The sequence below is a fragment of the Povalibacter sp. genome (assembly GCF_036520495.1).
Classification (GTDB): Bacteria; Pseudomonadota; Gammaproteobacteria; order Steroidobacterales; family Steroidobacteraceae; genus Steroidobacter.
The window spans coordinates 113,472-171,142 of the sequence record NZ_DATDJO010000011.1 but is presented as its reverse complement, the minus strand read 5'-3'; the positions used below and the strand labels follow the sequence as shown (position 1 = coordinate 171,142).

Here is a 57,671-nt window from a genome sequence, read left to right as displayed (position 1 = left end):
AGCGGGAAGCCGAGGCTCGCGGCCTCGACAAGATCTTCATTGACGCCGGCGCCGAGTGGCGCGAATCGGGCTGCTCGATGTGCCTCGGCATGAACGGCGACCTGGTCGACAAAGGCCAGTACGCCGTCAGCACGAGCAATCGCAACTTCGAGGGACGCCAGGGCATCGGTGCGCGCACACTGCTCGCCAGCCCTGCCACCGCTGCAGCAGCAGCGATCGCCGGTCGCATCACGGACCCGCGCGAGTATCTGACCGCACTGAAAGCCTGAGCGCCATGCAACCTATTCGCATCATCGAATCCAAGACCGTCGTTCTGCCGTCGTCGAACATCGATACCGACCAGATCATTCCGGCGCGCTTCCTGACGACGACGACCAAGGAAGGCTTGGGCAAAGCGGCGTTTTCGGACTGGCGTTACGACAGCGCCGGCGCCCCCAATCCTGACTTCATCCTCAATCGGCCTGAGGCCGCTGGCAGCCTCATTCTGGTCGCTGGCCGCAACTTCGGCTGCGGCTCATCGCGCGAGCACGCTCCGTGGGCGCTCGTGGATTTTGGCTTCCGCGCCGTCATCAGCACCGAGATCGCCGACATCTTCCGCAGCAACTCGCTGAAGAATGGTCTGTTGCCAATCGTCGTCGATGAAGCGACACATGCATGGCTGCTCGCCAATCCAGGCGCGCAGGTTCGCATCGATCTCGAAACCAACTCGCTCACCCTGCCGAACGGCACGACGGTGAAGTTCCCCGTCGAGAGCTTTGCACGCTACTGCCTGCTGAATGGCACGGACGAACTCGGCTTCCTGCAGAAGCAGGAAAATGCCATCGCGAAATTCGAACAGAACCGGGTATGAGCATCCAGGCAAGAATCGTCATCCTCGCCGGTGACGGAATCGGCCCGGAAGTCACTCACGAAGGTGTGCGGGTTCTCGAAGCCGTTGCCAGCCGCTTCGGTCATGACTTCAAGTTCGAAGCTCATCTGATCGGCGGCGCCGCTATCGATGCGACGCAATCAGCACTGCCCGCCTCCACCTTATCGGCCTGTGGCAGTGCTGACGCTGTGCTGCTGGGCGCTGTCGGCGGTCCGAAATGGTCCGATCCGAACGCGAAGGTGCGTCCCGAGCAGGGCTTGCTGGCTCTGCGCAAAGGGCTTGGGCTGTTTGCCAATCTGCGTCCTGTCAGCGTGCATCCCGCCCTGGTCGATGCGTCGCCGCTCAAGCCGGAAATCCTGCAGGGTACCGACATCATGGTCGTGCGCGAACTGACCGGCGGTGCCTACTTCGGCGAGAAGACTCGCACGGCCGATTCGGCCAGCGATCTTTGCACGTACACCGTTGAAGAGATCGAACGCGTCAGTCTCGTGGCGGGCCGGCTCGCCATGACACGGCGCAGATCGATCGTCTCCGTTGACAAGGCAAACGTGCTCGAAACCTCACGGCTCTGGCGCAGCACGGTGGAAAGAGTGATAGCGAGCAAGTTCCCCGAAGTGAAGCTCGAGCACATGCTGGTCGACTCGGCAGCCATGCATCTCATTCGCAAGCCATCGAGCTTCGACGTGATCGTGACCGAGAATATGTTCGGCGACATCCTCACGGATGAAGCCTCGATGCTGGCCGGCTCGCTCGGCCTGCTGCCGTCCGCGTCGCTGGGCGCCGGCCGGCTCGGCCTGTATGAGCCCATTCATGGGTCCGCCCCTGACATTGCCGGCCTGGGAATCGCCAATCCCCTGGGTACGATTCTGAGCGCGGCCATGCTTCTGCGGCACTCCCTGGAGCTGCCTGAGGAAGCGCAAGTGGTTGAAAAAGCTGTGGCAGATGCCGTTGCCGCGGGCCTGCGCACCGCTGATATCGCCGTCGGCGGCGTCGCCATGAGCACCCGGCAGGCAGGCGACGAAGTGGTCAAGAGAATCCTGCAGTAAACACTGCAATGAATTGATTTATAATAAATTTCCCGACCAGTTGGGCACGGGAAAATTTTCTTGCCACAAACCGTAGTTGGACGGTTATGATCTCCCCAGCCCCGGTGATTCGATCTCTGGCCGGGGCTTCCGCCTTCGGGCAAATCTCCATGTCTCGACCACTACGGTCGAGGTGTCTTTGGTGGAAACAGAGCTCGTGTCGGGTTAGTCCCCAAGGTCGATGACGGCTCAAGCCGATATCGCCACGACCGCGCTTCTAGGTTGCCACATCAAGGCCGGCGAAGAGCCGGCCTATTTTTTTGTCTGCGCCGTCCTCGATGCGAGTCACGCGTCGGCTCGTCATGGCACGGCGGCAGATTACGCGGCACCTGCGACACAACGTCGGGTGCCCGCTTCTCGCTGAAAGACCGCGCAACCCTCCTTGCGTCGAGCTGGCTCGTGTAGCACACGGCCAGCGAATCGATGCGCCGGATTTCACCATTTCACCTCGCCTGGCTTCCTGAGCGGCGGAGTGATCGCCGGCAGGGTTGTCAGATTCACGATGCTCGGCTACTCGCCTGCGTGCTTCAGGCAGCAGCGGCGCGATCGAGTCCGCTCTGCAGTTCGTGCAGCAGATCATCGGCGTCTTCGATACCGACCGACAGGCGCAGCAACGAGTCGGAAATCCCCGCGCGTTCCCGCGCCTCAACAGCCATGCCAGCGTGCGTCATGCTAGCCGGGTGCGCGACAAGACTCTCGACGCCACCGAGGGACTCGGCGAGCGAGAAGCAACGTAATCCTTTCAGGAAGGCGCGGACCTGTGGAATGCCGCCCTTCAGCTCGAAGCTCACCATGGCGCCGAAGCCGCTTTGCTGGCGTTTCGCCAACTCATGTTGCGGATGCTGCGTGAGCCCTGGGTAGTAGACCTTGCTCACCGCGGCATGGCGCTCCAGCAATTGCGCGATCCGCAGCGCGTTGCCGCCGTGCACGGCGAGTCTGGCGTGCAGCGTGCGAATTCCACGCAGGGTCAGGTAGCTGTCGAACGGTGCGCCAGTCACACCGATGCAATTCGCCCACCAGACGAGCTTCTCATGCAGCTCCGTCGTTGCCGACACAATGGCTCCACCGACTACATCGCTATGACCGTTCAGGTACTTGGTCGTGGAATGCAGCACCAGATCGGCGCCGAGTGCGATCGGCTGCTGCCATGCAGGCGAAAGGAAGGTGTTATCGACCAGCACCAGCGCACCGGCAGCGTGAGCCGCGGCAGCCATGCCGCGAATGTCCACGATACGCAGCAGCGGATTGCTGGGGGTTTCGATCCAGACCAGCCGTGGCTTCCTCGCTATCGCCGCCGCCAGTGCTGCAGGATCAGTCTGATCGACGAACTCCACGTTGAGCACGCCGCGCTTCGACAATGAGTCGAAGAGCCGATACGTGCCGCCGTAACAGTCGTGTGGCGCGATCAGCAGCTCATCACTCTGCAGTAGCTGGCAGGCCAGCGTCACTGCGGCCAGTCCCGATGCGGTAATGACGGCACCCGCTCCGCCCTCCAGGGTGGCGATGGCTTCGCCCAGCGCGTCGCGCGTCGGATTTCCGGAACGCGTGTAGTCATACGCGCCCTTCTCGCCATAGCCCTTGAAGGCGTAGGTCGACGTCAGATGAATGGGCGGCACTACTGCGCTGTGCTGAGTATCGGACTCGAGCGCGGCTCGGACTGCACGAGTGGCGGAACTGAAGGCGTCGCTCATTGGGCAGTCCTCAGCACGTTGTCGAAAATGCGTCGTAGTGCGGCGCCCTCCTTGAGGAAGGCATCGTGGCCGTAGAGAGAGGAAATCTGGATCAGTTCCACCGGCCCACCGAGACGGGATCGCAGCGCCTGCATATCACCCGGAGGCACCAATTGATCTTCGATCACGCTGATCAATGTGGTGGGAACGGTGATGCGCGCGGCATCGACCCGGTGCAGATCGATGGATTCCGAAAGGCAGAGGAAGGCTTCGGGCAGGTAGGACGCCGCATACGCATCGCCACGCGCGAGCAGGTACGTTTCGACTGGAAATTGAAAGCGTCCGTCGATCCGTTCGGGCTCGGCGTCGAAGCGTGTCGAAAATTCCGCCGAACTGCGATACGTCGCCATCGCCAGGGCGCGCGCGAGGCGCAAGCCCTCCGGCCCTTCGCCCTTCTTCAACGCGTAGCGAACGGTGGCGCGCTGCACGCTACGCCACGCGGTCGCCATGGGATGCGCCCGATCGGCGGCACTGATCACGACGATATGTCCGACGGATTTCGGGAAGCGCTCTGCGAATGCCAGCGCCACCATGCCGCCATAGGAGGCGCCGACGATTGCTCGCAACGATGCAAGCTGCAGATGGTCGAGCAATTGCCGAAGCAGCACGGCCTGGTCGTAGGCGCTGACTGAGGGGAAATTCGTTTGGCCGGCGCGCGGCCCGGTCGTCTCGGCACTGCCGCCGAGAAAGTCGATTCCGAGGACACGATGATGGTGCAGGTCGAGCGGCGCGCCGGGACCTACGATCTCGCTCCACCAGCCGCGGGGCGACCTGCCCGTGACCTGTCTTCCCGCGGAGATGCCGCCGAGAGCAGCGACGATGGGGCCATCAGTGCCCACGAGTCGCCAGGCGATCCGGACATTGTCGAGCTGACCGCCGAAATGCAGTTTGAACGCGCCGGGCAGTTCCAGCACGCCTTCCTGGAAGGGGATTTCCCCCGGTGCACCGGCAGGTGCCACCGGATCTGACAGGGCAGCCATCGAAACACATACTCCATGATCCTCACCTGGCGGTGAGAAACTAAGGTTTCGCGCATCGCAGAAACCCTACGGAGTACCGTAGCGGCAGGTCGCTGTAAACCATCCGCAGGCTCGCTAAGAAGCACGCGGCTATACAGCAACTCATCTGTCGCGACCTTGCGGTCGCCGCAGGAGTTGGCACCTTTTCGAGGTGGTTGGCCTCGACGGTTGCCCCGGCATCCAAGGGCCTTACCCTCCGCCGGTCTCGATGAGCACGGGAAGTCTAGGGGCCACGCGGGCGAAGCGTCAAGGAAATCAACCGCATGGACGGCCCGCCGCCGCCGTCCTTCAGGGAAAACACGAAGTGTGACTGGCAATCGCCGCCCTTCTTCAGGTTGACAGCTGCGAGGCCGACGTAATAGTGTACTAGCGCGCTATTACACTCGTACGCGTTCACACTCTTCCCGGGTCTGCACATGAAAGAACATCGACTGGTCACGCCGCGCCAGGAAGCGCTGGCGGAGCGATCGCTCTGCGCTGCCGTTCTGACGCTGAAGAGCGTGGATGAATGTCGATCGTTCTTTCGCGATCTGTGCACGCCGGCCGAATTACAGGCGCTGGCGGATCGCTGGGCAGTCGTCGGGCTGCTGCAGGCAGGCGTCCCTTATCGGGAGATTCACAGGCAAACCGGTGTGAGTGTCACGACAATCGGCCGCGTCGCGCGTTATCTCACCAACGGCAACGGCGGATATTCCCTGGCGTCGGAACGCCTCAAGGAACATCGGGTCGGTTGAGGCCAAATATCATGATGGACAAATCTTCGCGTCTGAAAGTTGCCCTGCAGAAGTCCGGGCGACTCACCGAGAACTCGCTCGACCTGCTGGTTCGCTGCGGCCTGAAATACAGCCGCGGCAAGGATCAGCTGATGTGCTACGGCGAGAACATGCCGCTCGACGTGCTGTTCGTCCGCGACGACGATATTCCTGACCTCGTGCAGCAGGATGTCTGCGATCTCGGAATCGTCGGCCTGAACGTCATCGAGGAAAAGCGCCTGGCGTTCGCCGAAAGCGGCGTCACGCCACTGTTCGAACAGGTCATGGTGCTGGATTACGGCAGGTGCCGGCTGTCGATCGCAGTGCCGGACGGTACCGAGTACAAGGACGCATCGTCGCTGCGCGGCAAGCGCATCGCCACGACGTATCCCAACATCCTCGCCCGTTTCCTGCGCGAACGCGATGTACAGGCAAGCATCGTCACCATGTCCGGCGCCGTGGAAATCGCACCGCGACTCGGTCGCGCCGATTTCATCTGCGATCTGGTATCCACCGGCTCGACGCTGATAGCGAATCATCTCTCCGAAGCCGAAACGGTTCTGGAGAGCCAGGCGGCCATCATCAGCACTCCAGTGCCTGTGACGCAGGAAAAGCAGGAATGGATTCACCGCCTGACCATGCGCATCGATGGGGTGCAGCAGGTCAAGGAAAGCAAGTACATCATGCTGCACGCGCCGCGTGATCGATTGACGGAGATTCGCAAACTCCTGCCAGGCAGCGAGTCTCCCACCATCGTGCCGCTCGACGGCGACGGCGATAAGGTCGCCGTACACGCTGTCTGCCGCGAGAACGTGTTCTGGGAGACGCTGGAAAGCCTGAAAAACGCGGGTGCCAGCGCCATTCTGGTTCTGCCCGTGGAGAAGATGCTGGCATGAGCGAGCTGCCGATACTGCAGTGGGCGGATCTGTCGCCGGACGCGCGTCGTGCGGCGTTGCGACGCCCCGCGCAACAAGGCGCGGATGAACTCCACGCCAGCGTGCGTCGCATCATTGACGACGTGCGCACGCGTGGCGATGAAGCGCTGCTGGAGTTCACACGACGTTTCGATGGCGTAACTCTCGACGCATTCGAGGTATCCGCGGAAGAATTCGAGTGGGCGGAAACGCAGCTCAACGATGTGCAGCGCGAGGCCCTGCACCGCGCCATCGCCAACGTCAGTCGGTTTCATGTGGCGCAGCTCTCCGATCCGATTCGTGTCGAGATGTCGCCAGGTGTCGTATGCGAGCGCCACTTCCGCGCCATCGATCGTGTAGGACTCTACGTACCCGCAGGTGTTGCCCCCCTGCCCTCCGCCGCCATCATGCTGGCCGTGCCAGCGCGCATTGCCGGTTGCCCGATCCGCATCCTGTGCACGCCGCCGCGCAAAGATGGCAAAGCCGATCCTGCGGTGCTGACGGCGGCGCGACTCTGCGGCATCGAGCGCGTGTTCAAAGTTGGCGGCGCGCAGGCCATTGCGGCAATGGCCTATGGAACGAATAGCATTCCGAAAGTCGACAAGGTCTTCGGCCCGGGCAATGCGTGGGTGACCGCGGCGAAGATGCTGGTTTCGAATGATCCCGATGGCGCGGCACTCGATATGCCAGCCGGCCCGTCGGAAGTCCTCGTGATCGCGGACACCTCGGCCCGTGCCGAGTTCGTTGCTGCCGATCTGCTGGCGCAGGCAGAGCACAGCGCGGATGCCCAGGTCGTTCTGATCACCACGTCGGTCGATCTGGCTCGCGACACGCTCGAGCAACTCGAGCAGCAGATGCAACGGCTCGGCCGCGAAAAGACGCTGCGCGAATCCATCCAGCACAGTCGCATCATCATGGTGGATTCGCTCGAGACCGCCTTCGAGATCAGCAACGAATACGCACCGGAACACCTCATCGTGCAGGTTCGCGACGCACGCAGCTGGCTCCCCAGGATTCGCAATGCCGGATCGGTGTTTCTCGGCGCCTGGACGCCGGAGACCATGGGTGACTATTGCAGCGGTACCAACCACGTGTTGCCTACCTACGGCTTTGCACGCGCCTACAGCGGACTGTCCATGACGGACTTCCTGCGTCGCATGACCGTGCAGGAACTGAGTGACGACGGGCTGCGCGATCTCGGCCCGACCGCCATCGCCATCGCCCAGCTGGAAGGCCTCGACGCGCACGCCAATGCCGTCCAGGTGCGACTCGCTCACCTCGATGCCACAGGCTCCACATGATCCGGATCCTCGACCGCGCCCGTCCTGACATTCTCACCCTGCGGCCGTACGAGCACGCCGCGTGGGAGCCGTCCCTGGAGCGCCTGCACGCGAATGAAATGCCGTGGCGCGCCACGGAGGATGCCACTCACGCCGGTCTCAACCGCTATCCGGAGCCGCAGCCCGGCGAGCTGATCCAGCACCTGGCTGAGCTCTACGGCGTCGAGCCTCGCAACGTGCTGGCTGGACGCGGCAGCGACGAAGGTATCGACCTGCTGGTGCGTGCTTTCTGTCGCGCCGGTACTGACAGCGTCGTGATCTGCCCGCCGACGTTCGGCATGTACAAGGTATCCGCGCGGATTCAGGGTGCCGACGTCATCGAAGTTCCCTTGATCAAGGAACAAGGCTATGCGCTCGACGTCGAACGCGTGCTCGCCGCGTGGAATGAGAACGTCAAGCTGGTCTTCCTGTGTTCGCCGAACAATCCGACCGGCAACGTGCTCGACCGCAATGCGATCGAATCCGTCTGCCGGGAACTGGCGGACAAAGCCATCGTGGTCGTCGACGAGGCTTATATCGAGTTCGCGGGTGTCGACAGCATTGCTCCGGCCCTGCAGCAGTTCGAGAATCTTGTCGTGCTACGAACGCTGTCCAAGGCATACGCTCTGGCAGGTGCGCGTTGCGGGGCACTGATCGCGCATCCGCAGATCGTCGAACTGCTGGCTCGCGTCATTACTCCCTACGCGCTGCCGGTACAGACCATCGAAGCCGTGATGACCTTTACCAACTCGACCCATCGTGCCGACGCGGCGAAGCGCATCAAGACGATCCTGGGTGAACGCACGCGATTGATGTCGGAGTTGTCGCGCTCACGCGCGATCCGGCACGTCTGGGCCAGCGATGCCAACTTCGTCCTCATCGAATGCGTCGATGCTCAGGCAGTGATGCAGGCAGCGATTGGCGCCGGACTGATCATTCGCGATCTGCGATCCAGTCCCGCGCTGCCTGACTGCCTGCGTATCTCGGTTGGCACCGCTGAACAGAACACACGACTGCTGCGGGCCATCGACGCCATCGCGGCAACGGCAGGAGACGCGGCATGAGCGGCAAGAAAATTCTGTTCATCGATCGCGACGGTACGCTGATCGAAGAGCCGGCTGATTTCCAGATCGACAGTCTCGCGAAGCTGCGACTCGTGCCCGATACGATCCCGGCATTGCTGCAGCTGCGCGATGCGGGCTACGTCTTCGTCATGGTGAGCAATCAGGACGGGCTGGGCACGGCGAGCTTTCCGGAGCCGACCTTCCGTGAACCGCATGAATTCCTGCAGAACCTGCTGACCTCGCAAGGGTTGCACTTCGAGGCGCAGTTCATCTGCCCGCACCTGCCGGCCGACAACTGTGCGTGCCGCAAGCCGAAAACCGGCCTGCTGGAGGAGTACCTGGGCACTACCACTATCGACCGCGACAACAGCTATGTCATCGGCGATCGGGAAACCGATCTCGAGCTTGCGCGCAACATCGGTGTGCAGGGCCTGCGCATCGGTGCGGACCTTGGGTGGGCACAGATCGCGAAGCAGCTGACGGCGCCGAATCGTCGGGCCAGTGTCGAGCGCAAGACCAAGGAAACGGACATTCGCGTCACCGTCGACCTGGACCGGGAATCGCCCATCCACGTGTCGACCGGACTCGGCTTCTTCGATCACATGCTCGAGCAGATCGCACGGCACGGCGGCTTCTCGATGCACCTTGCCTGCAAGGGCGATCTGCACATCGATGAGCACCACACGGTCGAGGATTGCGCCCTCGCGCTCGGCCAGGCCCTCAAGGCGGCGCTCGGCGACAAGCGCGGCATCCATCGCTACGGTTTCCTTTTGCCGATGGACGAAGCACTGGCCCAGGTTGCCATCGATTTGTCGGGGCGGCCCTACTTCGTATTCGAAGGACGCTTCGGTCGCGATTCCGTGGGCCAGCTGCCCACTGAGCTCGTGCCGCATTTCTTCCGCTCGCTCGCGGAAACACTCGGCGCCTCGATCAACATGAAGGTCGAAGGCGACAACACCCATCACATGATCGAGGCCTGCTTCAAGGCAGTAGGCCGCACGTTGCGTCAGGCATTCCGCATCACCGACACGGAATTGCCGAGCACGAAGGGAACGCTGTGAACTCAGGCCTCGCCATCATCGACAGCGGCGGCGCGAACATCGCATCGCTGCAAATGGCCGTGGAACGGCTCGGCGTTCCTGCCGATCTCACCACGGACCCGGAACGACTGCGCCGCGCCAGTCACGTGATCCTGCCTGGCGTCGGCGCCGCGGCGGATTGCATGGGACGCCTGCGACAGTCCGGACTCGTCGACACGATTCGTCAACTGCGGCAGCCGCTGCTCGGCATCTGCGTCGGCATGCAGTTGCTGTTCGAGTCATCCGAAGAAGGTGAAGTGCCCTGCCTGGGACTGCTGCCCGGTCGCGTGCGACGGCTGCCGGATCGCGCCGGCCTGCCGGTGCCGCACATGGGCTGGAATCAGCTCGAGTTCACGCGTCCGTCGCCGCTGCTGAACGACATCAGCACCGGCGACTACGTCTACTTCGTGCACAGCTACGCCGCACCCCTCGGCGAACGGACGCTGGCGACGACCACCTACGGCGATCCGTTCGCGTCCGTCGTCCAGCGCGACAACGTGTACGGTGCGCAATTTCATCCTGAGCGCTCGGCCCGAGTCGGCGCACAGCTGCTCCGCAACTTCCTGCGACTGTAGAACCTGACTTCATGGAACTCATCCCTGCGATCGATCTCAAGGAAGGCCGCTGTGTGCGGCTGTTTCAAGGCGATTTCGCCGCCGAGACCGTGTACTCGACCGAACCGGCAGATGTGCTGTCGCGCTATGTCGCGCTCGGCGCCCGCCGCGTCCACGTCGTCGATCTCGACGGCGCACGCGATGGCGAGCAACAGAACCGCGCCATCATCGGTGATCTGGCCGCCGCCAAGCGCGCGCGACTGCAAGTCGGCGGTGGATTGCGCACGCTCGATCGCGTGCGCGAACTGCTGCAGGCGGGAGTCGACCGCGCTGTCATCGGCAGCGTCGCCGTCACCGCACCTGAGGAAGTGATGCGCTGGATGGGCGACGTCGATCCGAAGAAGATCGTGCTCGCCTTCGATGTGCGCATCGATGCCTCCGGCGCTCCCATGCTCACCACCCACGGCTGGCAGAAAACCAGCGACACCGTGCTGTGGAAAGCCGTGGAAAAATTCCTGAAGGCGGGACTCGGGCACGTGCTGTGTACCGACATCGCCCGCGACGGCGCCCTTACCGGCCCGAACTGCGAACTGTATGCCGATGCCGTGCGGCGCTTTCCCGAACTGCAATGGCAGGCCTCGGGCGGCGTCAGCGATGCGCGTGATCTGCATGCGCTACGAGACTGTGGTGTGGCCGCCGTGATCAGCGGCAAGGCCATGCTGGAAAATCGAATTTCTGCCGAGGAGCTGCGGCCATTCTTGCCAAACGCATCATCCCCTGCCTCGACGTAAGAGACGGGCAGGTCGTCAAAGGCGTGCGCTTCCGCGACCACGTGGTCGTGGGCGACATTCTCGAACTGGCTACGCGCTACCGCGACGAAGGCGCGGACGAGCTCGTGTTCTATGACATCACCGCGAGCCCGGACGGCCGCTCCGTCGATCGCAGCTGGGTCAGTCGGGTTGCCCGTATCCTCGACATTCCCTTCTGTGTCGCCGGCGGCATCCGTTCGGTAGCGGACGCCGAGCAAGTACTCGGCGAAGGCGCCGAGAAAATCTCGATCAATTCACCGGCACTCGCCGATCCTGAATTGATCTCGCGTCTGAGTGCGCGCTTCGGCGTTCAGTGCGTCGTGATCGGCATCGACAGCCAGACGGTGGACGGCAACTACTACGTCTATCAGTTCACTGGCGATCCGACTCGCACACGCAACACCGCGCGCCTGACGCTCGACTGGGCCCGCGAAGTGCAGGAGCGCGGCGGCGGCGAGATCGTGCTGAACTGCATGGCCAGCGACGGCGTGCGCAGCGGCTACGACATCGCACAGCTCACAGCGGTCAGGGACATCTGCACCGTGCCATTGATTGCTTCCGGCGGCGCTGGCCGGCCGGAGCACTTCACCGACGTGTTCCGCCAGGCGCGTGTCGATGGTGCACTCGCTGCGAGCGTCTTCCACAGCGGCAACATCGCCATTCCCGATCTCAAGCGCTTCCTGATCGGACAGGCCATCGACATTCGTCCCACGGAGATCCGGGCATGACACCCGCGCAGGTCGCAACACTGGATTGGAACAAGGGCGACGGCCTGCTGCCTGCCATCGTGCAGGATGCGCAGACGGGTCGCGTATTGATGCTCGGCTTCATGAATGCCGAGGCACTGCAGACGACGCTCGATCTCAAGCGCGTGACATTCTTCAGTCGCAGCAAGCAGCGCCTGTGGACCAAGGGCGAAACTTCTGGCCACCACTTGAACGTCGTCGACGTCGCTGCCGACTGCGACAACGACTCACTGCTGATCACCGCACTGCCGGATGGACCGACCTGTCACAACGGCACGCAAAGTTGCTTCGGTGACGACGTGACCACGGCAGCCTCCGGTCTCGCCTTCCTGTCCCGTCTTGAAGCCGTCATCGCGCAGCGAATTGCCGAGCAGCCTGAAGGCAGTTACACCGCGCGTATCTGGCATCAGGGTCCGACCCGCATGGCGCAGAAGGTCGGCGAAGAAGGTGTCGAGGTTGCGCTGGCGGCGGTGACGCAGGCCGACGATGGCCTGATCTCGGAGTCCGCGGATCTTCTCTTCCACCTGGCGTTGCTGCTGAAAAGCCGCAATCTGACGCTCGGCGCCGTGGTGCAGGAGCTGGAACGGCGCCACACCAGGCGACGCGGAGCAGGCAACGACTGAACTTGGGTCGTTGACGCAGTGAAACGACAGGCTGGCCAGCACTGCAAGGTGCTGGCCAGCCGGACGTTCAGATCATCACTTCCACGGCGGGTTGGCGCAGGTTGTACGTGGAACTCATCGCGCGACCGTAGGCGCCTGCCGTCGCGATCAGCAACACATCCCCTTCCTGTGTCGGTGGCAACAGCCGATCGAGCCCTAGCTGATCGCCGGACTCGCAGATGGGTCCGACCACATTCACCACTTCGGTGGCGAAATCATCCAGGCGACTGAGATTGACGATCTCGTGATGTGCGCCGTAGAGCGCCGGACGGATCAGCGAGTTCATGCCCGTGGCGACGCCGACGTACTGGACGTCGCCCTTGCCCTTCAGCTGCGTCACCTGCGCGAGCAACACGCCCGCTTCGGCCACCAGGTAGCGGCCTGGTTCGATCCAGAGCTTGAGCCTCGGATTTGCGGACTTGAGCTGCGAAAGCGCAGCACCGAACTCCGCCAGTACGACGCCCTGCTGACCCAGGCGCTCGGGAACGCCCAGCCCGCCGCCGACATCCACCGTGTGAACATGCGGGAAGCGTTCGGTAAGACCGGCCAGCGTCTCGCCGACCAACTGCCAGTTATCGACAGTGAACACGCCGCTGCCGGTATGCGCATGCAGACCGACGACGCGGGCGCCGCTGGCCTTCACCAGCCGCTCCAGTTCGTCCATCTCGAACAACGGCACACCGAACTTCGAATGCACGCCAGCGGTGCGCACCTTGTCGTGGTGGCCGCGGCCGTAGCCGGTATCGATCCGCACGAAGACATCGCGTCCCTTGAAGAGCTCCGGCCAGGCCTTGAGCGGATGCAGGTTGTCCAGCGTGACCCAGATGCCCTGCTCGAGACCCCAGGCATATTCAGCGCGCGGTGCGAAGTTCGGAGTGAAGAGGATCTTCTCGTGGTCCAGACCCGGCAGGGTCTCGAGCACGTGTTCGACTTCGTTGCGCGAGACGCATTCAAAGCCGAGTCCGCGCTCGTGGAACAACTTGAGGATCTCGGGATGCCAGTTGGCCTTGAGCGCATAGAAAACGTCGTCGATGCCTGGCAATGCCTTCAGGGCTTCTGCCCGCGCGGCCAGCGTGCTGCGGTCGTAGGCGAAGGCGGCGCCGTGCTTGCGGCCGAGTTCGATCAATTCGTTGCGGCGCGCGTCCCACCACTGTGTCGAGGTATCCGTTCCCTTGCTCGCTCCGCCGTAGAGTTCCTCCCACGTCGGGCCGAGAACACGATCGGCCGTCATCTTGCGGATGGCAATTTCGTGCAGGCGCGAAACCAGGCGATCACCCTGCTCCTCGTCGATGACGAACGTGATGTTGAGGTCGTTGGCGGCCTGCGTCACCAGGTAGATCTTCTGCTCTTCGAACAGCTCGAGCGCTTCACCGAGCCGATGCAGGATGGCGCGGATGTTTCTTCCGACGAGGCTTACCGCGGAGCAAGGGCCGATCACCTGCACGCGGCAGATCTTCCCCAGATCCAGGGTCAGCGCATCGAGTGCCGTCTTGGTCAGCGTATTCGCTGCAGGATCGAGCGAAACCGTGACGCTGGTTTCTGACGTCGATACCAGGTCGATCGAGATGCCGTGATCCTTGAAGACCTGGAACGCGTCGGCCAGGAAGCCGACCGAATGCCACATCCCGACGGTCTCCATCGAGATCAGCGTGATGTTCTTCTTGATGGTGACCGCCTTCACCTGGGCCGCCACATTGCCGCCCTGCGCCGAAATCACCGTGCCTTCGAGCTTCGGCGTCTGCGTGGCGTACACGTACAACGGAATGCCGTACTGCTTGACCGGCATGATGCAGCGCGGATGCAGAACCTTCGCGCCGCTGCTGGCAATTTCCTGCGCTTCGTCGTATTCGAGCGCACGCAGCAGGCGCGCCGTGGTCACCGAGCGCGGATTCGCGCTGAACATGCCTGGCACGTCGGTCCAGATCTCCAGCCGCCGAGCCTGCAGTTTCGCGGCCAGATAGCTGGCGGAAGTGTCCGAGCCGCCGCGACCGAGGAGCACGGTGTCGCCGTTTTCGTCGCTGGCGATGAAGCCCTGCGTGATCCAGATCGTGCCAGGCGTCGACCAGCGCCGCTGCAGTTCGACATCGGGTTCGTAGCTGCAGGTAGCAGACAGATAGCTCGAGCGCGCATTCGCGTTGCGACGCGCTTCGGCCTTCAGCACGGTGCGAGCGTCGACCCATTGCACATCGAGACCCTGTGCAGTGAGGAAGGCTGCGCCAAGGCGCGTTGCCATCAGCTCGCCCTGCGCCATGACGCGGGCGTGCAGTCGTTCGCTCACCTCGCCCACCAGCGAAATGCCCGCAGCAATCTGCCGCAGGCGCTTGAACTGTTCTTCGAGATCAGGTGACGGGACGATGCCGAGGTCACGCGCCAGATCGCGGTGGCGCTGTTCGATCTGATCCATCACGGGCTGCCATTCGCCGCCGAGCGCCTGCGACAGCAGCTGCTCGAGACGATCGGTGATACCCGACAGTGCGGAGTGCACCACGACCGGCCGCAGGCCTTCAGCCAGGCGGTCGCGCAACACGTCAGCGACGTTCTTCCAGTTGACGGCGGAGGACACGCTGGTGCCTCCAAACTTGAGTACGGCCCACGGAGAAGTGTTGGGCGTAGCACCCGTGGCGGAATCAGCCATCGTCATAGAAACCCCATCTGAGTCAGGGACGATGCCTTCACGTCCCACTGTTTCGATTGAAGCGCAGGCCAGCTGCGCGGGAAGCCCGTTCAGGGCGCAGGGACGGCATCAGCCACCCACTGCTGGCCAGGCCCGGACGATGACCCCGTCCGGTCGGCCAGCCGCAAACTATTCTTCGTCGTCGAAATCGTTGAGTTCTTTCTTCAGGCGGCGCTCGGCCAGAACGTCTTCCAGCTTGCTCCAGGCAGCCTTGCCTTTCTTGGTGTCTTTCGAGGCGCTGGGGCGAGCGCGCCGGTCGACTTTGTCGATGAACCGATCGAAATTCTGCTCTTCGTCGCTCTCCGCAACGAAGTCATCATCGATATCGAAGTGCTCGTCGTCTCTCTCCACCATGATGATTCCTGAAAAAATCCTGAAAAATCAACCAGATCGGGACCGGCGGGGACCCGCGGCCTGCGGACTATATACGATGCGCCGGGGTTTTCAATGGCCGCGGTACTGCTGGATGAAAGCTTAATCGTCGCCCGCTCCCGCCTGGGCCTGAATGGCCCTGCTTTGTCAGGCATTCAAGGGCTTTCGGAAGTCGCGCGCGCTGAAATTCAACGACTGGAAACGACTACAGGGGCACCCCGGCCCAGCCCCAGGCCCTCGGCGGCACTCTGTTCGGCGCGGGCCAGCTCCACTACGCCGAAGGAATTGATGAGGGCGAGGTAGTCGCCTGGACGGACATCGCCATAGGTGCGGCGCAATGGGAAGTCGTGGCCGGCCGTGCGGACGACCGGGCGACTGAAGCGCTCGATCAGCGTGGCGTCGATATTGGTGATCAGGTTGCCGAAATGATCGATGGTGATGATGACCCCCGCCACCTGGTCGGGCGTACTCGAGGGTTCATCCACCCAGGCCGGCACGACGTCCGTGGTGACTGGCCCGAGATCCTGCATCGCGATGTGTCCTGCGGCGATTTCAGCGGCTACGGGCGCGAAAATATCCCGGCCATGAAAGGTGGCGCTGGGCACAGGCAGCTGGAGGCGCTGACGGACGCTCGCGAGGTCGAGGCGGTATATGCGGGCGGAGGCGGCCCGACCCACCACAGGGGCCAGCAGGCCGTTATCCGGCGCCAGGAAGCCGTGGCCGTCCGCCTCCACCGCGATGATGTCGCGACTGGTGCCAACCCCCGGATCGACCACAGCGACGTGGACCGTCCCGCTCGGGAAGTACTGGTAGGAGCGGGAGAGCCAGAACCCCGCCTCTGCCGGCCAGTACACGGGCACCTCGTGTGTGACGTCGATGATGCGGGCATCGGCCAGACGCGTCAGCATGCGTCCCTTCATCGTGGCTACGAATGGTCCCTGGTGCCCGAAGTCTGTCGTGATGGTGATGACACCGCTGGGAACGAACAATCGACACCTCCATCTGAAACTGCGGCTACGTTGCCTGAAACTCGAACCGGCCAAAATCTTCTACCACGGTCTGGCGATCGGTGGCGACGAGCCGGAACGCCGCATCGCCCGGACCGACGTTCCACACCTCGACATGCAGCGGTTCGCCCGGATAGACAGGGCTGGTGAAGCGCACATCGAGCCGCCGCAGCCTGGCCGGATCGTCATTGCACAGCGCCTTGATGAGTGCGCGGCCCACCATTCCATACGCCGCGAGCCCGTGCAGGATCGGTCGGTCGAAACCTGCCTGGCCTGCAACGTCAGGATCGATGTGCAGCGGGTTGTAGTCGCCGGAGAGCCGATAGATCAGTGCCTGGTTCGACATCGTGTGCACCGGCACCTGCTGATCCGCCGGTCGATCCGCAGGCACCGGACGCAACTTCGGTGCGCCATCGCTCTTGCCGCCGAACCCGCCATCGCCGCGCAGAAAGACAACGCTTCCGATGGTGACCAGCAGATCGCCGGAAGCCTGGTCGAACAGCTTGCGTGTGAAATACATGACGGCGCCTTTCGCCGCGCCTTTGTCGTAGATCTCGTCGATCCTGCTTTCGCTGACGACCGTCCCTGCCACTGGCAGCATCCTGTGCACCTGCAGTGACTGCTCGCCGTGCAGCAGCATGGTGTAGTTCACGCCGAATTTCGGATCGGACAAATTCATCGCGCCGGCGCCGAGCACGACGGCCAGCATCGGCAATGCAACGAGATTGCGTTCATACACGTACTTGAGTTCGTCGCCGTCGAACGGATTCGTCGCGCCGACTCCCAGGCCGAGCGCGTACAGAATCGTGTCGCGCGCCATGTATGTCTGCGTCACGGATTCCGCAGGCATACGCATCAGGCGGTCGTAGTCGAGAGGCATGAGCGTTCTCGCATGCAGACAAGGAAGTTGAATTGTCCACGAAGCCCCGCGACGTTGTCTGCATCGCCGCGAAATTTTCACGCCTGTTGCGTCCAGCGCAGCGCCTGCAGTAGCATCGCCCGGCGCGTGTAACTGGCGTAGATGGATCACCATCGGGAAGCACGCGTGCAGAGCCCTCCTCTGCCGACCGCCGCTCGCCTGGGCACTCATGTCCACCCTTCACAGGAGCGAGCCGCCATGCAATCGACCCTCGAATTTCTCCGTTGCAGCGATCCCGACATTTACGCCGCGATGATCGGCGAGGAACAGCGCCAACGCGAGGGACTGGAACTGATTCCCTCCGAGAACTACGCATTCCCCGAGGTCTACGCGACCAACGGCAGCGTCTTCACCAACAAGTACGCGGAGGGTTATCCAGGACGCCGTTACTACGGCGGCCAGACGTTCACCGACCGCATCGAGACGCTCGCCATCGAGCGCGCCAGGCAATTGTTTCGCGCCGAGCATGCCAACGTGCAGCCGCTGAGCGGTTCACCCATGAATCAGGCCGTCTACATGGCGTGCCTCGAGCCCGGCGACACTGTTCTCGCGATGGACCTTTCACATGGCGGCCATCTCACACACGGTGCGCCGGTGTCGGCGATGGGCAGGATCTTCAACTTCGTGCGTTACAAGACCTCACCGCCGGATGGACGTATCGATTACGACGCTGTCGCCGCTGCTGCTCGTGCAACGCGACCCAGGATCGTGCTGTGTGGCCACTCCTCCTACCCGCGCGAACTCGACTACGCACGCTTTCGCGCGATTGCCGATGAGATCGGCGCGCTCGCGATGGCGGACGTCTCGCATATCGGCGGACTCATTGCGGGAGGCGTGCTCGCCAATCCACTCGACGCCGGGTTCGACATCGTGACGACGACGACTCACAAGTCTCTGCGCGGACCGCGCGGCGGGCTCATTCTGTGCAAGGCTTCCCTTGGACCGCAGATCGATCAGGCCGTATTTCCCGGAATGCAGGGCGGCCCGCACATGAATGCCGTCGCCGGGATTGCAGTGACACTCAAGCTCGCGGCGCAGCCCGAGTTCAGGAAGTACGCGCAGCAGGTGCTGCGTAACGCACACACGCTCGCGGATGAACTACGCCGGCACGGCTGCACGCTCATCACGGGCGGAACCGAAAATCACCTGCTCGTCATCGACACCGTCAGGTCGTTCGATGTCGATGGACGAGTCGCAGAAACGGCGCTCGATGCCGCCGGACTCACGGTGAACAAGCAGGTGATTCCGGACGACCCGCGTCCGCCGCTTCGCCCCAGCGGTATTCGACTCGGGACGCCCGCGATGACCACGCGCGGACTCGGCGAAGCGCAGATGAAGCAAGTAGCTGACTGGATCGTTCGTGCACTGCGAGCCGCGTCGGATGCGGACGCACTGCGGGCGGTTAACGCAGAAGTTCGTGATCTCTGCAGCCGCTTTCCGGTGCCCGGACTCGGTTAAGACTTCAATTGCAGAGTCTCAATCGGGTTCGATGCGTTGACCTGTCGTCGCGTCGAAGAAATGCAGTTTCTCCGGCGCGATCCCGAGCGAAATGGTTGCTCCTGCGGCGGGCAGATCCTGCGGTGACACACGCACGATCACGGGCCAGCTGCCGAATCGTGCGTGCAGGAACGCCTCGCTGCCGACCGATTCGACCAGATCGATGGTGGCGTCGAAACGGATCTCGTACGACAGGTCGTGAGGCGAAATCCGGTGCACATGTTCGGGACGCACGCCAACGACGATGTCAGCGTGCTGAGATGCCACTGATCGACCGAGCGGCAAGGTCGCATCGTCCGCCGCGAGCACGGCGCCGTTTGCTTCGCCCCGCACGGTGCCGGGCCAGCGATTCATCGCCGGACTGCCCAGGAATCCGGCGACGAACAGATTGGCCGGGCGCTGGTAGATGCGCATCGGCTCGTCGATCTGCTGGATGACCCCGTCGCTCATCACCACGATTCGCTGTCCCAGTGTCATCGCCTCCACCTGATCGTGCGTCACGTAGATCATGGTCGTGCCCAATGCCCGATGCAGCCGGGCGATTTCCGCTCGGGTCGTCGTGCGCAGGCGTGCATCGAGATTCGACAGGGGCTCATCCAGCAGGAATACCTGCGGCTGGCGTACCAGCGCCCTGCCCAGCGCCACTCGCTGGCGCTGCCCACCGGACAGTTGCTTCGGCAGGCGCTGCAGCAACGCCCCGAGTTCGAGCATGTCCGCGGATTTGCGCACGCGCTCCGCGATGTCAGCGGCCGAATGTCCACGCAGCTTCAGGCCGAAGCCGAGGTTCTCCGCCACGGTCATATGCGGATACAGAGCGTAGCTCTGGAACACCATGGCGATGTCGCGATCGCGCGGCTCGAGATGGGTGACGTCGCGATTGCCAATGAAGATCGACCCGGACGTCACGTCCTCGAGCCCGGCGATCATTCGCAGCAGCGTGCTCTTGCCGCAGCCGGAGGGACCGACGAGCACCAGCAGTTCACCGTCATGAATGGCGAAATCGGCATCGGCAACGGCGACCGGCCCGTTGTTGTAAACCTTGCGTACCGACCGCAGAACGACTTCAGCCATGCGATTTCCTCTGGCCGTATAGACTGCCGTCCCAGGCCCCGCCGCGAAACATCGAGCCATGCCCCGAGAAATCCCCGCCCAGCACTTTCCCGATGGTTTCTTGTGGGGCTGCGCCACCTCTGCCTACCAGATCGAAGGCTCGCCGCTCGCGGATGGCGCTGGCGCCAGCGTGTGGCATCGCTTCAGTCACACGCCCGGTCGGGTCGTCGCCAATGAAACCGGCGATATCGCGTGCGATCACTATCGTCGCTGGGAAAGTGACATCGACCTGATGCAACGTCTTGGTCTGCAGGCATACCGCTTCAGCATTGCGTGGGCCCGCATCCTGCCCGAAGGTATCGGTCGCGTGAATCCGCTCGGACTCGGCTTCTACGAACGACTGATCGATCGCCTGCTGGCGAAGGGCATTCAGCCGACGGCCACGCTGTTTCACTGGGACCTGCCCGCAGCGCTCGACGATCGCGGCGGCTGGCTGAATCGCGATAGCGCGGACTGGTTCGCCGAGTACGCCGACATCGTGTATCGCCGCTTCGATGACCGGATAAAACTGTGGGCAACGTTGAACGAACCGTGGGTGGTCTCGGACAACGGCTACCTGCATGGCACAGCGGCTCCGGGTCATCGAAATATTTTCGAAGCGCCGATTGCGACACACAACCTCATGCGGGCGCACGGCGCAGCCGTGCAGGCCTATCGCGCGACTGGTCGTCATCAGATCGGACTGGTCGTGAACATCGAACCCAAGTACGCCGCGTCGCAAGCGGCCGACGATCTCGCCGCGACACGCCGTGCCGAAGCCCAGATGAATCGTCAATTCATCGAACCGGCGCTGCTGGGTCGCTATCCGCAAGAGATGCGCGAGATCTTCGGCGACGCCTGGCCGGACTGGCCGGCAGCCGATCTGCAGCAGATTCACCAGCCGATCGATTTCGTGGGGCTGAACTACTACACACGCAGCGTCACTAAACACGATCCGCAGGCCTGGCCGCTGCGCGCGACGCCGGTCAAGCAGACGCAGCACCCGCATACGGAAATGGGCTGGGAAGTATTCCCGCAAGGACTGACCGATACCCTGCTCTGGATCAAGGATCGCTACGGCAATCCGCCCGTGTACATCACGGAGAACGGCGCGGCATTTGCCGATCCCGCGCAAGCCGATGGCGAACTGCTCGAAGATCCGCTGCGCGTCGACTATTTCCGCACGCACATCCGCGCGGTCCACGACGCACTGCGGGCGGGTGCCGATGTCCGCGGTTATTTTGCATGGTCGATGCTCGACAATTTCGAATGGGCGCTCGGCTACTCGAAGCGCTTCGGCATCATCCACGTCGATTACCAGACTCAGAAGCGGACGCTCAAGGCCAGCGCAACGTTCTTTGCCGATGTCATCGCTTCGAATGGAGCTGTCGCTTTCTAAGAAAGAAGAGGGAATCTCCACGGGGAACACGGGGTAGGAAAGAAGAACAGACTGTTTCCGCTCTTCTACCCCGTGTTCCCCGTGGAGATACTCTTCTCCCGCTGTCATTCCGCGAACTCGATCCGGAACGGCAGCGAGCTCACCCGCAGCTCGTCGCCATTCCAGCGCGCCGAGCCTGACGTGATCGTCTGCGTACCTTTCGGGCGTTCGGGCCAGCTCACGGCGATGCCGCCGGCGGGCATGCCGGTCTTCTCGATCTCCAGCACGGATGTCCTGCCGTCGACTTTGAAGGAATAGCTGAGCGGGCCGTACGCTGTGCGCAACCCGCGTACACCGAAGCTCTTCCTGCCGAACCATTCCTTCGGCACACCGCCCATCAGCAGCAACGTTTCGTCGACGGGACGCTCGTAGGCAAACATGTCGAGCAGCGATCGACCGTAGTCGGAGGCGACCCAGCCGTGCGGCATGTCACCGATGAAGCGGGTCTTGCGCACTTCGCGACCGACGACTTCCGCCCATTGGTTCCACGCCGCCGGGCGGCGGTCGTTCATGAAAAACGCCAGCAGTTCCTGTGCCCGATCGCGCCAACCCAACCGAACGAAGGCAGCGAGGTTACGCAGTTCATAGGGCGTGTACGCATCCCACGACGTGTCCGTGCGGCGCTTGTCGAACTCCTTCCAGTAACGTTCGAAGGTCGCGTTCACCGCCTGCGGCGGCAACATCTGCTGCTCGCCCAGCGGTGACAACGCGATAGTGGTCGAGGTGGCGTCGAAATCTCCCAGTTCGGCGGCACCCGGCAAATAGGCGATCCGATGCTGCGCCATCGCGGCCTGCAGAGAGCGGTGCAGGTCGGCGCGAAACTCATCGCGGGAGTCGATGAATTCACGCATCGCGGCGCGTTCGTCCAGGGCGCGCGCAATGGTCACGGCAGACTCATAACCGGTCAGCGCCCAGAAATTGTCCCAGTACGAATGCATCGGTTTGGCCGAATAGCCTTCGTGACTGATGGACGCGGGCATCATGCCGTAGAACGCCCGCCTCTCGCCCTGCCGGTTGGCTGCGGTTCGCTCCGACCGGCGCAGCGTGTCCATGTAGCTCACTGCCTTGACGACCCGGGGCCACAGGCTGCGCAGCAGCTCCTTGTCGCCGCCGTAGCGATAAATTTCGCCGATCAGAAACAGGAACTCGCCGCCGCTGTCGTTCTCGGGCACAGGGTCGGCGCCACGAACGTCCACGCAACAGGGCACCTTGCCATTGGCGAACTGGTAGTCCGCGTACCAGAGCAGGAACTCCTTTGCGACATCGTAGTGACCCATGCGCAGGAGGAACTCGGAGGTCATCGCGCCATCGCGAATCCATGAACGCTCGTACGAACGCGAGCCCGGTTGAATGCCGGGGCCATCGCGATTGATGAGAACGTGGGCAAGCGATGTGCGTAGCGTGTCGAACCACGCCTGCGCCTCGGGCGGCAGATCCAGTTGCACGCGGTTGAGTTTTTCGCGCCATTCGGTGCGGATCACTTCCTCTGAAGCAGGCTGCAATCCAGCGACTTGCGTGTCCTGGCTCGCATGCTGCGGCAGATCGAGCACGACTTGCTGCGATTCGCCCGGCTCGAGTTCGATGTCGTACAACAATGCACCCGACGCGAAGCCCGTTTCATCGTGGATGGACGTAGCAGCTGCATTCGAAGTGAGCCATTCACAAGGCGAGTCCGCATCGAATGGCACCGCGACGAATGCCGTCGGTGCTGATTGGGGGAAGATGGCGGCGATCCCATCGACGCGCACGTTGCCGTTCTGCCAGCTCAGATCCTGAATGGGACTCGCACCGCCTGCCGTGTTGAGGAACTGGGCTGGCGGGTTGACCTGCAGCGGACGCACCGCGAGCGCCAGCGTGAGCTTGCGAGGCGACGCGGTGGGATTGTCTATGTCGTAGGTGACGCGCGTATGCGCGCTGCCTCTGCTGCCAGCGGCGAGTGCCGTGACGTTCAATACGACGTCGTCGTGCGTCCATCGGACGCTCGGGATCGGGAGGTAACCGTCGGCGAGCGATTGCGCGAGAGAGACATCTGCCCAGGTCAGCAGACGATTCCCGGAGCGAATGAACGGTTCGACCGAGAAGCCTGCTTTGCGCGCCTCGATGGCGCCGTCCTCGGAGAAGAGCCCTTCCTCGCTGTCGCCGTCGACGCCCACGATCGTCCAGTAGGACTGTTCGTCGTAGTAGGCGCGCGGATAGCAGCCGCGACGAGTACGTTTCGCCAGTTCCTGCAGGAAAGCATTGGCAGATGCGCCAAATTCCAGATCGCGCACGTGAACTTCCGCAATGGCGACGTCGCGGCCGGGATCGGGAAACGTGATGCGGATCCAGCGCGCCTCGGATTCCGGCAGGCGGTGCGAGTCGCGACCGCCATTGCCGGCGCTGACCTCGCGCACGGTCGTCCAGTCCTTGCCATCCAGTGAGAGGTCGATCGAGTAGTGTGGGGCGTGCAGACCCTTCACCCAGTCGATCTCGACGCCGCCGAATTCCTTCACGGCTTGCAGATCGATGGTGACTGCCTGTGCCTTGCCGGGCGTTCTCACGCTACGCCAGGCGGTGCTCTCATTGCCATCGAGTACGGACACGGCACGGGTTCCTGAGCGCTCCGTCGTCGCCTGCACCGTCGGTTTCGCAGTGGCTGCGGGATGAGCCACCGTCTTGAGCGCCAGCCGATCGAACCAGAGCTTGCCGGAGCCGCCTTGCGCGCCGGCGCTGACGACGAACTCCACCGATGCGAAGTGTCGCAGCACCTTGTCGCTGGTCGGACCCCACGCAAACTCGATCTGCCGGCGTTTGATGCGGATGTGCTGCCAGTCGCCGGAGAACCTGGTGTTGGCACGGCGGTACCACCAGACGTTGTCGCCGGATGCATCGACGAACTTCACTTCGAAATGGTTCTGACCGGCCTCGCCGCGCATCCAGAAGGAGATTTCGTAATCGTCCGGCAACTGCACGTCGAGCGGACGAGCAGCGGCCGTGTAGCCGGCAGTGCGCGCGAAATCGAACTCGAGCAGCAGCGACCCACCACCATCCACGCCGGGCGCCTCATGGACTGACGCGCTCACGCCGTCCGACGCCACCGCCCTCCACGGCGTGATGTCATCCATTTCATCGAGCATCCGCTCTTCGATCGGTGGAGCCTGTGTCGCGCCCATGAGCATCGATGCCAGCAACAATGCAGTCAGAGATCGTAACAACCTGTACATGCCCTTCATCGTCAGCCCTTCACGCTGCCCGCGAGAATGCCGGCAATGTAGTAACGCTGCAGCGCCAGGAACAGGATCAGCACGGGCATTACAGTAATCACCGCCCCGGCCATCATCAGTTCATTGTCCTGCACGTATTCCCGCGACAAGCCGGCGAGCGCCACGGGCAGCGTGTACAGATTCTGGTCGCTGAGAACGATCAGGGGCCACATGAAGTCGTTCCAGGTGCCGAGAAAGGTCAGGATGCCGAGCGTGATGAGGATGGGCTTCAGCAAGGGCACGACGATGGATCGAAAGATGCGCCATTCGCTGGCCCCGTCCATACGCGCCGCTTCGAGCAGATCTTCGGGAATCGACAGGGCGTACTGGCGGACGAGAAAAATCCCGAAGATGCTCGCCATCGCCGGCACGATCACACCACCGTAGGTGCTCACCAGGCCGAGTTCCTTCACGATGGCGAACAATGGAATCATCGCCACCTGCGCCGGGATCACCAGTGCGCCGAGCAGCGCGCGAAAGAGCTTGTCGCGACCTGCAAATTTGAGCTTTGCAAAGGCATACCCGGCCATCGTGTTGAACAGGAGCGAAATGACAGCCACCGAGGCGGCGACCAGCGCGCTGTTCAGCATGTAGCGTCCGGCACTGTGACGCTCGAACATCGTGCGGTAGTTGTCGAGCGTCGGATGCTCGGGCCACAGCGGCGGCGGGTAATGCCCCGCGGCCCCGGTCGGCATGAACGACACCGAGATCATCCACACCAGGGGGAATGCCGTGGCCACCGCGCCGATCAGCAGCGCAGTGTTGATCCAGAAGCTGGCGACTGGCTTACTCATGTCGAGACCCGGCTCCGCGCCACGCGCAATTGCAACAGCGTGATGGCGAACATCAGCACGAACAGCAGGAAGGCCACGGCGGATGCACGGCCCAGGTTCCACCACTTGAACCCTTCCTCGTACATGAAGTACAGGACACTCAGCGTGCTCTGCAGCGGACCGCCCTCCGTCATGACGTAAGGTTCGGCGAACAGCTGGAAGTAACCGGTCATGGTGAGAATGCTCACGAGCAGCAACACCGGCGCAAGGCCCGGCAGCGTCACATGCCGGAACAACTGCCAGCCGGAGGCGCCGTCGATGCGACCCGCTTCGTACAGATCCTCGGGAATGCTCTGCAATGCAGCCAGCAGAATGATCATGTTGTAGCCGAAGTTCTTCCATACCGCGAGGATCACGATGGCCGGCATCGCCCAGTCCGGATCGCCCATCCAGTCGATCGGTTCGATGCCGAAGAAGCCGAGCGTGTAGTTCAGGAATCCGTAGCGCGTGTGAAAGATGTAACGCCACACCACCGCCACCGCCACCATGGTCGTGACGACCGGCGCGAAGTAGATTGTGCGATAGACATTGCGAAAGCGCGCCAGCTTCGAGTTCACCAGCAACGCCGCCCCGAGCGACGCGCCGAGCGACAAGGGCACGCCGAGCAGAACGAAATAGAACGTATTGCCCAGCGATTTCCAGAACAGCGGCTGCTGCAGCAGTTCGACGTAGTTATCCAGACCGATGAAGCGCAGATTGTGGTAATCCGCCAGCGCATACAGATCGAAGTCCGTAAGACTCATGGCCAGCGCTGCAAGCACCGGCAGGAAGAAAAACACCGTGAGCACCAGCAGAGCCGGCGCCAGGAACAGCCAGGCGTAACGGCTGCGGCTACGCACGGTGATCCAGCATCCAGCGACGCTTCTCGAGAATGGCATCGGTCGTTGCATCGAGCGCGATCGCAGCCTCCTCCACCGTCGAGCGGCCTTGCACGACACGCTCGGACGCCAGGCGCATCTCGGTGGCGATGCGTTCCCACTCCGGTACTTTCGGTGGCGAACGCACCCGATCGAGCTGCGTACGGTAGGCGCGCGCGTACGGCGATTGCACCAGCGCCGGCGTGGTCCAGGTGGAACGCCGCGGCGGAATGTTGCCGGTCGTTGCATAGAAGCGTTGCTGCGTCTGCGGTTGCGACAGGTATTCCACCAGCTTCCAGGCGGCATCCTTGTTGGTTGAGTGGCGGAAGATCGCCAGTCCCGCTCCGCCGGCAGTGGAAACTCCCGGACCGTCGGGCCCGGGCATCGGTGCCGTCATCCAGGCATCCTGCAATTGCGGCGGCAGGCGTTTGCGGAACTCGGCGATGTTCCAGGGCCCGGAGATGTAGAACGTGAACAGTCCATTGCCGAATTCGTCCCACACGTTCGACAGCTGCGTGTTCGTCATCCGCGGCGCGAGTCCACGACGAAACAGCTGCGCATAGAACTCGAGCGTACGCTGGAAATCCTCGCTGCGAAAATTCCCCCAGCGTCCGCCATCGCGCAGCAAATCGGAAGGCTGCTGCAACGCCAGCACTACCAGCGGCTCGAATTCATTCAGCGGCAACAGCACGGCATAGCGGTCTGGTCCGACGCGGGCCTTGATCGCTTCCATCATCGTCAGCCATTCGTCCCAGCGTTGCGGCGGTGAGTCGAACCCGGCCTGCTGCAACAGATCGGTGCGGTAGTACAGCAATCGTGTGTCGGCGTACCACGGAATGGCGTAGAGGCGGTCAGCGATGCGATTGGCGTCGAACAAACCGTCAAAGTAATCGGCTCGTTGCACGACACTCGATGCAGCGGCCCGGTCGTCGAGCGGCTCCAGTGCATCGAGCGCCGCAAACTCCGGTACCCAGGTGTTGCCGAGCTGACAAATGTCCGGCAGCGTCTCGCCCGCGTAGGCCGTCAGGAGTTTCTCGTGCGCGGATATCCAGGGAAGCCGCTGGATCTCCACCCGGATATCGGGATGCTGTACGTGAAAATCACGCAGCAACTCCGTCGTCGCCTCGCCTTCGCGACCGAAGGTCCAGAAACGCACGGTCTGTTGCGAGCTGCGTGCGCGACAGCCTGACAACGCGATTGCACTGGTGACGCCAGCCAGGACGGTTCGACGGGAGACCGCTGGAGGCGAAGCGCAGATCACACGATTGGCCGGTCAGCTACCGGAGGGCGGCGTGGTCGCCGGAGCGGGAGGCGCAGTGCCGAGCCATCCGCCGGTGAATCCCGCGCGCTCCAACCCACGTCGGATGTATGGATTGCGCTGCATGGTCCGCCAGATGACTTCGCTGCGATAGTTCTCGATCATGGCGACGATGGGACCCTGGTCGACACCGAGGTAGTCGCTTGCGATCCAGCCGATGCCATCGACGAGGCGGCCATGCCGTAGCGTCACGTCCTTGTAGTCGAAACTCTGGTTCACGGAATCGAGGAATCCATAGCGTTGATACAGATTCTCGCCAAACCGTGCACGGAATGCGCGGATGGTCGGAATGACGATCTCCGGCGCGAAGGCAATCGAGGCGACCGCGGCCGTCGGTGCGATGGTGCCGTCATCGACCAGATGCGGCGCCGCTGCGGCGCGCGCCGAATACGTAAAAAAGCCGCGCTCTTCGTCATTGAAGATCTGCACGGTGTCGGCCGGACCATCGGAGGCGCTGAGCCCCCAGATTTCGCTGTCATAGCCGCGCCAGCGCATCGGATTCTCGATCGCATAGTTGCGCTGTGCGTAGGTTGCCCGACGACTGTTCTCGAAGTAGTCGATGCCCTTCGAGCGCATGAACGAGTCCTGGATGCCGCGGAAGTCGATCCAGACATGCGAGTACTGATGACCGAAGTGCGGACCGAACGCCAGGAATGTCTGCCCGCCGAACTCGCCCCAGCTGTTCTTGTAAGTTTTCAGCCACTCATCCCAGGCGTCGGCACCGACCGGATACGTCGGCGATCCGAGCGCCAGGATGTACAGCAGCATCGCCTCATTGTAGCCATGCCAGTCGTGGGGGATGAATCCGCTCTCGGGGCGCCAGCCATGTGAAATGATCGGTGGATGATTCTGTGCCCAGACCCAATCGACGCGCCCGTAGATCTTGTCGGCGAGTTCGCGAATCTCGCGCTCCTGCACATGATCGCGATCGAAATACGTCTGACACAGCAGCACCCCGCCCAGCAGCAGCGCGGTGTCGACCGTCGACAGCTCCGTGGTCCCGAAACGGTGACCGGTCTGCATGTCGAGGAAGTGATAGTAGAAGCCTTTGTAACCGGCGACACCGGTCTCCGCCGTGCCTTGCGGCAATTGCTCGAGGAAACGCAACGTTCGCAGCACACGCAATCGCGCCTGAGCGCGCGACACGTAACCGCGTTCGGCTCCAGCGACGTACGCTGTCAGGCCGAACCCCACCGCCGCGATGCTGGCAAAGGACGGTGATGGATAGCGATCCGGCACCATGCCGTTGTCACGGTTGGTCGTATTCCAGAAGAAGCGGAAGGTGCGGCGTTCCAGATTGTTGAGCACGGGATCCGCATCGCGATCCGGCGCGACTGAACGTGAACGCTCGACCACGACCTCGGAAACGGTGGGCTTGGGCGCTTCAGTTCCTTCCGCTGTCGTCGCAATCATCGCCAATGCAGTCCATAGCAGCGCGCCAACGCTCGCTGCACGTTTCATGTTCTGTACCGGCGGATGCGCATTGCTGTCGCTCGCAATGCCACGCTGCCTGTTGTGTCGGGAAGCATATGCGCGCCCTTATACCATGCTCGATCCAGGCTCGATCGGGTCCGGCGTCGGACCACCCGTTGCCGGAATCTGCGCTTGCACGACGATAAAGTCGCGATGCAGAAGCTATCGCAACGACTGCGACGGCGCGTAAGTTCCTTCCCGGGACCGCCATGAGAGCGCAACGACCGCACCAGTGATCAACAGTGCGGTGGCCGTATAAATCACAATGGCCGACGTTGCTCCCCAGGCCCGCAGCAGCGACGCGAACATCAGCGGCGCGATGCCTCCGCCAACGATTCCCGCGAGGGTGTACGCCAGCGACGAACCCGCGTAACGCACGCGCGCGGGAAATTGCTCGGCAATGAAGGCAGCCTGCGGTCCATACATGGCCGCATGGATGATCAGGCCGCTCGTGAGCGCCAGGACGATGAACACGGGGTCGCGAGTGTCGAGCAAGGGAAACAGCGCCAGCACCCAGAGCAGGCCCATCGCCACGCCGATGCCATAGATCGTGCGGCGACCGAAGCGATCGGACAAGCCACCGAACAGCGGAATGCCGATCGCGTTGCACGCACCGGCGATCGACAGGGCGATCAATGGCAGCGTGCGTTCGAGTCCCAAGGTCGTCGTCAGGTAGCTCAGGGAGAACGTCGCCGTCAGCGAATAGAGCACATCCGGCCCGATACGGGCGCCGCCGCCTCGCAGCAGCGACCGCCAGTGCTCGCGAAAGACTTCGCCGACAGGTGATCTGGATTTCATGCGATCGCCCTGCAGGGCGATGAAGTCCGGTGTTTCAGCCACACCCATGCGCAGCCACAGTCCGAACACGACCAGCACGACGCTGGCGAAGAACGGCAGCCGCCAACCCCAGGCCAGGAAATCCTCGGGCGACAGCGATATCGTGAGCAATGCAATCGAGCCCGTGGCGAGCAGCGTTCCCAATGAAGGACCCATCTGCGCCCACGATCCATTGAGGCCCCGTCGATTGGCCGGTCCATGTTCCAGCGACAACAGCACGGCACCCGCCCACTCGCCTCCCAGCGCAGCGCCCTGGATGAAACGCAGCATCACCAGAAGAATCGGACTCGCGATGCCGGCGACGGCATACGTTGGCAACACCCCCATCAGCGCAGTGGTGATGCCCATCAACAGCAGCGTGGCGACCAGGACGAAGCGTCGGCCGTAACGATCGCCAAGATGTCCGAAGATCAGGCCGCCGACGGGACGGGACAGATAGCCCACGGCAAACGTCGAGAACGCGAGGATCGTGCCCACGGCCGGCTCGAACGACGGGAAGAACAGCTGACTGAAAATCAGTGCAGCCAGCGTGTTGTACACGGCGAAATCGAAGTACTCGAGCGTCGTCCCGACGATGCTGGCGGACGCCAGACGACGCATCTGACTGGATGGTGCGCTCACTTGCCGCCGAAGCCTCCGCCGCCGGGAGTCCGGATCACGAACACGTCGTCCGGTCCCAGAGTGGCTTGATGAGTTGCACCGAATTCCTCCGTGCTGCCATCGGCACGCTCGATCCAGTTCTCTCCTGACGCCGCGCTTTTGCCACCGAGCAGCCCGAACGGCGCTACGCGTCGCCGATTGGCAAGCAGCACTGCGGTCATGGGCTTCAGAAAGCGGATGCGTCGCTCCACGCCATCGCCGCCGCGATGCCTGCCATCACCGCCCGAACCGCGCCGGATCGAAAACGAATCGAGCCGCACCGGGAACCGCCATTCGAGCACCTCGGGATCCGTCAGGCGCGAGTTGGTCATGTGTGTCTGCACCGCATCCGTGCCGTCGAACTCCGGCCCCGCGCCGGAGCCGCCGGCGATGGTTTCATAGTATTGATGCTGATCATCACCAAACGTGAAGTTGTTCATCGTGCCCTGACTCGCCGCGAGCACGCCCAGGGCGCCGTACAGGCAGTCCGTGATGATCTGCGACGTCTCGACATTGCCGGCGACCACGGCGGCGGGAAAACGCGGATTCAGCATCGTGCCTTCCGGAATGATCAGACGCAGGGGCACCAGGCAGCCCGCGTTCATCGGAATCTCGTCGTCGACGAGCGTCCTGAACACATAGAGTACGGCCGCCCGCGTCACCGATCGCGGTGCGTTGAAGTTGTCGGCGCGCTGCGCGCTCGTGCCGCTGAAATCAACCGTCGCTTCGCGACATTCGCGATCGATGCGGATGACGACCCGGATCACGGCGCCGCTGTCCATCTCGCACGCAAACTCGCCGTCACGCAGCGCGTCGATGGCGCGCCGCACGGCCTCTTCGGCATTGCGTTGCACATGAGTCATGTAGGCCCGCACGACGTCGACGCCGTATCGATCCACCATTGCCAGCAGTTCGGCGCTGCCCTTCTGACACGCGGCGACCTGCGCACGCAGATCGGCCAGATTCTGTTCGACGTTGCGCGCAGGATAGCGGCCTGAAGACAGTAACGCCCGCATCTCGCCCTCGAGGAACCGTCCGCCGGCAACGAGTTGCACGTTGTCGAGCAACACGCCCTCTTCATCGATGTGCGTGGAGTTCGCCGGCATCGACCCCGGTGTGATGCCGCCGATGTCTGCATGATGGCCGCGGGCGGCCACGAAGAAAGAAGGTTCTGGCGCAGTGTGCAGGAACACGGGCATCACGACAGTGACATCCGGAAGATGCGTTCCGCCTGCATAGGGTGCATTCAGCACGAATACATCCCCCGCGACCATCGAGCCGGCACGACGCTGCAGAATCTCCTGCACGGACTCGCCCATCGACCCGAGGTGCACCGGCATGTGCGGTGCGTTTGCGATCAACTGGCCCGCGCCGTCGAACAGCGCACACGAGAAATCGAGTCGCTCCTTGATATTCACCGACGTGGCGGTGTTGGCTAGCGCCACGCCCATCTGCTCGGCGATCGACATGAACAGGTTGTTGAATACTTCGAGCAGGACTGGATCGGCCTGCGTGCCGATGGCTTTCTCGCGTACGAGCGGCTGAATCCTGCGTATGACTATGCAGTTCTGCGAAGTCACTGCCGCGCGCCAGCCAGCCTCGATGACCGTAGTCGTGTTCGACTCACGGATCACAGCCGGTCCGTCGATAGTGTCCTGCGCCAGCAATGAGTCGCGCTCGAAGAACGGTACGGACTGCCAGCGCTCCTGCACGTACACCGACCGATGATCAATGGGGCACAACTCCCCACTGCTCCGCGCAGCAAGAGCAGCGACATTGTCTGAGCTGGCATTTGCGCCAACAGCCTCGACGGACGCGGATTCGATCACGAGGTGCCGGCCCGACATGAGAAATCCATAGCGTGCCCGATAGAGTGACTCGAACGTCGCCTGGAGCTCGTGGATCGTTTCTGCGCTGACACCCGTCGGTGCGGGCAATGGCAGTACGCTGTCGGTGCCCGTGTATTTCAGCGCCAGTCGGCGGATCACCTGGACATCGTTGCCTGCGAACCCCTGCAGCCCGATCTCGTTGCGGGCTTCACGCTCGAGACGCTGAAAATCGGCAGCGGTTGCCTGCAGACTTTCCTGCGACAGCGCCACCTCGACCGCCGACTGCTTCATCACGATGACATCGGCGAGACCGATGCCATACGCCGACAGCACGCCCGCGAGCGGATGCATGAAGACGGTTTGCATGCCCAGCGCGTCGGCAACGAGACACGCATGCTGCCCCGCCGCGCCGCCGAAACAGGTCAGCACGTAGCCCGTCACGTCATAGCCGCGCTGCACCGAAATCTTCTTGATGGCATTCGCCATGTTCTCCACGGCGATACGAATGCAACCGGCGGCAACGTCCTCGGGTGCGTGCGGCCGCCCCGTTGCGGCAGCGATGACCGCCGCCAGTTCACCGAAGCGCTCGCGCACCACGCTCTCATCCAGCGACTGATTGCCGTCGCTGCCAAACAGTCGCGGAAACAGATCGGGCTGCAGCTTGCCCAGCAGCACATTGCAATCGGTCACTGTCAGCGGACCGCCGCGACGATAGGCCGCAGGGCCGGGGTTCGCACCAGCAGATTCGGGGCCAACACGCAGACGGACGCCATCGAAGCGACAGATCGAGCCGCCGCCGGCCGCAACCGTGTGGATCTGCAGCAATGGCGCGCGCAACCGCACGCCTGCGATCTCGGCGTCGAACACGCGCTCGTACTCACCGGCGAAGTGCGCGACATCCGTCGAGGTACCGCCCATGTCGAACCCGATGATCCGATCAAAGCCTGCCGCCAGTGATGCGCGCGCCGCGCCGACAATGCCGCCGGCGGGTCCGGACAGAATCGCATCTTTGCCTTGAAACTGCCGCGCATCGACCAGTCCGCCAGACGATTGCATGAGCTGTAATTTCACGCCGGGCAGTTCACTCGCCACCTGATCGGCGTAGCGTCGCAAGACCGGCGAGAGATACGCATCGACGACCGTCGTATCGCCGCGGGACACGAACTTCATCAGGGGGCTCGTCTGATGCGATGTCGATACATGAGTGAAGCCGATGACGCGTGCCAGCCGTGCGATCGACTGCTCATGGTCGGGAAATCGATAGCCATGCATGAGGACGATGGCGCAGCTGCGGATTCCCATGTCGAAAGCTGTCTGGAGTTGCTGGCGTGCAGCGTCGAGATCCAGTGCCTGGACGATGCCGCCGTGTGCATCCAGACGTTCGACGATCTCGATCACGTCTTCGTAGAGCATCGACGTCAATTCGATATGCCGCACGAACAAACGCGGCCGGTGCTGGTAGCCGATCCGCAACGCGTCCGCGAATCCCCGCGTTACGACCAGCAGCGTGCGATCACCCTTTCGCTCAAGCAGCGCGTTGGTGGCCACGGTCGTACCCATCCGCACGCAATCGACGGTGTCAGCGGGCACTCGCTGCGAGATGTCGAGACCCAGCAGGTCGCGAATCCCCTGTACCGCGGCATCGCGATAACGTTCAGGATTTTCGGAGAGCAGTTTGCGCGTGAGGAGTTGACCGAACGGCGTGCGTGCGATGACGTCCGTGAAGGTGCCGCCGCGATCGACCCAGAACTGCCAGAGTTCGCTCATGGCTGTGCAATGCCTCGCGTGGATCCGCTGGTTTCAGGCAAAGCCCACCTGCGTGGCTGGAGTCTCGACGGGCGTAGTGGATTCCTTGCTATCCGCGCTTACGGGCGGCGGCTGCACCTTGAAACAGTTCCTGCCAGCGCGCTTCGCTTCGTAGAGAGCCGCATCGGCCCAATGCAGCATGTCCTGTGCGGAGGAATTTCCACTCGTCGCGGTCGTCACGCCAATACTGACCGTGATGCGCCGCTCCCCGAGCCAGCCGAGTGATTCGATGGCCATGACGCGGGTCCGGATGATCTCGGCGGTGTCGCAGGCGTCGTAGTGGGCCGTTGCCGGCAATACCGCGACGAACTCTTCACCGCCAAGACGTCCAACGAAGCCCGGCGCGGTGATGGCATCCCGTACAGCCGCTGCAACCACCTTCAATGCCGCATCGCCCTCCGGATGGCCGTGCTCGTCGTTGATGCTCTTGAAGTGATCGATGTCTATGATGAGCATGGAGCACGGCGCGCCGCCGTGGCGGAGCACCTCTTCCAGGTGACCAAGGACCGCGCGTCGATTCGGCACACCGGTGAGTTCGTCGGTCATGGCCAGCGATCGCATACGCAAGGACATCCGACGCTGGTGCAGCGCCAGTACCAGCAGCACCGCCGCCAGGACGACCACCAGCACGATGACCAGTGCCTGCAGGTTGCGGGCACGCTGCTGCTGAGCCAGCGCTTTCTCGTTGGCCTGGTTCTCGCGCAACAGCAGCGCGTTTTCCTTTTCCTTCGCGACGGTGTCGAACTCGATCTTGAGCGTCGCAAAACGCTGATCGATCTGGTTCAGATATCGCTGCTCCGACACCTCGGAGGCCTTGTCCAGATAGCCGAAGGCGGCGCGCCAGTTACCAATCTCCGAATAGGTCCTGGCCAATTCGGCGTAGGTCGTGCGCAACTCACTCAGCGATTCGGCTTGCCGGAATACCTGCAGTGCGTCCTCGAGTGCCGCCACGCTTTCCGGCAGACGCCGGAGCTGATGCAATGCGATACCGCGCGCCAGATTGATCTGCGCCTCCAGGCGCGCATCCGGCGTTTGCTTCTGCACTTCTTCGGCCCGCTGCAGGATTTCGAGAGCGGTCTTCGGATTCGAGAGCCCGTTCTCCACTGCCGCCAGGCCCCGCAGTGCGTAAGCCTCACCTCGCGTGTAATTCAGCTGGCGACTGAGCTCGAGCGAAGCCTGGAACGAGTCGCGCGCGCCCTGCCATTGATTGAGGTTTTCCTGTGCGCGACCCAGGTTGTGGAGCGTGACTGCTTCCTCACGCACCAGCCTGCCATCCCGTTGCACCTTGAGCGCCAGAGCATAGATGTGCCGCGCCTGCTCATAGTCGCCCATGCGGTTGTACATGATGGCGATACCGTTGAGTGCGGTCATGGCGTGCTGAGGCAGATGCAGATGCTCATAAAGGCCCTGCGCCTGTCGCAGATCCGCCAGAGCCGCGGCGTACCGGCCCTGCAGCCCCAGCAGATAGCCGCGCGAGAACAACGCGCCGGCCAGCATTTCCTGATCCTTGCTTTCCGTGGCCACCACGACGGCACGCTCGTAATGCTCGAGCGCCTTGTCGTTGCTGCCTGCGGTCTCGGCAATCTGTCCCTGACAGTCGGACATGCCGGCGCGCAGACCGGGACGTCTGGATTGGAACATCAGGCCGCCGATGAGCCGTATCTGTTCTTCGGCAGCGGCCGTATCCCGCTCCGACTGGTAATCACAGAGAATCAGCCGGGCGCGAATTTCGAGATCCGCATCCGGACGGCGTTTCAGAATCTCGAGGGCCTGTTCGACGTCGCGCCGACCGGCTTCGGGGTCGATCCGCATGGCAACGGATGCGCCATCGACGATGGCCTGAGCGGGATGAGGTGGTGCCTCAGCGGCGAGGCCAGGCGCGGCGAATACCATGCACAGCACAGTCCACAGCAGCCGATATGTCGGCGCTGCCCAGGAGGAAACCCGGTGAGCAACGGTATGGGACAAGGTGCGTTCGCTTCAGAAGCTGCAGATCGTGCGGCTTCCCTGCACCACAAGTCCGTAAGCCCCTGCAAATTTAGCCGATTGCCGCGGCGAACGTCTGTGTTCTTTGAGGGTCGCCGCGCGAGATTTTTTCAGGACCGCTGCGCTGGGGCAGGCGTTATCGCGAGCTTGTCATCCACGTTGTCTTTGCCAATCGAGGCAAAGGTGGAGTTCGACAGAAAGATTGGTCGGGACGAGAGGATTCGAACCTCCGACCCCTTGCACCCCATGCAAGTGCGCTACCAGGCTGCGCCACGTCCCGACACTGGACTCGATGCTACACACTGCTCGACTGCACGACAACTTGTGACATTAACCAACTGAATTGTCGCATTTTTCCCATCGGCGCCTCAGTGGTGACCTCAGCGCTGATCAGTCGTCGCTTCCTGACTCTCGTCAGGCCGCGCATGGTAGCAGCGGCGCGCGGCTGACGTCGAATTTGATCTGGGTGCTGGCGACCCTCGAGAGAACGCTCAGCACGCCCGGGCCAAGCCACAGTTGCGTCCTCCGGCCATTCCCGGGTCCGGATTTTTGCGGAGGACAGGCCGCGCGCGGGCATCGTTCATGGCGTCTTCCCTTCGCGCCGCGACCTGCTCCTCGGTGAGAGCGTTGGCGGATTCTCTCTTGAGAGTGCACCGTCCAGCGCGCACAGGCTAATCGCGTCTTGTCTCCCATCGACGCCATCAGGCCGTACGCGGATTGACTGAACGATCACCCTCTGCGGTCTGTTGCTTCCAGGCCCACGCTCCGTAGCACGCCGCGAGCAACGCGAGCACGAGCAGATGCGGGCGAACTTCAGCCATCGAGGCCCCCGCCGAGTTGAGCAGCACTGACGCCTGGATGGCGGCCGTCGACGGGGACAGCTTCGCCAGCGCGGCCAGCATGCCCGGCATCATGAACGTCGGCCACGCCGCGCCGCCGAGGAAGAACAGCGGCACCGAGGTGCCGACGATGATCTGCATGACTCGCTCGTGGCGATCGAACAGGTGCCCCAGCATCAAGCCGAGCGCGGAGACGGCGGCAGCGAACAAGGGTGCGAATAGAAACACCCCACCCGGATTACCCATGCGGGGGTAGTCCTGATACCAGAACACGAATCCAGAATAGAACAGGGTGGACAGCGTGCCGAGCGCGGTGAGTGCCGCCCACAATCCCAGGAACCCGCGCGTCCGCAAGCGCGCTGCATGGCTCTGCCGGCGAATCGCTGCAATCAGCGCCGAGCCGAGCAGCAATGTCTGTTGCAGAATGATCGCGCTCACGGCGGGAACGGCGTAACTGCCATAACCCTCCGAGGTGTTGTAGAGCGGCCGCTGAACCACGCGCGGCAAGCGCTCTTCCAGGCGCACAGCCGCGTCCAACGGCGCCAGGCTCTCGGCGCCCACGGCTGAAACCACTTGAGTAAACGCATTGCCGAGCGCGGAAGCGCGAACGAGATGCGCTCCGTCCAATTCGACGAAGATGCCGCGTGGCGCACCGGATGACAGACTTTGCTGAAAGCGCTCCGGGATCAGCAACACGCCGTCGATCTCACCATTGCGCAGCATCCTCTGCGCCTGCTTGGTATCGACGTTGACAACCCGGGCATCGATGGAAGGTGCCGCATCCAGATGGCGGACGACGTCGCGACTGAGCTGCGAGCGATCCAGATCGATCACAGCGAACGGCAGCTTCACCGCCTTCTGTCCCGCGTATGCGAGCGGGTAATAGAACGCATAAGCCACGACCGCCAACACCAGCACACTGGCGACCGGACGCACTCTGAATACTCCACTGAATGTCGCGACGACCGCGCCCGTGATGCTGGCGGCGGGCAACGGAAACTCGAGCATCTCCTCACGCGGAGCGCATTGCGATCGGCGACCAGTCAGGATCAGCGCCAGCCAGAAACAACCGGCAGCGCCGCCCAGCAAGATCGACAGATCCGCGAATGACGCCGATGCATCGGCGCCCATGACCATCGATGCGTTCTGGATTCGGAGGTAATGGGTGTAAGGCAGCACGCTGCTCCACACCTGGGCAAACATCGGCCCATGCGTCAGCGGTAAAGTGCCATTGGAATAAGCGATCGCCGCGCCGGCATAAATGGCCGTGGCCGAGAAGCTCATATCCAGCTCGCCAGTCACCGCGATCAGTAACATCGAGATCGCGGCAGTGATCACCATCAGCGCCAGAATCCCCGCCAGCAGGACGAGCGGACTGCCGGCGATGCCCCAGCCACACCAACCGCACAGCCAGGCTGTCCACGCCACGCCCCATGCGCTGAACACTCCAACATAAGGAAGCGCCTTGCCCAGCATCGCCGGCAGCAGACGTCCCTCCACGCGCTCGGCCCAGTCCGAGAGCGAGCCCCCCCGCAGCTCACGGCCGAAGCCCATAACCATCGCGCATGCCATCAACAGATGCAGCACACCCGGTGCGATCAATCCGCCAAGGAACAACTCGAAACTCTTCTGCGGATTGCCGACCACCGAGACTTGCACTGCCGGCGGGCTCACGTGGATGCCCGGCAGGCCCATGCTTCGCAAGCGGGTCTGTGCCGCCGCCTCGATGCTTGCGGTAATCGCCGAGGCTTGGGCGGCAGCGGCGAGAGCGCCAGCTGTCAGGAACGCACCGTTGTAATAAACGATGGCCGCTTCGGGCTTGCGCAGCGCGCCTGCCTGCATCCCATTCGGCAGAAAAGCCAGGCTGTAGACTGAACCGGAGCGCACCAGAGGCCATGCGTCGTCCAGACTCATGGGCTGGGCGACGATGCGAATTTCCGGCGCCGCTTGCATCTTTCGGATTGCAAGGCGACTGACGCTGGAGCGGTCGAGATCGACGACCGCGACTGGTATCTCGCGCATGAGTCCGCGCGCAAGCATCGCGCCTACAACCGTCAGCAGGATCATCGGCAAGACAAACAAAAGAAACCTGTCCCAGCGGCTGCGCGCGATGTAGCCGCACTCCTCTCTCATCGCACGCTGCAGCACGACCCAAGGCGGGCTACCTGGACTCATCGGCGAACGGCCAGTCGAACAGCACGCTCATGCCCGGGCGCAAATCATCGATGCGTGGCTCGGGCTCGGCTTTGATCTCAAAGCTCCTGACATCGTAGCCGCGTGACTGACGGCTCGATCGCCAAGTGGCGAAATCGCCTTGCGGACTGATGTGAGTCACTCGAAAGCGCTGTCGGGTCAGACCCAGTGCCGGCACGGAACCCCTCAGCACCGCGCCCTGCCGAATACCCTGGAACTGGTCCTCGCGCAGCGAGAGCAAAGCCCAGGCGTGATCTATGTCAATCACCGTGAATACCGGCACACCGATCAGCACCAGTTCGCCGGGATTCGCGAAGCGCTCGGCCACTTCGCCGCTGACCGGTGAAACCAACCTGATTTCGTCTTTGAACGATTGAGCGGCAGAGACGCCGGCACGGGCGATCTCGACCTGTGCGTCAGCCACGGTCTTGTCCTCCTCACGGAAGCCCGCGGTCAATTTCACATACTGCTGTCGTGCAGCCTCGGCTTGAGCAGCAGTAGCCGCGCGCGCGGCCACTGCCTCGTCACGTCGCTGGGTGGAAATCACACCTTCTTTATACAAATTCTCCGCGCGACGCGCGGTCTGCGAAGCTAGCGTCGCGGCGGCTTCGGCGCTACGCCAGATGGCCTGCGTGGATCGCACATCTTCCGCTCGGGCTCCGTCACGAGAGATCTGGCGCAGCGCTTCAGCCCCAAGCAGCACCGCGTTTGCCTGCTGATCGCGCGCCTCGACCTCCGGACTCGCAAGGATGGCGAGCAATTGTCCTTTCTGCACGCGCTGCCCTTCCGTGGCTCGCAGCTCCAGTAAGCGCGCGGGTGCTTTGGTAGCGACGGTGAATGTATCCGCATCGACCATGCCCTGGATCTGACCCGGCGCGGGCCGCACGGCGAGGTAGATACCAAACATCACGAACAGTACGACCGCGGCGGCCAGCATCCACAGCCAGCGGCGATGACCAGACTTATCGGTGATGGCGGATGTCACGGCGTAATCGTCCGATCGGCGTGACTCAGATATCCATTGAACTCTTCCAATTGCCCGCTGGCGGCCAGCAGCGCGGCCAGTGACAAAACATACTCGTAAGCCGCCGCCGCTCGCTGCAATCGTGCGGATCCAAACAGAGTCCTCGCATCGATGAGGTTGGACACCGGCGCTTCACCCTCGCGGAAAGCCAACTCTTGAACGCGCAGGTTCTCCTGGGCCGCGGCCAGGCTCGAATCCAGAGACAGGAATTGCCGGCGCGACAGCTCGGTCAGGTTATAAGTGCGGATCACCAGCTGGCTCACGGTGTCGCGCACCTGCTGCTTGGAAGATTCGGCCGCGCTCCTGCGCGCCCTCGCCACATTCAACGTTCGGTTGCGATCGAGCGAGGACAACAGGTCGTAGTGAAGGCCGACGCCCACGGCCCAGTCCGGTTCGATGGGCAACGCATGGTCGCGATTGAGGTTGTAAACGCCGAACGCAAAGATAGTCGGCCAGAAGCGCGACCGCGCGAGATCGACTCCGGCCTCGGCTAGCGCCTCCATCGATTCGGCCTGCGCCACGAGCGGACTTTCCGTTACGCCGCGTTCGATGAAAGCGTCCAACGAGGGCAGCGGCTTCGAATCCACGAACAGCGGCGTCATCGTCTGGACGGCCGGATACGACAGCGCGGTGGCGAGCGCGCGACGGGCGGAATCATTTTCCAGTTCGGCGCGATCGAGTTGGCGTTGAGATGCATCCCGCGCCACCTGAACCTGGAGCCTCTGCGCGGCGCTCAGGAATCCCTCGCGCTCCATCGCACTGGCATTTGCCAGGTGGCGGTCGAAGCTGTCGCGCGACTCCAGCGCCACGCGCAATGCTTCGTAACTCAGCACCTGCCCGAAGTAGAGACGCACCAGATTGATCCGATCCGCGTCCATCGCATCGGCACGCCGCGCGTCAGCTAAACCAACGCCAGCCTCGGCGGCGCCGCGTGCGGCCGGAATGGCTCCTCCGGTGTACAAAGGCAGGACGACGCTCACCACTGGCCGGAATGTGGTATCGGCGGTCCGCAAGCGCACGCTGCTGGGCAGTGCAGCAAAAAATTCCGGCAGCGCTGCCCGCAATCTGGCTTCCACATCGGCAAGCACGTCGCTGGGCAGGTCCTCGACAATTCCTGGCAGCAGTTGATCGGCCACCGACTCGGCCTCGCGCAACGCTCCCGCCAGCGAGATATCGAAAGTTTTCTGATAGCGCAGCAACTGTGCATCCAGCGCCACTGTCGGGCGATTCAGTGTCGCCGATGCCGCCGCCTGCTCGCGCGCCGCCAACAGTTCCGCACCGGTCACCGCGCCTACTGCCGACATTTCAGCGTTGCGTGACTGGGCCGCTTCGAAGGTCAGTGCGACCGCATCCTTGGATTCACCCGCGGGCGACGCGGCCAGCACCAGCGAAGGCAAGCACGCGATGCAAGTGACGGCACATCGCAGCCTCGAATCGGAGGGCCGACTATCACTCTGCTGATTTCCCCTCATGCCGGCGTCCCACTCCGAAGCGATCCGCAATCCGCGAACAGCAAACAAACACCGACCGGCAAAGATGAATATCGTGAATGCACGATCTGACATATGAGATTGCGCTCTGATATAAGCGAGCGCTCGACAACTCCAGGGATCGGCCTTGAGCCGCCGGGCAGTCTGGATAGTCGTGCGTTTGGCCGCCGTTGTTTCGTCCACTGGCTCGGCGGAGCAGCCGGGCGGCGAGCTTGCGGAACTCAGGCGTCAGGTCCAGCAGTTCCAACAGGAAGTAGCGGAGCTGCGCGCGGCTTTGCGTAGCGCCAACATCACTTCTACATCTGGCGCGAGAGACGATTCCCGACCGCCTCGGCAGTCAATGCATCACTGCTGCCGCCCGGATCTCAGCTGCCCGAGCGCGTCACGGTTGATGATGAATCCATTGGCGTCGCACGTCTGGTCACCGCTTCGCCGCCGAGCGATCCGAATCTGCGCGGCTTCATTCCGATTCCCGGCACCGGGACCACGCCAAAACCTGGCGGCTTCGCCAAGGTCAGTGACGACGAGAACGCGCTGGCCGATCGCCGGAGCACGCACCATTCAGGCAGGACGGTGCACGTGCTCGACGGAAACATGAACAGTGCGCGGCATCGCCGTACGATCATGGTTCGGCAGCGTGATGGATATCATCAATAGGGTGATGCTGGTCTCGATCGTGCTGACAGGCACAGTCCTGATTCGCAAGCGCGAGCAAGGCACCATCGAGCACTTGCTCGTGATGCCGGTCACGCCAATGCGACTCTGGGGCGCAACTATTCTGTGCACTCACCCAATAACCTGGGCACAAGAGCACGCGTGCCGCTTGCGACTCGATGGAAGAGAACGGGCTGACACTGCGTTAGTCGCAGACTGAAAACGTATTATTTTCTATTCGTGGTCTTGTCGAAGGAGCGCCTTGCACCCCATGCAAGTGCGCTACCAGGCTGCGCCACGTCCCGACCGGAAGGCGGCGGAGATATTCGAAGATGCGGGCGAGCTACAGGCCTTGAGCATCCCGCGGCGCCTCAGCGACGCAGAATCCTCAGTATTTCTTCCAGTTCCGTCCGCAGTTGCCGCACGATCTGCTGTGCCTGCGACACGTCGTCGCGGGCCTCCTCGCCCTGCAAGCGATTGCGTGCGCCACCGATGGTGAAGCCCTGCTCGTAGAGAAGGCTGCGGATCTGGCGAATCACCAGGACATCCTGACGCTGATAGTAACGGCGATTGCCGCGGCGCTTGACCGGCTTGAGCTGCGGAAATTCCTGCTCCCAGTAACGCAGCACGTGCGGCTTGACGCCACACAGCTCGCTCACCTCACCGATGGTGAAGTAGCGTTTACCGGGGATCGTAGGAAGTTCGCTGTTATTCCCTGCTTCCAGCATAGGCTTCGACTCGTGCCTTCAATTTCTGTCCCGGACGGAATGTCACCACACGACGGGCGCTGATGGGAATCTCCTCGCCTGTCTTGGGATTGCGACCGGGTCGCTGATTCTTGTCGCGAAGATCGAAATTGCCGAAACCGGACAGCTTTACCTGTTCCCCATTCGACAACGATGCGCGCAACTCCTCGAAGAACAGGTCGACGAGTTCACGGGCCTCACGCTTGTTGAGCCCCAACTGATCGAATAGCGCTTCCGCGATCTCAGCCTTCGTGAGAGCCATGATTTATTTATCTCGTATCGTGGCGTTGAGCTGGCGACCCAGATGGTCCACCACCTGCGCCACGATCGTATCGGCGTCGTGGTCAGTCAGGGTGCGGGAAGTATCCTGCAATTGCAGACCTAAGGCTATGCTTTTCTTGCCTTTCTCGAACTGTTTGCCGCGATAAACCGAGAGGATTGTCAAGTCGGTCAACAGCGCACCGGCGCTCTTGCGGATCGCTGTTTCGATGGCGGCGACCTCGGTCGCTTCATCGACGATCACTGCGACATCGCGGCGGATGGCTGGGTATCTGGAAATCTCGCGGAACTCAGGCACGCGCGCTGCGAGAGCCGGTGCTGCCTCGAGTTCGAAGACATACGCTGGATATGTCAAATCCAGCGCCTTCATGTGCTGCGGGTGGAGCGCGCCTATCCAACCGACTGGCTGGTCGTTGCAATAGATGCGCGCGGACTGTCCCGGATGCAGTGCGGAATGCCCTGCGGCCACGAATCGAAACTCCTCTGCCCGACCCGACAGCGCGAGCAAGGCTTCGACATCCGCCTTCACATCGAAGAAGTCGATCCTGGTCGCATCGGCACCCCACTGCTCCGCGAGCGTGCTGCCCGACGCGAGACCGGCAATCATCTCTGTCTCCGCACCAGTGCCTGGCGCGAAGCGGCGTCCGATCTCGAAAAGACGGATGCGCGATTGCTGGCGACGCTGGTTCTCGCGCGCAGCGTGAATGAGCCCGGGCCACAGCGACACGCGCATCACACCAAGCTCCGCGGAAATCGGATTCGACAGCGCCAGTGCGGTATCGGGAAACAGGATCGACTGCCATGCGGCGTCGGTGAATGTGTAGCTGATCGCCTCGTTGTAGCCGCGATCCACCAGCAGGTCGGCTGCCCGTTCGTTACGCACCCGGCTTTCGGTCCACGGCTGGATCGCCTGATCGCCCGTGGCATCCTGCTCCGGGATGTTGTCGAAGCCGTAGAGCCGCGCGACTTCTTCGATCAGGTCTTCTTCGATGTGGATGTCGAAGCGCCACGATGGCGGCGTCACGAGCCATGACGCCCGGAGGTCATCACCGGGAGCCGCCTCGATCTCCATGTCCAGGCGGCGCAGGCAATCCAGCGTGGCCTCATCGGACACCTGCACGCCGAGAACGTGCCGGACGCGTCGGTGGCGCAGGGAAATGGGCTTGCGCGCCGCGCTGAACCCGTCGTGACGCGTAACGACCGTCGGACCTGCCTGGCCGCCCGCACATTTGAGCAGCAGTTGAGTGGCACGCTCGATGGCGCGCTCCTGCAGTTCGGGATCGACGCCGCGCTCGAAGCGCTGGGAAGCATCGGTGATCAGGCCGTAGCGACGACCGCGACCGGCGACCGCGTCCGGCTGAAAGAAAGCCACTTCGAGCAGGACATCCTGCGTAGCGTCACCGATACCCGAGTCTTCGCCCCCCATCACGCCGGCCATGCCGAGCGCCACTTTGTCATCGGCAATGATCGCGATGTCCGGCGTGAGTTCGATGGTGCGGCCATCGAGCAACTTCAACGTCTCGCCTGCCCGCGCGTAGCGCACGACAATGGCGCCGCTGAGCCGGCCCAGATCGTAGGCATGCATGGGCTGACCGAGTTCGAGCATCACGTAGTTCGTGACATCGACCACTGCGCTGATGGGACGCAGGCCGGCCCGACGCAGTCGTTCCTGCATCCACGCCGGCGATTTCGCACCGATGTTGATGCCGCGGATCACGCGGCTGACGAACTTGGGACAGGCATCCGTCGCTTCCAGCCGCACGGGAAACGTGTCGGCGCTGGCAGCGGCGACCGGCGACATCGCCGGGCTATTCAAGGAGACCGCACGCGCAGCAGCGACTTCACGGGCCACGCCCGCAACGCTCATGCAATCGCCGCGATTCGGCGTCAGGTTCACTTCGAGAATCGTATCGTCGAGATGCAAGGCGGCGACGAGATCCTGCCCCGTGGTCAGTTCGGACGGCAGATCCATCAGCCCGTTGCTCTCCTCGCTCAACGCGAGTTCGCGGGCAGAACACAGCATGCCGCTCGACTCGACACCGCGCAGCTTCGCCTTCTTGATCTCCATGCCGCCCGGCAGTTTCGCGCCGATCAGCGCGAGTGGCGCCTTCATGCCGACGCGAACGTTCGGCGCACCGCAGACGATCTGCAGTTCCTCGCGGCCGCTGGATACGCGGCAGACATTGAGCTTCTCGGCGTCGGGATGTTTTTCGACTGCGAGTACTTCGCCAACGACGATGCCCGATAGCACCGGGCCTGCGCGGTGGATGCCTTCGATCTCGAGACCGGCCATCGTGAGCGAATGCGCCAGCGTCGGCACATCAGCGCCGGTGTCGACCCAGTCACGGAGCCATTGCAGACTGATCTTCATGAGGTCGGATCCTCAGGCGAACTGCTTGAGGAAGCGCAGATCGTTTTCGAAATACAGACGGATATCGTTGACGTTGTAGCGAAGCATCGTCAGGCGATCGATACCCATGCCGAATGCATAGCCGGTGTAACGCTCGGGGTCGACATTCACTGCACGCAGGACGTTCGGATGCACGATGCCGCAACCCGCAACTTCGACCCAGCCGGTGTTCTTGCAGACACGACAGCCAGCGCCGCCGCAGGAGACGCAGGAGATATCCACTTCGGCCGATGGCTCGGTGAACGGAAAGTACGAGGGACGCAGACGCATCTTCACGTCCTTCTCGAACAGCTCCTTCATGAACCCATGCAGCACCGCCTTGAGATTCGCAAAGGTGATGCCCTCGTCGACAACCAGCCCTTCGACCTGGTGAAACATCGGCGTGTGCGTCATGTCCGAATCGTTGCGGTACACGCGTCCCGGCGCGATCACGCGGAACGGCGGCTGCCGATCCTTCATCGCACGAATCTGCACCGGAGAAGTGTGCGTGCGCAGCAATCGGCCGTCAGGAAAGTAAAAGGTGTCATGCATTGCCCGCGCCGGATGATTGGCCGGGATGTTCAATGCTTCGAAGTTGTGCCACTCGTCCTCGATTTCCGGGCCGTCTTCGATGGTGAAGCCGGCATTGCGGAAGATCTGTTCGATGCGGCGACGCACGCGGGTGACGGGGTGCAGCCCACCGCCCGTCTGGCCTCGCCCGGGGAGCGTTACATCGATGGAATCGGCGGCGAGCTGGTCAGCGAGCTTCTGCGCTTCGAGCGCATTGCGGCGCTCATCGAGCGCGGCAGCTAGTGAATTTTTCGCTTCGTTGATCTTTGCGCCCGCACTTTTGCGGATCTCGGCCGGCATCGCGCCGAGCGCCTTGAGCTGCTCGGTGATCTCGCCCTTCTTGCCCAGCAGGCGGACGCGGATGGCTTCGAGGTTTTCAATAGAGTTACAGCCAGCGATCTCTGCCCGCGCAGTGTCGACCAGTGCTTGCAGATCTTGTTGCGGTTCAGTCATGCACGCTGTTGCCGACGCAGGTGGATCGGCTCTTCTGTGGACCCGGCAGTCCCATTGGATTCCCATTGGTCATCCCGTGGGGTTCCCTCAGCCGGACGAATCGAGGGTGTGCGACGTCGTCGAACTATAAACAGGAAGACTCGGGCCTTACGGCCCGAGTCTTCCTGTCTCTCAGGCTGCTTCTGCGCCCAGGCTGTCCTTCGCCTTCTGCGCCAGTACACTGAATGCAGCAGCATCGTGCATCGCGATGTCCGCGAGAACGCGGCGATCGATGGCGATACCGGCCTTCGTCAGGCCTGCAATCAGCTTGCTGTAAGACAGGCCGTTAACGCGCGCTTCAGCATTGATACGCGTGATCCACAGCGAACGGAAGTTACGCTTGTTCGTCTTGCGATCGCGATACGCATACTGGCCGGCCTTGATGACCGCCTGTTTCGCTACGCGATAGACCTTGCGACGGGCGTTGTAGTAACCCTTCGCCTTCTTGAGAACTTTCTTGTGACGGGCGCCAGCGACGACGCCTCTTTTAACACGTGCCATGGTCTATCTCCTTACTTCGCGTGAGGCAGCAGTGCATCGAGACGACCGAGGTCCTGCTTCGAGACCATGCTTGGTGCGCGAAGCTGACGCTTACGCTTGCTCGTCTTGCTGGTAAGGATGTGCCGACGATGGGACTGGGCACGCTTGAATCCGTTGGCAGTGGCGCGAAAACGCTTCGCCGCTGCCCGGTTGGTCTTCAACTTGGGCATTGCAGTAACTCCGCTTGTTTAGCCTTGGAAGAACGCCGTCCGCTTACGCGAACTGCGCCTCTTGAGGCGGGACAACGAGGGCCGGCGTCAACCGGTTTACCCGTTGCTCACTTGTTGTCTTCGAACCGAGAAGCGTCCTTACTTCTTTTTCGGTCCGAACATCATGACCATCTGCCGCCCTTCCATCATCGGGTTCTGCTCGATCTGGGCGTGTGCCGCCAGATCTTTCGAAACCCGAGCGAGGAGTTCGCGACCGACTTCCTGATGCGCCATTTCACGACCGCGAAACCGCAGCGTGACCTTGGCTTTATCACCCTCCTCCAGAAAGCGCAGCAGGTTACGTAGCTTCACCTGATAGTCGCCTTCCTCGGTCCCTGGGCGGAATTTCACTTCCTTGATCTGAATCTGCTTCTGCTTACGCTTCGCTGCGTGCGCCTTCTTGTTCTGTTCGAACAGGAATTTGCCGAAATCCATGATCCGACAGACCGGCGGATCGGCTGTGGGCGATACCTCCACGAGATCCAGTTCTGCGGCCTGCGCCATGGCGAGGGCCTCGAACCGCGTCATCACGCCGGCTTGTGCGCCTTCAGCGTCGATGATTCGCAATTTCGGCGAAGTGATCTCTTCATTGCGCCTTACGCGCTTAGCAATGGGAGCAGCGATGCGTCATACCTCCAAACTGGTCCGGCCACGGCTCGCGATTTCTGCGGCAAATTTCTCAGCGATGACGTCCACTGACATCGCTCCGAGATCTTTACCGCTGCGGGTGCGCACGGCCAGAGAATTAGAACCTGCCTCGCGATCCCCTGCTACCAATAGGTATGGGACGCGTTGCAGCGTGTGCTCGCGGATCTTAAAGCCGACCTTTTCATTGCGCAAGTCCGTGATGACTCGAACCCCCTGATTTCTCAGGCTTTCAGCGACTCTGTTCACGTAGTCGTTCTGGCTGTCCGTAATGTTCATGATCACGGCCTGTACCGGGGAGAGCCAAAGCGGCAGTTTCCCAGCGAAATGCTCAAGCAGAATGCCGGTAAAACGCTCAAGGGAGCCGAACAAGGCCCGGTGCAGCATGACCGGGACATGCCGCTGCCCGTCCTCGCCAATGTAGGTGGCCCCCAGGCGGCCGGGCATATTCAGGTCGACCTGTAGCGTGCCGCATTGCCAGTCGCGGCCGATGGCATCGCGCAGGACGAATTCGAGCTTGGGTCCATAGAAGGCGCCTTCGCCCGGATTCAACGTGAATTCCAGATTCAGCTGCGTCAGCGCGGCCTTCAGCGCCGCTTCCGACTGATCCCACACCTCATCCGAACCGACGCGTTTCGCCGGACGATCGGAGAACTTGACGCGGACGTCTTCGAACCCGAACTCGGCATACAGGCCCAGGATCAGCCTGGTCTGGCTGACGGCTTCGTCCAGCAGCTGCTCCATGGTGCAGAAGGCATGGCCATCGTCCTGGGTGAACGCGCGCACGCGCATCAGGCCGTGCAGCGCGCCCGACGGTTCGTAGCGATGCACCTTGCCGAATTCGCAGAAGCGCACCGGCAGATCGCGGTAGCTCTTCAGACCCTGGTTGAAGATCTGCACGTGGCCCGGGCAATTCATGGGCTTCAGGCAGTACTTGCGCTCCTCGGGGACCTTCACGAAGAACATGTTCTCGCCAAAGGTCTCGAGATGGCCGGAGCGCTCCCAGAGCTTCTGGTCGACGACTTCCGGCGCGCTGACTTCCTGCCAGCCCGCCGCCGACTGGTACTGGCGCATGTATGAGATCAGGGACTGGAACAGCGACCAGCCCTTGGGATGCCAGAACACCGCGCCTGGCGCTTCTTCCTGGAAATGGAACAGGTCCAGTTCCTTACCGATCTTGCGGTGGTCGCGCTTCTCGGCTTCTTCAAGCCGGGTGAGGTACGCCTTGAGCGCCTTCTCGTCGGTCCATGCGGTGCCATAGATGCGCTGAAGCATTTCGTTGCGTGAGTCGCCGCGCCAGTACGCGCCGGCCAGCTTGGTCAGCTTGAATGCGCGCAGGAAGCGGGTGTTCGGCACGTGCGGACCGCGGCACATGTCGACGTATTCTTCGTGGTGATACAGGCCCAGCGCTTTCTCGTTGGGCATGTCCTCGATCAGGCGTAGCTTGTAGTCCTCGCCACGATCTTTGAATACCTTGATGACCTCATCCCGCGGCGTCATCTTCTTGATGACGTCGTAGTCCTTGACGATCAGCTCGCGCATGCGCGCTTCGATCGCTTCCAGATCCGTCGGGGTGAAAGGTCGCTCGTACGCGATGTCGTAGAAGAAGCCGTCATCGATGACCGGCCCGATCACCATCTTCGCCGTCGGGTAAAGCTGCTTGAGGGCGTGGCCCAGCAAGTGCGCGAAGGAATGGCGGATGATCTCCAGACCTTCCTGGTCCTTCGGCGTGATGATCTGGACCCTGGCGTCCTTCTCGATCGGATCGCAGGCGTCGACGAGCGTGCCATCCACTTTCCCGGCAACAGCGACCTTGGCCAGTCCCGGGCCGATGTCGGCTGCGATCTGGGCAACGGTTATCGCCCCCGGATAGGTCCGTTGGCTGCCGTCGGGGAGCGTAATGACAGGCATACAGGTCTACTTAGGGGCTCGGTCGAGAAAAAAAAGCGACGCCGGGCGTCGCTCGTGTTCATCGCTGCATTTTCTTTGTGTCAAAGAAAACGAGCCGGAAAAATGGTGCTCGGTATAGGGATCGAACCTATGACCCCACCCATGTCAAGGGTGTGCTCTACCGCTGAGCTAACCGAGCAAGAAAAATGGTGCGCAAGAATAGCGATGCATCGCGAGAGAGGCAAGGCAAAGAATGCGGTGCAAGCGATTGATTCCTACACGCCGGCGTGATCCCGAGGCCACATGGACGACGCCAGTCGGATAAACACTCCGGGAATGTCTTAACCGGTCTTCAATTCCGGAGGCAGACCCAGCTCCACATTGCGCAGCTTGTGGATTTCATCCCGCAAGCGCGCCGCTTGCTCGAACTCCAGATTGCGCGCGTGCTTGAGCATCTCCTGCTCCAGCTTCTTGATGCGCTTGAGCGCCTGCTCGGGAGTCAGCAACCGATAATCGCTGCCCGCCTCCGCCACTTTTACGGCACTGCGGAATTCCGGAGCGACATGGGCACCTTCCATGATGTCGGCCACCGCCTTTTGAATGCCGCGCGGCGTGATGCCGTGAGTCTTGTTGAATTCGATCTGTACCACGCGACGCCGATTCGTTTCCTCGATCGCTCGCTGGATCGAGCCGGTCATCCTGTCGGCATACAGGATCGCGCGACCGTGCAGATGCCGGGCCGCGCGGCCGATGGTCTGGATCAACGAATTCTCGGAACGCAGGAATCCCTCCTTGTCCGCATCGAGGATCGCGACGAGCGACACCTCCGGGATATCCAGCCCCTCACGCAACAGATTGATACCGACCAGCACATCGAACTTGCCGAGGCGCAGGTCGCGGATGATTTCCATGCGCTCGACGGTATCGATATCCGAATGGAGGTAACGCACCTTGACCTTGTGCTCTTCGAGGTACTCGGTGAGGTCTTCGGACATGCGCTTGGTGAGCGTCGTGATGAGCACCCGCTCGTTGTTGCTGGCCGCGATCCTGATCTCGGACAGCACATCGTCGACCTGGGTGCGCACGGGACGAATGGTCACTTCCGGATCGATGAGACCGGTGGGACGCACCAGCTGCTCGACGATCTGCCCGGACTGCTGTGACTCGTACTTGCCTGGCGTCGCCGAAACGAAAATCAACTGCGGCGCCTGCTTCTCCCACTCATCGAATCGCAGCGGACGATTGTCGAGCGCCGACGGTAAACGGAACCCGTATTCGACCAGGGTTTCCTTGCGCGACCGGTCACCCTTGTACATCGCCCCCAGCTGCGGAATCGTCTGGTGGCTTTCATCGACGACGAGCAGCGCATTGCCCGGCAGGTAGTCGAACAGGCACGGCGGCGGTTCGCCCGGCGCGCGACCCGACAGGAACCGCGAATAATTTTCGATACCGTTGCAGTAACCCATCTCGCGGATCATTTCGAGATCGAAGCGGGTGCGCTGTTCGAGCCGCTGCGCTTCAACGAGCTTGCCGCTGTCCTTGAGCAGCAGCAGGCGATCGTGCAGCTCATCGCGGATCTGATCCACCGCACGGATCAGCCGTTCCTTCGGCGTCACGTAGTGCGACGAGGGAAACACGGTGAAGCGCGGCAGTTTGCGCAGCAGTTCGCCCGTCAGCGGATCGAACATCGCCAGTGATTCGATCTCGTCGTCGAACAGTTCGAGGCGTAACGCTTCGCGCTCGGACTCTGCCGGGAAAATATCGATCACATCGCCGCGCACCCGGTAAGTGCCTTGAGTCAGCTCGAGTTCATTGCGCTTGTACTGCATGTCCGCAAGCCGGCGCAGGATCTTGCGTTGATCCATGCGCTCGCCCTGCACCAGATGCAGCACCATTTCCAGATAAGACGACGGATCACCCAGGCCGTAGATGGCCGAGACCGTCGCCACGATGATGGCGTCGGGTCGCTCCAGCAGTGCTTTCGTCGCCGACAGGCGCATCTGTTCGATGTGTTCGTTGACCGACGAATCCTTCTCGATGTACGTGTCCGACGACGGCACGTAAGCTTCGGGCTGGTAATAGTCGTAATACGACACGAAGTACTCGACCGCGTTATTCGGGAAGAACTCCTTGAACTCACCGTAGAGCTGCGCCGCCAGCGTCTTGTTGTGCGCGAGCACGAGTGCCGGGCGCTGTATCTGCTGGATGACGTTGGCGATCGTGAACGTCTTGCCTGATCCCGTCACACCCAGCAACGTCTGATGAGTGAGACCGGACTGCAGCCCGTCGACCAGTTTCGCTATGGCCTGCGGCTGATGACCTGCGGGCTTGTAGCCGTCGGCAAGCTGGAATCCCGCTTCTTTGGTCAGTGGTTCGGTCATGGGCAGGACATGAGGGCGGCAATGAATCACACAAGCTTGTCAGTGAATCCTGCCAGCGGCTGTCAGGGAAGAATTCGGTGCCGTTCGGCGACAGCGAGGGACTAGAATGTCCGGCGAATTCCTTGGCTTCCGTGGTGCTCAAGTGAGTCTAGCAGTTTCAAAACGCGTGCAACGCGTCAAGCCCTCCCCCACTGTCGCGCTCACCGGACGCGTGGCGCAGCTCAAGGCCGAGGGGAAGGACATCATCAGTCTCGGCGCCGGCGAGCCGGACTTCGATACGCCGATTCACATCGCGGATGCCGGCATCGAAGCGATCCGCAAAGGGTTCACGCGCTACACACCCGTCGAAGGCAATGCGGATCTGAAGGACGCGATCATCGCGAAATTCCGGCGCGAGAACGACCTCGACTACAAGCGCAGCCAGATCCTCGTTTCGACCGGCGCGAAGCAGACGATCTTCAACCTGATCCTCGCGCTGATCGACAGCGGCGACGAAGTCGTCATTCCCGCGCCCTACTGGGTGTCATATCCCGATATGGTCATGCTCGCGGACGGCATTCCAGTCATGCCCTATGCCGGACCCGACCAGGGTTACAAGATCACGCCGGCGCAGCTCGAGGCCGCGATCAGTCCAAAGACACGGTTGTTCATATTGAACAGCCCCAACAATCCGACCGGCGCGGCCTACTCAGCCACAGAGCTGCATGCGCTCGGGGCCGTGCTGCGACGCCACCCCCAGGTCGTGATCTGTACCGACGACATGTACGAACACATCTACTGGGGCGCCGAAGGCTTCTCGACCCTGGCGCAGGTCTGCCCGGATCTTTATGACCGCACGGTGACGACCAATGGCGTGTCGAAGGCCTACGCGATGACCGGCTGGCGTATCGGTTACTGCGGCGGACCGGCGGAAATCGTCACCGCCATGGCCACCATCCAGGGACAAAGCACCTCCAATGCCTCCTCGATCGCGCAGAAAGCGGCTGTGGTGGCGTTGAACGGCGATCAATCCGATGTGCGCGCAATGAATCTGCACTTCAAACAGCGCCACGACTTCGTCGTCGATGGCCTGAACAAACTGACGGGTGTTTCTTGCCTGTATGGCGCGGGCACGTTCTACGCGTTCGCGAACATCGAGAAGGCCATGCCGATCGTGGGTGCGCGGGACGACAGCGCATTCGCGGAATATCTGCTGAATCACGCGGGAGTCGCGGTCGTGCCAGGCAGCGGCTTCGGGGCTCCCGGTCACATGCGACTTTCCTACGCATGCAGCCTGCAAACGCTCGAAGAGGCCCTGCGCCGCATCGACAAGGCGCTGCGGTCTGCTCAAGCGGCGTAGCGTCCGGGAATGCCTGAGTCATTCGCCGTGAAGACGGTGAAAGGCTCAGGCGCTCGATCAACAGAGGAACGACCCATTGCCTCTGGCGAGGCGCGCATGAGCGCAAGTCGTTGAATTTGGCTCCCCGGGACGGGTTCGAACCGCCGACCAACGGATTAACAGTCCGTCGCTCTACCACTGAGCTACCGGGGAACACGGGAGGCAAATCGAAGGCGCGAGATTCTGCGCAAGCACCCTCAAGGTGTCAAGGTAACGCCGCTTCGATATCAAAGCTTCGGCATGGGCGCCTGCTCTTTCGCCGGTGCCGCTTGCCCGGACCTTCATGCGCCCCCGCGTGAATATACGCATGCAACTGCCGGATCTGCTCGTCGGGAAGCATTTCGAAGCTAGCCAACCGCGTTCCATCGACAAGCCTCGAGAACCCTACGGAATGCATCGAGGCTGACCTCGCGCGCGGATTTGCGCAGATCGGCACCCGACGTGCCGGTCCGACATCGAGGCACGCCGCGTTGGAATATTCCCGCTGCGCTTGTTCGATTCGTTTACATCCGCGTGCCGGCCACCATCGCGGTGCCGAACATGCCGAACGAGGTCGGCATTGCGCTGCGGATGCGCGATCATGCAGCCCGCCACGGCCATCGTCCGTGGCTACTTCCTTGGCCAACAGAGTCTTTCACCAGCGTTACCTGTGATGCGCGGCATCAGCATAAAAGCCATCGTTCTCGCCACCCTCGCGGTCTTCGGCATCGACATCGTCAGCGGCATCTTGGTGACTGTGATGTTCAGCCCTTCCCTGTGGTCGTTGCCGGAGGATCAGCTGCAACTCGCCATTGATGTGCTGAATGCGAACCCCAGCTATCTCGCGTCGACATTGTTTCTCGGCACTGCCTCGACGGTGATCGGCGGTTACCTCACGGCGCGCATGGCCAACCAGGTGCCGTACTTCAATGCGGCGGGCTTCGGCCTGGTCGGGTTGCTGCTCGGCGTGCCACTGACAGGCGACCTGCCGTTCTGGTTTCGGGCACTGGGGCTCGGGCTCACCCTTCCCGCCGCACTGCTCGGCGCATACCTCAGCAAGCGGCAAGGCCGGTGATGCATCCGTTCCTCGCGGTCACGGCGCACAAGTACATCGCTCTGTCCGATCTCAAGGATCGGCGCGCCACGCTGTTGCCGGCATGCAGACGGTGGCACCTGAAAGGCTCGATCCTGCTGAGTCCCGAAGGCATCAGCCTCTCGGTTGCAGGCGACGCGGATGCTGTTCAGTGGCTGATCGATGAACTGCATCGCTGGCCGGGTCTCGAGGACCTCCGACCAAGGGTTGCGGGCATCGAACGACACTCGTTCGGACGAATGATGGTCCGGGTGAAACGCGAGATTGCGGCTCTCGGCGTGGACGGCGTCGATCCGGCGCAAGCGCCTGTGCCGGGAATTTCGCCGCAGGAGCTGCGCCAATGGCTCGACGACGGCAAGCCGGTGACCTTGCTAGACGTGCGCAACGACTACGAGAGCGCACAAGGCAGTTTCAGGAACGCCGTTCGGAGCGGGATCGGGCACTTCCACGAATTCCCGCAGCAGTTCCCGACCCTGGAGCTACACTACGAGCCCGTGATCGTGTTCTGCACGACTGGCCTGCGCAGCGAGAAAGCGGCGGCCTTCCTGCGACAGCAGGGAATGACCGGTGTGCGGTCGCTCGACGGCGGAGTGCTCAGCTATGTCGAACACTGCGGCGACGTTCATTTCGAGGGCGAGTGTTTCCTGTTCGAGCAGCGCGGCGGCATTGATCCCGGGGCGCGGCAGACCCAATGGACTGAGTGTCCCAAATGCCGGCATCCGCTGACGCTCGAGGATCACCACCGCGACGACCTCAGAGCGGACGTGTCGTGTCCCTACTGTCACGAGATCGGCACAGACGAAATGGCCGCCCGCATCGCCCTGCGCCATGCACAGATCGACCCCCTCATTCATCCGTTGCCTGGCAGCGTCCCGCAGGATCTGTTGCGACCCCTCACGATCACCGCTGCCTGCGACGGCATGACATTGATCGAAGCACTGTGCCGCATAGTCACGCATGTCCCGGAGCTCTTCTGGCAGGAACGCTGCAAGCAGGGATTGCTGCTCGATGCCGCTGGCAATGCCATTGCCGCCTCGGCCGTCGTCCGCGCGGGTGAACGTTACTTTCATCGGTTTCCCGCCGTGATCGAGCCGGACGTCAACATGCGCATCGAGCTGATCCACGAGGACGAAGCGCTGCTGGTGCTGAACAAGCCGGCGCCGCTTCCCATGCATGCGGGCGGACGGTTCCAGCGCAACACGGTCAAGTACATCCTCGATGCGCTCTATCACCCAGAGACGCCGCGACCTGCTCACCGGCTCGATGCCAATACGACGGGCGCGCTGGTGGTTGCCCGCACTCAGTACTTCGCCGGCAAGATCCAGTCGCAGTTCGCGCGGGGCGAAGTGGAGAAGACCTACCTGACCCACGTTCATGGTCATCCGGCCGAGGACGACTTCCATTGCGCAGCGCCGATCAGCGCAGACGCCGGGCATGCGGGCTCTCGCGTCATCGATGCTGTGGCGGGACTGTCGGCGCGCACTGAATTCCGCGTGCTACGCCGACTCGACGATGGCACCGCGTTGCTGGAGGCGCGGCCGCTGACGGGACGCACCAACCAGATCCGCGTGCATCTGTGGCACCTGGGATTTCCGATCTGTGGCGATCCCGTCTATCTGCGCGGCGACGTGTTGGGCGACAGCCAGACCTTGCCTGTCGATGCGCCGCCGTTGTGCCTGCACGCCTGGCGCGTGCGCTTCAGACATCCGTTGTTACGCAAGATGAGTGAGTTCACGGCGCCGCCACCGCTGTGGTTCAGGGCCATCGACACGGAATCTCACGACGGGCCCGGCGGCGCTCCATCGAGATAGAACCAGGCGCCCTGCTCGCGCACGAAGCGGCTGCGCTCGTGAAGACGTCCGGCCGAGCCGCCGCCGACGCGATAGCGCGCGATGAATTCGACTTCGCCACGGTCTGCGTCAATGGGCGGTGCGCTGACGATCTTCAATCCCAGCCATTTCAACCCGGGCTCGAAGCTCACGGACGAAGGCCGGGTATCGACATGCCAGGTTCGCAGCAGGTAAGGCTCATCGAGCAGGACGAAGGCTGCATAGCGCGAACGCATCAGCGCCTCGGGCGTCGGCGCAGGTGCGCCGGCGTGCCAGCGCCCGCAACACGCGTCGAGTGCCAGCGTCGAGCCGCACGGACAAAGAATGATGGTCATGAGATCGATCGGCGCGAACGGCTTCCTTGCCGTTCGCACCCGGGTGCTACGCGGCAGGCTTCAGATCCGCCTTGTGTCCCTTCAACCCGTAGTAGGCGATATAGATATAACAAACCGTGGGAATGATGAAGGAGTACAGCAGGTTGATGTCGGCGAAGTAGCCCTGTATCACCGGCACGATGGCGCCACCCACGATTGCTACGCACAGAACGCCGGACGCGGCGCCCGTGTGCTTGCCGAGGCCCTCGATCGCCAGCGTGAAGATCGTCGGGAACATGATTGAGTTGAACAGGCCGATC

Annotated in this window: 46 protein-coding genes, 3 tRNA genes and 2 riboswitches (2 of these 51 cut by a window edge); of the genes, 17 read left to right on the top strand and 32 right to left on the bottom strand. The window is 62.5% G+C overall.

Features of this window, described 5'->3' with window-relative positions; genetic code table 11:
* The 3 genes in view from leuC to leuB are tightly spaced (at most 5 nt apart) and all read left to right on the top strand, a layout consistent with a single transcriptional unit that may run on beyond the window.
* On the top strand, nucleotides 1–269 hold the 3' portion of the coding sequence (gene leuC, locus VIZ63_RS03900) for a 3-isopropylmalate dehydratase large subunit (protein ID WP_331608186.1). The gene continues 1,147 nt to the left of window position 1, outside the view; 269 of the gene's 1,416 nt are visible here — the last part of the coding sequence; its start codon lies off the left edge, out of view; its stop codon occupies nucleotides 267–269.
* Nucleotides 270–274: 5 nt separating this feature from the next.
* Nucleotides 275–850: a 3-isopropylmalate dehydratase small subunit gene (leuD, locus tag VIZ63_RS03895; RefSeq protein ID WP_331608185.1), complete on the top strand. Its 576-nt coding sequence runs from the start codon at nucleotides 275–277 to the stop codon at nucleotides 848–850.
* Between the two features lie 2 nt (nucleotides 851–852).
* Nucleotides 853–1,914 (top strand): 3-isopropylmalate dehydrogenase, encoded by a 1,062-nt coding sequence (gene leuB, locus VIZ63_RS03890; protein ID WP_331608197.1) that lies wholly within the window; start codon nucleotides 853–855, stop codon nucleotides 1,912–1,914.
* 566 nt (nucleotides 1,915–2,480) lie between these two features.
* On the opposite strand, the gene metB is transcribed toward leuB, so the two are convergent.
* Complete coding sequence (metB, locus tag VIZ63_RS03885) at nucleotides 2,481–3,644, bottom strand: cystathionine gamma-synthase (protein WP_331608184.1); 1,164 nt, start codon at nucleotides 3,642–3,644, stop codon at nucleotides 2,481–2,483.
* Nucleotides 3,641–4,663 carry a homoserine O-succinyltransferase MetX gene (gene metX, locus VIZ63_RS03880; RefSeq protein ID WP_331608183.1) on the bottom strand — a complete coding sequence of 341 codons (1,023 nt, stop codon included), beginning with the start codon at nucleotides 4,661–4,663 and terminating at the stop codon, nucleotides 3,641–3,643. Before metX ends, metB begins: the two co-directional genes overlap by 4 nt.
* Before the next feature lie 138 nt (nucleotides 4,664–4,801).
* A riboswitch (SAM riboswitch) is annotated at nucleotides 4,802–4,917 on the bottom strand.
* 201 nt (nucleotides 4,918–5,118) lie between these two features.
* On the opposite strand from metX, the gene VIZ63_RS03875 reads away from it, so the two are divergent.
* The 9 genes from VIZ63_RS03875 to hisIE are packed head-to-tail and all read left to right on the top strand — an operon-like array spanning nucleotide 5,119 to nucleotide 12,562.
* Nucleotides 5,119–5,436 (top strand): YerC/YecD family TrpR-related protein, encoded by a 318-nt coding sequence (locus VIZ63_RS03875; RefSeq protein ID WP_331608182.1) that lies wholly within the window; start codon nucleotides 5,119–5,121, stop codon nucleotides 5,434–5,436.
* A gap of 14 nt (nucleotides 5,437–5,450) precedes the next feature.
* Nucleotides 5,451–6,350 carry an ATP phosphoribosyltransferase gene (gene hisG / locus VIZ63_RS03870; RefSeq protein ID WP_349261118.1) on the top strand — a complete coding sequence of 300 codons (900 nt, stop codon included), beginning with the start codon at nucleotides 5,451–5,453 and terminating at the stop codon, nucleotides 6,348–6,350.
* 5 nt (nucleotides 6,351–6,355) lie between these two features.
* Nucleotides 6,356–7,669, top strand: a complete 1,314-nt coding sequence (hisD, locus tag VIZ63_RS03865; RefSeq protein WP_414703759.1) for a histidinol dehydrogenase — start codon at nucleotides 6,356–6,358, stop codon at nucleotides 7,667–7,669.
* Nucleotides 7,666–8,751: a histidinol-phosphate transaminase gene (gene hisC / locus VIZ63_RS03860; RefSeq protein WP_331608179.1), complete on the top strand. Its 1,086-nt coding sequence runs from the start codon at nucleotides 7,666–7,668 to the stop codon at nucleotides 8,749–8,751. The genes hisD and hisC overlap by 4 nt, the downstream gene beginning before the upstream one ends.
* Nucleotides 8,748–9,812 (top strand): bifunctional histidinol-phosphatase/imidazoleglycerol-phosphate dehydratase HisB, encoded by a 1,065-nt coding sequence (hisB, locus tag VIZ63_RS03855; RefSeq protein ID WP_331608177.1) that lies wholly within the window; start codon nucleotides 8,748–8,750, stop codon nucleotides 9,810–9,812. The genes hisC and hisB overlap by 4 nt, the downstream gene beginning before the upstream one ends.
* The gene (gene hisH / locus VIZ63_RS03850; protein ID WP_331608176.1) at nucleotides 9,809–10,405 is read left to right on the top strand and encodes an imidazole glycerol phosphate synthase subunit HisH; all 597 of its coding nucleotides are present in this window, start codon (nucleotides 9,809–9,811) and stop codon (nucleotides 10,403–10,405) included. The genes hisB and hisH overlap by 4 nt, the downstream gene beginning before the upstream one ends.
* 11 nt (nucleotides 10,406–10,416) lie before the next feature.
* A complete protein-coding gene (gene hisA / locus VIZ63_RS03845; protein ID WP_331608175.1) occupies nucleotides 10,417–11,175 on the top strand; it encodes a 1-(5-phosphoribosyl)-5-[(5-phosphoribosylamino)methylideneamino]imidazole-4-carboxamide isomerase in 759 nt (252 codons plus the stop codon).
* Complete coding sequence (gene hisF, locus VIZ63_RS03840) at nucleotides 11,139–11,921, top strand: imidazole glycerol phosphate synthase subunit HisF (protein WP_349261117.1); 783 nt, start codon at nucleotides 11,139–11,141, stop codon at nucleotides 11,919–11,921. The genes hisA and hisF overlap by 37 nt, the downstream gene beginning before the upstream one ends.
* Nucleotides 11,918–12,562 carry a bifunctional phosphoribosyl-AMP cyclohydrolase/phosphoribosyl-ATP diphosphatase HisIE gene (gene hisIE, locus VIZ63_RS03835; RefSeq protein WP_331608173.1) on the top strand — a complete coding sequence of 215 codons (645 nt, stop codon included), beginning with the start codon at nucleotides 11,918–11,920 and terminating at the stop codon, nucleotides 12,560–12,562. The genes hisF and hisIE overlap by 4 nt, the downstream gene beginning before the upstream one ends.
* A 67-nt stretch (nucleotides 12,563–12,629) precedes the next feature.
* Here hisIE and VIZ63_RS03830 read toward each other — a convergent pair whose 3' ends face one another.
* The 4 genes from VIZ63_RS03830 to VIZ63_RS03815 form a co-directional block, all read right to left on the bottom strand.
* Entirely contained in the window at nucleotides 12,630–15,236 is a 2,607-nt protein-coding gene (locus VIZ63_RS03830; protein WP_331608172.1) for a bifunctional aspartate kinase/diaminopimelate decarboxylase, read from the bottom strand.
* A 168-nt stretch (nucleotides 15,237–15,404) separates the two neighbouring features.
* Nucleotides 15,405–15,629: a hypothetical protein gene (locus tag VIZ63_RS03825; protein ID WP_331608171.1), complete on the bottom strand. Its 225-nt coding sequence runs from the start codon at nucleotides 15,627–15,629 to the stop codon at nucleotides 15,405–15,407.
* Between the two features lie 206 nt (nucleotides 15,630–15,835).
* Nucleotides 15,836–16,636 carry an SAM-dependent chlorinase/fluorinase gene (locus VIZ63_RS03820; RefSeq protein ID WP_331608170.1) on the bottom strand — a complete coding sequence of 267 codons (801 nt, stop codon included), beginning with the start codon at nucleotides 16,634–16,636 and terminating at the stop codon, nucleotides 15,836–15,838.
* Nucleotides 16,637–16,661: 25 nt separating this feature from the next.
* Nucleotides 16,662–17,534, bottom strand: coding sequence for a MaoC/PaaZ C-terminal domain-containing protein (locus VIZ63_RS03815; protein WP_331608169.1), 873 nt, complete (start codon nucleotides 17,532–17,534; stop codon nucleotides 16,662–16,664).
* 118 nt (nucleotides 17,535–17,652) lie between these two features.
* A riboswitch (ZMP/ZTP riboswitch) is annotated at nucleotides 17,653–17,745 on the top strand.
* Nucleotides 17,746–17,771: 26 nt separating this feature from the next.
* Between VIZ63_RS03815 and glyA the strand changes: the two genes are divergently transcribed.
* Entirely contained in the window at nucleotides 17,772–19,031 is a 1,260-nt protein-coding gene (gene glyA, locus VIZ63_RS03810) for a serine hydroxymethyltransferase (RefSeq protein WP_331608168.1), read from the top strand.
* An 18-nt stretch (nucleotides 19,032–19,049) separates the two neighbouring features.
* Here glyA and VIZ63_RS03805 read toward each other — a convergent pair whose 3' ends face one another.
* Nucleotides 19,050–20,141, bottom strand: coding sequence for a sn-glycerol-3-phosphate ABC transporter ATP-binding protein UgpC (locus VIZ63_RS03805; protein WP_331608167.1), 1,092 nt, complete (start codon nucleotides 20,139–20,141; stop codon nucleotides 19,050–19,052).
* Nucleotides 20,142–20,199: 58 nt separating this feature from the next.
* Between VIZ63_RS03805 and VIZ63_RS03800 the strand changes: the two genes are divergently transcribed.
* Entirely contained in the window at nucleotides 20,200–21,558 is a 1,359-nt protein-coding gene (locus VIZ63_RS03800) for a GH1 family beta-glucosidase (RefSeq protein WP_331608166.1), read from the top strand.
* Nucleotides 21,559–21,662: 104 nt separating this feature from the next.
* Here the strand turns inward: VIZ63_RS03800 and VIZ63_RS03795 are convergent, their stop codons facing one another.
* From VIZ63_RS03795 to uvrB, 22 genes are all read right to left on the bottom strand, one after another.
* The gene (locus tag VIZ63_RS03795) at nucleotides 21,663–24,809 is read right to left on the bottom strand and encodes a discoidin domain-containing protein (RefSeq protein ID WP_331608165.1); all 3,147 of its coding nucleotides are present in this window, start codon (nucleotides 24,807–24,809) and stop codon (nucleotides 21,663–21,665) included.
* Between the two features lie 2 nt (nucleotides 24,810–24,811).
* Nucleotides 24,812–25,633, bottom strand: a complete 822-nt coding sequence (locus VIZ63_RS03790; protein WP_331608164.1) for a carbohydrate ABC transporter permease — start codon at nucleotides 25,631–25,633, stop codon at nucleotides 24,812–24,814.
* Entirely contained in the window at nucleotides 25,630–26,511 is an 882-nt protein-coding gene (locus tag VIZ63_RS03785) for a sugar ABC transporter permease (RefSeq protein WP_331608163.1), read from the bottom strand. Before VIZ63_RS03785 ends, VIZ63_RS03790 begins: the two co-directional genes overlap by 4 nt.
* Nucleotides 26,504–27,685 carry a sugar ABC transporter substrate-binding protein gene (locus VIZ63_RS03780; protein ID WP_331608162.1) on the bottom strand — a complete coding sequence of 394 codons (1,182 nt, stop codon included), beginning with the start codon at nucleotides 27,683–27,685 and terminating at the stop codon, nucleotides 26,504–26,506. The genes VIZ63_RS03785 and VIZ63_RS03780 overlap by 8 nt, the downstream gene beginning before the upstream one ends.
* Before the next feature lie 117 nt (nucleotides 27,686–27,802).
* Nucleotides 27,803–29,308: a glucoamylase family protein gene (locus VIZ63_RS03775; protein WP_331608161.1), complete on the bottom strand. Its 1,506-nt coding sequence runs from the start codon at nucleotides 29,306–29,308 to the stop codon at nucleotides 27,803–27,805.
* 174 nt (nucleotides 29,309–29,482) lie between these two features.
* On the bottom strand, nucleotides 29,483–30,757 hold the full coding sequence (locus VIZ63_RS03770) for an MFS transporter (protein WP_349261116.1): 1,275 nt from the start codon (nucleotides 30,755–30,757) through the stop codon (nucleotides 29,483–29,485).
* A gap of 17 nt (nucleotides 30,758–30,774) precedes the next feature.
* Complete coding sequence (locus VIZ63_RS03765) at nucleotides 30,775–34,392, bottom strand: hydantoinase B/oxoprolinase family protein (RefSeq protein ID WP_331608159.1); 3,618 nt, start codon at nucleotides 34,390–34,392, stop codon at nucleotides 30,775–30,777.
* A gap of 33 nt (nucleotides 34,393–34,425) precedes the next feature.
* Complete coding sequence (locus VIZ63_RS03760; protein ID WP_331608158.1) at nucleotides 34,426–36,399, bottom strand: GGDEF domain-containing protein; 1,974 nt, start codon at nucleotides 36,397–36,399, stop codon at nucleotides 34,426–34,428.
* A 221-nt stretch (nucleotides 36,400–36,620) separates the two neighbouring features.
* Nucleotides 36,621–36,697: transfer RNA gene (locus tag VIZ63_RS03755), tRNA-Pro, on the bottom strand.
* A gap of 421 nt (nucleotides 36,698–37,118) precedes the next feature.
* A complete protein-coding gene (locus VIZ63_RS03750; protein ID WP_331608157.1) occupies nucleotides 37,119–39,389 on the bottom strand; it encodes an ABC transporter permease in 2,271 nt (756 codons plus the stop codon).
* A gap of 28 nt (nucleotides 39,390–39,417) precedes the next feature.
* Nucleotides 39,418–40,434: an HlyD family secretion protein gene (locus tag VIZ63_RS03745; protein ID WP_331608156.1), complete on the bottom strand. Its 1,017-nt coding sequence runs from the start codon at nucleotides 40,432–40,434 to the stop codon at nucleotides 39,418–39,420.
* Nucleotides 40,431–41,870: a TolC family protein gene (locus tag VIZ63_RS03740; RefSeq protein ID WP_331608155.1), complete on the bottom strand. Its 1,440-nt coding sequence runs from the start codon at nucleotides 41,868–41,870 to the stop codon at nucleotides 40,431–40,433. Before VIZ63_RS03740 ends, VIZ63_RS03745 begins: the two co-directional genes overlap by 4 nt.
* Nucleotides 41,871–42,988: 1,118 nt before the next feature.
* Nucleotides 42,989–43,345 (bottom strand): MerR family transcriptional regulator, encoded by a 357-nt coding sequence (locus VIZ63_RS03735; RefSeq protein ID WP_331608154.1) that lies wholly within the window; start codon nucleotides 43,343–43,345, stop codon nucleotides 42,989–42,991.
* Nucleotides 43,326–43,628, bottom strand: a complete 303-nt coding sequence (gene ihfA / locus VIZ63_RS03730) for an integration host factor subunit alpha (RefSeq protein ID WP_331608196.1) — start codon at nucleotides 43,626–43,628, stop codon at nucleotides 43,326–43,328. Before ihfA ends, VIZ63_RS03735 begins: the two co-directional genes overlap by 20 nt.
* Nucleotides 43,629–46,013: a phenylalanine--tRNA ligase subunit beta gene (gene pheT, locus VIZ63_RS03725; protein WP_331608153.1), complete on the bottom strand. Its 2,385-nt coding sequence runs from the start codon at nucleotides 46,011–46,013 to the stop codon at nucleotides 43,629–43,631.
* A gap of 12 nt (nucleotides 46,014–46,025) precedes the next feature.
* The gene (gene pheS / locus VIZ63_RS03720) at nucleotides 46,026–47,054 is read right to left on the bottom strand and encodes a phenylalanine--tRNA ligase subunit alpha (RefSeq protein ID WP_331608152.1); all 1,029 of its coding nucleotides are present in this window, start codon (nucleotides 47,052–47,054) and stop codon (nucleotides 46,026–46,028) included.
* Between the two features lie 171 nt (nucleotides 47,055–47,225).
* On the bottom strand, nucleotides 47,226–47,594 hold the full coding sequence (gene rplT, locus VIZ63_RS03715; RefSeq protein WP_331608151.1) for a 50S ribosomal protein L20: 369 nt from the start codon (nucleotides 47,592–47,594) through the stop codon (nucleotides 47,226–47,228).
* 11 nt (nucleotides 47,595–47,605) lie between these two features.
* A complete protein-coding gene (gene rpmI, locus VIZ63_RS03710; protein ID WP_331608150.1) occupies nucleotides 47,606–47,803 on the bottom strand; it encodes a 50S ribosomal protein L35 in 198 nt (65 codons plus the stop codon).
* A gap of 138 nt (nucleotides 47,804–47,941) precedes the next feature.
* Entirely contained in the window at nucleotides 47,942–48,466 is a 525-nt protein-coding gene (gene infC, locus VIZ63_RS03705) for a translation initiation factor IF-3 (protein WP_331608195.1), read from the bottom strand.
* Between the two features lie 3 nt (nucleotides 48,467–48,469).
* On the bottom strand, nucleotides 48,470–50,398 hold the full coding sequence (thrS, locus tag VIZ63_RS03700) for a threonine--tRNA ligase (protein WP_331608149.1): 1,929 nt from the start codon (nucleotides 50,396–50,398) through the stop codon (nucleotides 48,470–48,472).
* 103 nt (nucleotides 50,399–50,501) lie between these two features.
* Nucleotides 50,502–50,576: transfer RNA gene (locus tag VIZ63_RS03695), tRNA-Val, on the bottom strand.
* A 142-nt stretch (nucleotides 50,577–50,718) separates the two neighbouring features.
* Complete coding sequence (gene uvrB, locus VIZ63_RS03690) at nucleotides 50,719–52,758, bottom strand: excinuclease ABC subunit UvrB (RefSeq protein ID WP_331608148.1); 2,040 nt, start codon at nucleotides 52,756–52,758, stop codon at nucleotides 50,719–50,721.
* A gap of 142 nt (nucleotides 52,759–52,900) precedes the next feature.
* On the opposite strand from uvrB, the gene VIZ63_RS03685 reads away from it, so the two are divergent.
* Nucleotides 52,901–54,097 (top strand): pyridoxal phosphate-dependent aminotransferase, encoded by a 1,197-nt coding sequence (locus tag VIZ63_RS03685; protein WP_349261112.1) that lies wholly within the window; start codon nucleotides 52,901–52,903, stop codon nucleotides 54,095–54,097.
* Nucleotides 54,098–54,214: 117 nt separating this feature from the next.
* Here the strand turns inward: VIZ63_RS03685 and VIZ63_RS03680 are convergent.
* Nucleotides 54,215–54,289 (bottom strand) — tRNA-Asn (locus tag VIZ63_RS03680).
* A 427-nt stretch (nucleotides 54,290–54,716) separates the two neighbouring features.
* On the opposite strand from VIZ63_RS03680, the gene VIZ63_RS03675 reads away from it, so the two are divergent.
* Together VIZ63_RS03675 and VIZ63_RS03670 are read left to right on the top strand one after the other, a co-directional pair.
* On the top strand, nucleotides 54,717–55,190 hold the full coding sequence (locus VIZ63_RS03675) for a hypothetical protein (protein WP_331608146.1): 474 nt from the start codon (nucleotides 54,717–54,719) through the stop codon (nucleotides 55,188–55,190).
* Nucleotides 55,190–57,019, top strand: a complete 1,830-nt coding sequence (locus tag VIZ63_RS03670) for a pseudouridine synthase (RefSeq protein ID WP_331608145.1) — start codon at nucleotides 55,190–55,192, stop codon at nucleotides 57,017–57,019. The genes VIZ63_RS03675 and VIZ63_RS03670 overlap by 1 nt, the downstream gene beginning before the upstream one ends.
* On the opposite strand, the gene VIZ63_RS03665 is transcribed toward VIZ63_RS03670, so the two are convergent.
* Together VIZ63_RS03665 and VIZ63_RS03660 are read right to left on the bottom strand one after the other, a co-directional pair.
* The gene (locus VIZ63_RS03665) at nucleotides 56,986–57,372 is read right to left on the bottom strand and encodes a YchJ family protein (protein ID WP_331608144.1); all 387 of its coding nucleotides are present in this window, start codon (nucleotides 57,370–57,372) and stop codon (nucleotides 56,986–56,988) included. The genes VIZ63_RS03670 and VIZ63_RS03665 overlap by 34 nt on opposite strands.
* 46 nt (nucleotides 57,373–57,418) lie before the next feature.
* Nucleotides 57,419–57,671, bottom strand: partial view of a sugar MFS transporter gene (locus VIZ63_RS03660; RefSeq protein WP_331608143.1) — the 3' portion only. 1,028 nt of this gene lie beyond the right edge of the window; only the last 253 of its 1,281 coding nucleotides appear in the window; the start codon falls outside the window, past its right edge; the stop codon is at nucleotides 57,419–57,421.

Bases quoted from the DNA above. Each gene is read 5' to 3' on its own strand.
- hisIE (WP_331608173.1), top strand. From the start codon at position 11,918: ATGACACCCGCGCAGGTCGCAACACTGGATTGGAACAAGGGCGACGGC.
- VIZ63_RS03675 (WP_331608146.1), top strand. From the start codon at position 54,717: ATGCAGCCCGCCACGGCCATCGTCCGTGGCTACTTCCTTGGCCAACAG.
- pheS (WP_331608152.1), bottom strand. From the start codon at position 47,054: ATGACTGAACCGCAACAAGATCTGCAAGCACTGGTCGACACTGCGCGG.
- leuD (WP_331608185.1), top strand. From the start codon at position 275: ATGCAACCTATTCGCATCATCGAATCCAAGACCGTCGTTCTGCCGTCG.
- rplT (WP_331608151.1), bottom strand. From the start codon at position 47,594: ATGGCACGTGTTAAAAGAGGCGTCGTCGCTGGCGCCCGTCACAAGAAA.
- VIZ63_RS03670 (WP_331608145.1), top strand. From the start codon at position 55,190: ATGCATCCGTTCCTCGCGGTCACGGCGCACAAGTACATCGCTCTGTCC.
- rpmI (WP_331608150.1), bottom strand. From the start codon at position 47,803: ATGCCCAAGTTGAAGACCAACCGGGCAGCGGCGAAGCGTTTTCGCGCC.
- VIZ63_RS03830 (WP_331608172.1), bottom strand. From the start codon at position 15,236: ATGGCTGATTCCGCCACGGGTGCTACGCCCAACACTTCTCCGTGGGCC.
- VIZ63_RS03790 (WP_331608164.1), bottom strand. From the start codon at position 25,633: ATGAGTAAGCCAGTCGCCAGCTTCTGGATCAACACTGCGCTGCTGATC.
- VIZ63_RS03750 (WP_331608157.1), bottom strand. From the start codon at position 39,389: ATGAGAGAGGAGTGCGGCTACATCGCGCGCAGCCGCTGGGACAGGTTT.
- VIZ63_RS03875 (WP_331608182.1), top strand. From the start codon at position 5,119: ATGAAAGAACATCGACTGGTCACGCCGCGCCAGGAAGCGCTGGCGGAG.
- hisB (WP_331608177.1), top strand. From the start codon at position 8,748: ATGAGCGGCAAGAAAATTCTGTTCATCGATCGCGACGGTACGCTGATC.
- pheT (WP_331608153.1), bottom strand. From the start codon at position 46,013: ATGAAGATCAGTCTGCAATGGCTCCGTGACTGGGTCGACACCGGCGCT.
- hisC (WP_331608179.1), top strand. From the start codon at position 7,666: ATGATCCGGATCCTCGACCGCGCCCGTCCTGACATTCTCACCCTGCGG.
- hisA (WP_331608175.1), top strand. From the start codon at position 10,417: ATGGAACTCATCCCTGCGATCGATCTCAAGGAAGGCCGCTGTGTGCGG.
- VIZ63_RS03815 (WP_331608169.1), bottom strand. From the start codon at position 17,534: ATGCCTCTCGACTACGACCGCCTGATGCGTATGCCTGCGGAATCCGTG.
- VIZ63_RS03735 (WP_331608154.1), bottom strand. From the start codon at position 43,345: ATGCTGGAAGCAGGGAATAACAGCGAACTTCCTACGATCCCCGGTAAA.
- VIZ63_RS03805 (WP_331608167.1), bottom strand. From the start codon at position 20,141: ATGGCTGAAGTCGTTCTGCGGTCGGTACGCAAGGTTTACAACAACGGG.
- VIZ63_RS03775 (WP_331608161.1), bottom strand. From the start codon at position 29,308: ATGAAACGTGCAGCGAGCGTTGGCGCGCTGCTATGGACTGCATTGGCG.
- VIZ63_RS03825 (WP_331608171.1), bottom strand. From the start codon at position 15,629: ATGGTGGAGAGAGACGACGAGCACTTCGATATCGATGATGACTTCGTT.
- VIZ63_RS03800 (WP_331608166.1), top strand. From the start codon at position 20,200: ATGCCCCGAGAAATCCCCGCCCAGCACTTTCCCGATGGTTTCTTGTGG.
- hisG (WP_349261118.1), top strand. From the start codon at position 5,451: ATGGACAAATCTTCGCGTCTGAAAGTTGCCCTGCAGAAGTCCGGGCGA.
- metB (WP_331608184.1), bottom strand. From the start codon at position 3,644: ATGAGCGACGCCTTCAGTTCCGCCACTCGTGCAGTCCGAGCCGCGCTC.
- VIZ63_RS03795 (WP_331608165.1), bottom strand. From the start codon at position 24,809: ATGAAGGGCATGTACAGGTTGTTACGATCTCTGACTGCATTGTTGCTG.
- metX (WP_331608183.1), bottom strand. From the start codon at position 4,663: ATGGCTGCCCTGTCAGATCCGGTGGCACCTGCCGGTGCACCGGGGGAA.
- VIZ63_RS03665 (WP_331608144.1), bottom strand. From the start codon at position 57,372: ATGACCATCATTCTTTGTCCGTGCGGCTCGACGCTGGCACTCGACGCG.
- uvrB (WP_331608148.1), bottom strand. From the start codon at position 52,758: ATGACCGAACCACTGACCAAAGAAGCGGGATTCCAGCTTGCCGACGGC.
- thrS (WP_331608149.1), bottom strand. From the start codon at position 50,398: ATGCCTGTCATTACGCTCCCCGACGGCAGCCAACGGACCTATCCGGGG.
- VIZ63_RS03770 (WP_349261116.1), bottom strand. From the start codon at position 30,757: ATGCGTCGTCTGGCGTCCGCCAGCATCGTCGGGACGACGCTCGAGTAC.
- glyA (WP_331608168.1), top strand. From the start codon at position 17,772: ATGCAATCGACCCTCGAATTTCTCCGTTGCAGCGATCCCGACATTTAC.
- VIZ63_RS03765 (WP_331608159.1), bottom strand. From the start codon at position 34,392: ATGAGCGAACTCTGGCAGTTCTGGGTCGATCGCGGCGGCACCTTCACG.